The organism is Exiguobacterium acetylicum (assembly GCF_022170825.1).
Taxonomy (GTDB): Bacteria; Bacillota; Bacilli; order Exiguobacteriales; family Exiguobacteriaceae; genus Exiguobacterium_A; species Exiguobacterium_A acetylicum_B.
This window is the reverse complement of record NZ_CP081878.1, coordinates 1,585,420-1,640,861: the sequence shown is the minus strand read 5'-3', so window position 1 is coordinate 1,640,861 and position 55,442 is coordinate 1,585,420. Positions and strand designations below refer to the sequence as shown.

At 49.2% G+C, this 55,442-nt stretch carries 63 protein-coding genes and 1 riboswitch (2 of these 64 only partly in view); of the genes, 36 read left to right on the top strand and 27 right to left on the bottom strand.

Annotated elements, in window-relative coordinates:
• The 11 genes from amaP to K6T22_RS08530 all read left to right on the top strand — a co-directional run.
• Positions 1–22, top strand: partial view of an alkaline shock response membrane anchor protein AmaP gene (gene amaP / locus K6T22_RS08585; protein ID WP_023468372.1) — the end only. 521 nt of this gene lie to the left of the window's left edge; the window shows 22 of its 543 coding nt (coding positions 522–543); its start codon lies off the left edge, out of view; it ends in the stop codon at positions 20–22.
• A 15-nt stretch (positions 23–37) separates the two neighbouring features.
• Positions 38–244: a DUF2273 domain-containing protein gene (locus K6T22_RS08580; RefSeq protein ID WP_035407857.1), complete on the top strand. Its 207-nt coding sequence runs from the start codon at positions 38–40 to the stop codon at positions 242–244.
• A 43-nt stretch (positions 245–287) separates the two neighbouring features.
• Entirely contained in the window at positions 288–725 is a 438-nt protein-coding gene (locus K6T22_RS08575; protein ID WP_238236200.1) for an Asp23/Gls24 family envelope stress response protein, read from the top strand.
• A gap of 124 nt (positions 726–849) precedes the next feature.
• Complete coding sequence (locus K6T22_RS08570) at positions 850–1,608, top strand: glucose 1-dehydrogenase (protein WP_238236199.1); 759 nt, start codon at positions 850–852, stop codon at positions 1,606–1,608.
• A 115-nt stretch (positions 1,609–1,723) separates the two neighbouring features.
• On the top strand, positions 1,724–2,638 hold the full coding sequence (locus K6T22_RS17300; protein ID WP_283205675.1) for a methyl-accepting chemotaxis protein: 915 nt from the start codon (positions 1,724–1,726) through the stop codon (positions 2,636–2,638).
• 163 nt (positions 2,639–2,801) lie between these two features.
• Complete coding sequence (gene nikA / locus K6T22_RS08555; RefSeq protein ID WP_238236197.1) at positions 2,802–4,319, top strand: nickel ABC transporter substrate-binding protein; 1,518 nt, start codon at positions 2,802–2,804, stop codon at positions 4,317–4,319.
• A complete protein-coding gene (locus tag K6T22_RS08550; protein ID WP_238236195.1) occupies positions 4,319–5,254 on the top strand; it encodes an ABC transporter permease in 936 nt (311 codons plus the stop codon). The genes nikA and K6T22_RS08550 overlap by 1 nt, the downstream gene beginning before the upstream one ends.
• 194 nt (positions 5,255–5,448) lie before the next feature.
• Positions 5,449–6,078: an ABC transporter permease gene (locus K6T22_RS08545; RefSeq protein ID WP_238236194.1), complete on the top strand. Its 630-nt coding sequence runs from the start codon at positions 5,449–5,451 to the stop codon at positions 6,076–6,078.
• Positions 6,026–6,772, top strand: a complete 747-nt coding sequence (locus tag K6T22_RS08540) for an ABC transporter ATP-binding protein (RefSeq protein WP_238236192.1) — start codon at positions 6,026–6,028, stop codon at positions 6,770–6,772. The genes K6T22_RS08545 and K6T22_RS08540 overlap by 53 nt, the downstream gene beginning before the upstream one ends.
• Entirely contained in the window at positions 6,751–7,488 is a 738-nt protein-coding gene (locus K6T22_RS08535; RefSeq protein WP_238236188.1) for an ABC transporter ATP-binding protein, read from the top strand. The genes K6T22_RS08540 and K6T22_RS08535 overlap by 22 nt, the downstream gene beginning before the upstream one ends.
• Positions 7,482–8,771, top strand: a complete 1,290-nt coding sequence (locus K6T22_RS08530) for an MATE family efflux transporter (protein WP_238236187.1) — start codon at positions 7,482–7,484, stop codon at positions 8,769–8,771. The genes K6T22_RS08535 and K6T22_RS08530 overlap by 7 nt, the downstream gene beginning before the upstream one ends.
• A gap of 41 nt (positions 8,772–8,812) precedes the next feature.
• On the opposite strand, the gene K6T22_RS08525 is transcribed toward K6T22_RS08530, so the two are convergent.
• Complete coding sequence (locus K6T22_RS08525; RefSeq protein ID WP_238236186.1) at positions 8,813–9,412, bottom strand: TetR/AcrR family transcriptional regulator; 600 nt, start codon at positions 9,410–9,412, stop codon at positions 8,813–8,815.
• A 110-nt stretch (positions 9,413–9,522) separates the two neighbouring features.
• Here K6T22_RS08525 and K6T22_RS08520 point away from each other — a divergent pair, with 110 nt between their 5' ends.
• The gene (locus tag K6T22_RS08520; protein ID WP_238236183.1) at positions 9,523–10,050 is read left to right on the top strand and encodes a hypothetical protein; all 528 of its coding nucleotides are present in this window, start codon (positions 9,523–9,525) and stop codon (positions 10,048–10,050) included.
• Positions 10,051–10,066: 16 nt separating this feature from the next.
• Here the strand turns inward: K6T22_RS08520 and K6T22_RS08515 are convergent, their stop codons facing one another.
• The gene (locus K6T22_RS08515) at positions 10,067–10,450 is read right to left on the bottom strand and encodes a hypothetical protein (protein WP_238236181.1); all 384 of its coding nucleotides are present in this window, start codon (positions 10,448–10,450) and stop codon (positions 10,067–10,069) included.
• 144 nt (positions 10,451–10,594) lie between these two features.
• On the opposite strand from K6T22_RS08515, the gene K6T22_RS08510 reads away from it, so the two are divergent.
• Positions 10,595–11,002, top strand: coding sequence for a hypothetical protein (locus tag K6T22_RS08510; RefSeq protein WP_023468357.1), 408 nt, complete (start codon positions 10,595–10,597; stop codon positions 11,000–11,002).
• 26 nt (positions 11,003–11,028) lie between these two features.
• Here K6T22_RS08510 and K6T22_RS08505 read toward each other — a convergent pair whose 3' ends face one another.
• On the bottom strand, positions 11,029–11,598 hold the full coding sequence (locus tag K6T22_RS08505) for a recombinase family protein (protein WP_238236180.1): 570 nt from the start codon (positions 11,596–11,598) through the stop codon (positions 11,029–11,031).
• A gap of 200 nt (positions 11,599–11,798) precedes the next feature.
• Here K6T22_RS08505 and K6T22_RS08500 point away from each other — a divergent pair, with 200 nt between their 5' ends.
• Positions 11,799–12,272 carry a hypothetical protein gene (locus tag K6T22_RS08500; protein ID WP_238236178.1) on the top strand — a complete coding sequence of 158 codons (474 nt, stop codon included), beginning with the start codon at positions 11,799–11,801 and terminating at the stop codon, positions 12,270–12,272.
• Positions 12,262–12,984, top strand: coding sequence for a nucleotidyltransferase domain-containing protein (locus K6T22_RS08495; RefSeq protein WP_238236177.1), 723 nt, complete (start codon positions 12,262–12,264; stop codon positions 12,982–12,984). The genes K6T22_RS08500 and K6T22_RS08495 overlap by 11 nt, the downstream gene beginning before the upstream one ends.
• A gap of 75 nt (positions 12,985–13,059) precedes the next feature.
• On the opposite strand, the gene K6T22_RS08490 is transcribed toward K6T22_RS08495, so the two are convergent.
• Positions 13,060–13,845 carry a pentapeptide repeat-containing protein gene (locus tag K6T22_RS08490; protein ID WP_238236174.1) on the bottom strand — a complete coding sequence of 262 codons (786 nt, stop codon included), beginning with the start codon at positions 13,843–13,845 and terminating at the stop codon, positions 13,060–13,062.
• Between the two features lie 44 nt (positions 13,846–13,889).
• Here K6T22_RS08490 and K6T22_RS08485 point away from each other — a divergent pair, with 44 nt between their 5' ends.
• From K6T22_RS08485 to K6T22_RS08470, 4 genes are all read left to right on the top strand, one after another.
• On the top strand, positions 13,890–14,321 hold the full coding sequence (locus tag K6T22_RS08485; RefSeq protein ID WP_238236173.1) for a GNAT family N-acetyltransferase: 432 nt from the start codon (positions 13,890–13,892) through the stop codon (positions 14,319–14,321).
• Positions 14,318–14,941: a hypothetical protein gene (locus K6T22_RS08480; protein WP_238236169.1), complete on the top strand. Its 624-nt coding sequence runs from the start codon at positions 14,318–14,320 to the stop codon at positions 14,939–14,941. Before K6T22_RS08485 ends, K6T22_RS08480 begins: the two co-directional genes overlap by 4 nt.
• Positions 14,942–14,972: 31 nt before the next feature.
• The gene (locus tag K6T22_RS08475; RefSeq protein ID WP_238236168.1) at positions 14,973–15,302 is read left to right on the top strand and encodes an antibiotic biosynthesis monooxygenase; all 330 of its coding nucleotides are present in this window, start codon (positions 14,973–14,975) and stop codon (positions 15,300–15,302) included.
• Positions 15,303–15,420: 118 nt separating this feature from the next.
• The gene (locus K6T22_RS08470) at positions 15,421–15,657 is read left to right on the top strand and encodes a hypothetical protein (RefSeq protein WP_029341740.1); all 237 of its coding nucleotides are present in this window, start codon (positions 15,421–15,423) and stop codon (positions 15,655–15,657) included.
• A gap of 1 nt (position 15,658) precedes the next feature.
• On the opposite strand, the gene K6T22_RS08465 is transcribed toward K6T22_RS08470, so the two are convergent.
• Together K6T22_RS08465 and K6T22_RS08460 are read right to left on the bottom strand one after the other, a co-directional pair.
• Entirely contained in the window at positions 15,659–16,924 is a 1,266-nt protein-coding gene (locus tag K6T22_RS08465; protein ID WP_238236165.1) for a hypothetical protein, read from the bottom strand.
• Positions 16,921–18,183: a hypothetical protein gene (locus K6T22_RS08460; protein WP_238236163.1), complete on the bottom strand. Its 1,263-nt coding sequence runs from the start codon at positions 18,181–18,183 to the stop codon at positions 16,921–16,923. Before K6T22_RS08460 ends, K6T22_RS08465 begins: the two co-directional genes overlap by 4 nt.
• Before the next feature lie 154 nt (positions 18,184–18,337).
• Between K6T22_RS08460 and K6T22_RS08455 the strand changes: the two genes are divergently transcribed.
• Complete coding sequence (locus tag K6T22_RS08455) at positions 18,338–19,156, top strand: alpha/beta fold hydrolase (protein ID WP_238236159.1); 819 nt, start codon at positions 18,338–18,340, stop codon at positions 19,154–19,156.
• A gap of 71 nt (positions 19,157–19,227) precedes the next feature.
• Here the strand turns inward: K6T22_RS08455 and K6T22_RS08450 are convergent, their stop codons facing one another.
• The 9 genes from K6T22_RS08450 to K6T22_RS08410 all read right to left on the bottom strand — a co-directional run bounded on the left by K6T22_RS08450 (position 19,228) and on the right by K6T22_RS08410 (position 30,139).
• Positions 19,228–20,259: an NAD(P)/FAD-dependent oxidoreductase gene (locus K6T22_RS08450; protein ID WP_238236157.1), complete on the bottom strand. Its 1,032-nt coding sequence runs from the start codon at positions 20,257–20,259 to the stop codon at positions 19,228–19,230.
• Positions 20,260–20,314: 55 nt separating this feature from the next.
• Positions 20,315–21,037, bottom strand: coding sequence for an energy-coupling factor transporter transmembrane component T family protein (locus tag K6T22_RS08445; RefSeq protein WP_238236154.1), 723 nt, complete (start codon positions 21,035–21,037; stop codon positions 20,315–20,317).
• Positions 21,009–22,538, bottom strand: coding sequence for an ABC transporter ATP-binding protein (locus K6T22_RS08440; protein ID WP_238236151.1), 1,530 nt, complete (start codon positions 22,536–22,538; stop codon positions 21,009–21,011). The genes K6T22_RS08445 and K6T22_RS08440 overlap by 29 nt, the downstream gene beginning before the upstream one ends.
• On the bottom strand, positions 22,535–23,107 hold the full coding sequence (locus tag K6T22_RS08435) for an ECF transporter S component (RefSeq protein WP_238236150.1): 573 nt from the start codon (positions 23,105–23,107) through the stop codon (positions 22,535–22,537). Before K6T22_RS08435 ends, K6T22_RS08440 begins: the two co-directional genes overlap by 4 nt.
• 100 nt (positions 23,108–23,207) lie before the next feature.
• A riboswitch (TPP riboswitch) is annotated at positions 23,208–23,306 on the bottom strand.
• A 94-nt stretch (positions 23,307–23,400) separates the two neighbouring features.
• On the bottom strand, positions 23,401–24,078 hold the full coding sequence (locus tag K6T22_RS08430) for a 50S ribosomal protein L25/general stress protein Ctc (RefSeq protein WP_238236143.1): 678 nt from the start codon (positions 24,076–24,078) through the stop codon (positions 23,401–23,403).
• Between the two features lie 290 nt (positions 24,079–24,368).
• The gene (locus K6T22_RS08425; protein ID WP_238236141.1) at positions 24,369–25,919 is read right to left on the bottom strand and encodes a GNAT family N-acetyltransferase; all 1,551 of its coding nucleotides are present in this window, start codon (positions 25,917–25,919) and stop codon (positions 24,369–24,371) included.
• A gap of 12 nt (positions 25,920–25,931) precedes the next feature.
• Positions 25,932–26,462 carry a glycerol-3-phosphate acyltransferase gene (locus K6T22_RS08420; protein ID WP_238236137.1) on the bottom strand — a complete coding sequence of 177 codons (531 nt, stop codon included), beginning with the start codon at positions 26,460–26,462 and terminating at the stop codon, positions 25,932–25,934.
• The gene (locus tag K6T22_RS08415) at positions 26,459–29,068 is read right to left on the bottom strand and encodes a DEAD/DEAH box helicase (RefSeq protein WP_238236136.1); all 2,610 of its coding nucleotides are present in this window, start codon (positions 29,066–29,068) and stop codon (positions 26,459–26,461) included. The genes K6T22_RS08420 and K6T22_RS08415 overlap by 4 nt, the downstream gene beginning before the upstream one ends.
• 30 nt (positions 29,069–29,098) lie before the next feature.
• The gene (locus K6T22_RS08410; protein ID WP_058703402.1) at positions 29,099–30,139 is read right to left on the bottom strand and encodes a tyrosine-type recombinase/integrase; all 1,041 of its coding nucleotides are present in this window, start codon (positions 30,137–30,139) and stop codon (positions 29,099–29,101) included.
• A 430-nt stretch (positions 30,140–30,569) separates the two neighbouring features.
• Between K6T22_RS08410 and K6T22_RS08405 the strand changes: the two genes are divergently transcribed.
• The 9 genes from K6T22_RS08405 to K6T22_RS08365 all read left to right on the top strand — a co-directional run bounded on the left by K6T22_RS08405 (position 30,570) and on the right by K6T22_RS08365 (position 39,707).
• Positions 30,570–30,971 carry a CoA-binding protein gene (locus K6T22_RS08405; protein ID WP_238236129.1) on the top strand — a complete coding sequence of 134 codons (402 nt, stop codon included), beginning with the start codon at positions 30,570–30,572 and terminating at the stop codon, positions 30,969–30,971.
• A gap of 179 nt (positions 30,972–31,150) precedes the next feature.
• A complete protein-coding gene (parE, locus tag K6T22_RS08400; protein ID WP_238236128.1) occupies positions 31,151–33,121 on the top strand; it encodes a DNA topoisomerase IV subunit B in 1,971 nt (656 codons plus the stop codon).
• Positions 33,114–35,519, top strand: coding sequence for a DNA topoisomerase IV subunit A (parC, locus tag K6T22_RS08395; RefSeq protein ID WP_238236126.1), 2,406 nt, complete (start codon positions 33,114–33,116; stop codon positions 35,517–35,519). The genes parE and parC overlap by 8 nt, the downstream gene beginning before the upstream one ends.
• A 298-nt stretch (positions 35,520–35,817) precedes the next feature.
• Positions 35,818–36,288: an NUDIX domain-containing protein gene (locus K6T22_RS08390; RefSeq protein WP_235504877.1), complete on the top strand. Its 471-nt coding sequence runs from the start codon at positions 35,818–35,820 to the stop codon at positions 36,286–36,288.
• A gap of 285 nt (positions 36,289–36,573) precedes the next feature.
• Complete coding sequence (locus K6T22_RS08385; RefSeq protein WP_238236119.1) at positions 36,574–37,221, top strand: SatD family protein; 648 nt, start codon at positions 36,574–36,576, stop codon at positions 37,219–37,221.
• Entirely contained in the window at positions 37,218–38,012 is a 795-nt protein-coding gene (locus K6T22_RS08380) for a DUF3307 domain-containing protein (protein ID WP_238236118.1), read from the top strand. Before K6T22_RS08385 ends, K6T22_RS08380 begins: the two co-directional genes overlap by 4 nt.
• A gap of 28 nt (positions 38,013–38,040) precedes the next feature.
• A complete protein-coding gene (locus tag K6T22_RS08375; RefSeq protein WP_238236117.1) occupies positions 38,041–38,610 on the top strand; it encodes a histidine phosphatase family protein in 570 nt (189 codons plus the stop codon).
• Positions 38,604–39,470 carry a ComEC/Rec2 family competence protein gene (locus tag K6T22_RS08370; RefSeq protein ID WP_238236116.1) on the top strand — a complete coding sequence of 289 codons (867 nt, stop codon included), beginning with the start codon at positions 38,604–38,606 and terminating at the stop codon, positions 39,468–39,470. The genes K6T22_RS08375 and K6T22_RS08370 overlap by 7 nt, the downstream gene beginning before the upstream one ends.
• Positions 39,471–39,491: 21 nt before the next feature.
• Positions 39,492–39,707: a DUF3006 domain-containing protein gene (locus tag K6T22_RS08365; RefSeq protein WP_238236115.1), complete on the top strand. Its 216-nt coding sequence runs from the start codon at positions 39,492–39,494 to the stop codon at positions 39,705–39,707.
• A gap of 33 nt (positions 39,708–39,740) precedes the next feature.
• Here K6T22_RS08365 and K6T22_RS08360 read toward each other — a convergent pair whose 3' ends face one another.
• Complete coding sequence (locus K6T22_RS08360; RefSeq protein WP_238236113.1) at positions 39,741–39,947, bottom strand: hypothetical protein; 207 nt, start codon at positions 39,945–39,947, stop codon at positions 39,741–39,743.
• A gap of 223 nt (positions 39,948–40,170) precedes the next feature.
• On the opposite strand from K6T22_RS08360, the gene K6T22_RS08355 reads away from it, so the two are divergent.
• Genes K6T22_RS08355 through K6T22_RS08345 form a run of 3 tightly spaced genes read left to right on the top strand, consistent with a single transcriptional unit; the run spans position 40,171 to position 43,100 of the window.
• A complete protein-coding gene (locus K6T22_RS08355; RefSeq protein ID WP_238236111.1) occupies positions 40,171–41,079 on the top strand; it encodes an AAA family ATPase in 909 nt (302 codons plus the stop codon).
• Positions 41,080–41,082: 3 nt separating this feature from the next.
• A complete protein-coding gene (locus K6T22_RS08350; RefSeq protein WP_238236110.1) occupies positions 41,083–42,129 on the top strand; it encodes a DUF58 domain-containing protein in 1,047 nt (348 codons plus the stop codon).
• Positions 42,126–43,100, top strand: coding sequence for a hypothetical protein (locus K6T22_RS08345; protein WP_238236107.1), 975 nt, complete (start codon positions 42,126–42,128; stop codon positions 43,098–43,100). Before K6T22_RS08350 ends, K6T22_RS08345 begins: the two co-directional genes overlap by 4 nt.
• A gap of 14 nt (positions 43,101–43,114) precedes the next feature.
• Here the strand turns inward: K6T22_RS08345 and K6T22_RS08340 are convergent, their stop codons facing one another.
• Positions 43,115–43,465 (bottom strand): winged helix-turn-helix transcriptional regulator, encoded by a 351-nt coding sequence (locus K6T22_RS08340; protein WP_283205674.1) that lies wholly within the window; start codon positions 43,463–43,465, stop codon positions 43,115–43,117.
• Between the two features lie 113 nt (positions 43,466–43,578).
• On the opposite strand from K6T22_RS08340, the gene K6T22_RS08335 reads away from it, so the two are divergent.
• The gene (locus K6T22_RS08335; RefSeq protein ID WP_238236098.1) at positions 43,579–44,301 is read left to right on the top strand and encodes an SDR family oxidoreductase; all 723 of its coding nucleotides are present in this window, start codon (positions 43,579–43,581) and stop codon (positions 44,299–44,301) included.
• A gap of 243 nt (positions 44,302–44,544) precedes the next feature.
• Here K6T22_RS08335 and K6T22_RS08330 read toward each other — a convergent pair whose 3' ends face one another.
• Complete coding sequence (locus K6T22_RS08330) at positions 44,545–44,871, bottom strand: hypothetical protein (protein ID WP_238236097.1); 327 nt, start codon at positions 44,869–44,871, stop codon at positions 44,545–44,547.
• A gap of 160 nt (positions 44,872–45,031) precedes the next feature.
• On the bottom strand, positions 45,032–46,036 hold the full coding sequence (locus K6T22_RS08325) for a helix-turn-helix transcriptional regulator (protein ID WP_238236095.1): 1,005 nt from the start codon (positions 46,034–46,036) through the stop codon (positions 45,032–45,034).
• 113 nt (positions 46,037–46,149) lie between these two features.
• Here K6T22_RS08325 and K6T22_RS08320 point away from each other — a divergent pair, with 113 nt between their 5' ends.
• Positions 46,150–47,001 (top strand): alpha/beta fold hydrolase, encoded by an 852-nt coding sequence (locus tag K6T22_RS08320; protein WP_238236093.1) that lies wholly within the window; start codon positions 46,150–46,152, stop codon positions 46,999–47,001.
• Here the strand turns inward: K6T22_RS08320 and K6T22_RS08315 are convergent.
• Positions 46,989–47,657 (bottom strand): hypothetical protein, encoded by a 669-nt coding sequence (locus K6T22_RS08315; protein ID WP_238236091.1) that lies wholly within the window; start codon positions 47,655–47,657, stop codon positions 46,989–46,991. The two genes, K6T22_RS08320 and K6T22_RS08315, sit on opposite strands and share 13 nt — an antisense overlap.
• A 145-nt stretch (positions 47,658–47,802) precedes the next feature.
• Here K6T22_RS08315 and K6T22_RS08310 point away from each other — a divergent pair, with 145 nt between their 5' ends.
• A complete protein-coding gene (locus tag K6T22_RS08310; RefSeq protein WP_238236090.1) occupies positions 47,803–48,339 on the top strand; it encodes a flavodoxin family protein in 537 nt (178 codons plus the stop codon).
• Positions 48,340–48,417: 78 nt separating this feature from the next.
• Positions 48,418–48,735: a hypothetical protein gene (locus K6T22_RS08305; protein ID WP_238236083.1), complete on the top strand. Its 318-nt coding sequence runs from the start codon at positions 48,418–48,420 to the stop codon at positions 48,733–48,735.
• Between the two features lie 47 nt (positions 48,736–48,782).
• Here the strand turns inward: K6T22_RS08305 and K6T22_RS08300 are convergent, their stop codons facing one another.
• From K6T22_RS08300 to K6T22_RS08270, 7 genes are all read right to left on the bottom strand, one after another.
• Complete coding sequence (locus K6T22_RS08300; protein WP_238236082.1) at positions 48,783–49,079, bottom strand: putative quinol monooxygenase; 297 nt, start codon at positions 49,077–49,079, stop codon at positions 48,783–48,785.
• Positions 49,079–49,444 carry a YciI family protein gene (locus K6T22_RS08295; protein ID WP_238236075.1) on the bottom strand — a complete coding sequence of 122 codons (366 nt, stop codon included), beginning with the start codon at positions 49,442–49,444 and terminating at the stop codon, positions 49,079–49,081. The genes K6T22_RS08300 and K6T22_RS08295 overlap by 1 nt, the downstream gene beginning before the upstream one ends.
• 93 nt (positions 49,445–49,537) lie before the next feature.
• Positions 49,538–49,999, bottom strand: a complete 462-nt coding sequence (locus K6T22_RS08290; RefSeq protein WP_238236071.1) for a YflT domain-containing protein — start codon at positions 49,997–49,999, stop codon at positions 49,538–49,540.
• An 86-nt stretch (positions 50,000–50,085) separates the two neighbouring features.
• On the bottom strand, positions 50,086–51,759 hold the full coding sequence (locus K6T22_RS08285) for an FTR1 family iron permease (RefSeq protein ID WP_238240074.1): 1,674 nt from the start codon (positions 51,757–51,759) through the stop codon (positions 50,086–50,088).
• A complete protein-coding gene (efeB, locus tag K6T22_RS08280) occupies positions 51,743–52,975 on the bottom strand; it encodes an iron uptake transporter deferrochelatase/peroxidase subunit (protein ID WP_425293150.1) in 1,233 nt (410 codons plus the stop codon). Before efeB ends, K6T22_RS08285 begins: the two co-directional genes overlap by 17 nt.
• A 2-nt stretch (positions 52,976–52,977) precedes the next feature.
• Positions 52,978–53,796: an iron uptake system protein EfeO gene (efeO, locus tag K6T22_RS08275; protein ID WP_238239987.1), complete on the bottom strand. Its 819-nt coding sequence runs from the start codon at positions 53,794–53,796 to the stop codon at positions 52,978–52,980.
• A 133-nt stretch (positions 53,797–53,929) separates the two neighbouring features.
• Positions 53,930–55,442, bottom strand: partial view of a DUF2339 domain-containing protein gene (locus K6T22_RS08270; protein WP_238239985.1) — the 3' portion only. The gene runs 191 nt beyond the window's last position; 1,513 of the gene's 1,704 nt are visible here — the last part of the coding sequence; its start codon lies beyond the right edge, outside the window; its stop codon occupies positions 53,930–53,932.

Below are 55,442 nucleotides of genomic sequence, written 5' to 3'. Positions count from 1 at the left end.
AACATCGGAACGTGTCGTCTAAAGGAGGAGCGGGAACATGAAGACAAGAGAAGCACTCTATCCGTATCGGTTTCGACTGATCGGAGGACTTGCCGGTCTGATCCTCGCCATCTTATTCTTGACGATTGGCTTTGGTCCGACAATCCTCATCGTTGCTTTCGCAGCGATCGGATTTTTAATTGGAAAATGGCGCGATGGTGCGCTCGATATTGAAGGGTGGATTCAGTTCTTTCAACGGGACTGATTCATATATAACTTACTAAACATTCAAAAAGGAGAGATTTCAAATGGCAAACGAAATAAACACAACAACTGAAAACGAAGTGGTACGCGAAAATAAATTGACGTTCGAAGATCAAGTCATCAAAAAAATCGCTGGGATTGCGTCGAACGAAGTGACAGGCATCTTGTCAATGAGTGGTGGATTCATGAGTGGACTGACAGATCGTCTCCGGAGTTCTGAAGACATTACAAAAGGAATCGGTGCTGAAGTCGGGGAGCGTCAAGTTGCACTCGATTTGAAAGTCATCGTCGAATACGGCAAAAATATTCCATCGATCTTCCAAGAGACAGTCGCTAAAATCAAAAAATCAATCAGTGACATGACAGGGCTTGAAGTCGTCGAAGTGAATATGCATGTCGAGGACGTCATGACACGTGCCGAGTTCGAAGCAAAAAATAAATCGAACAGCGAACAAGAAGAAAAAAGTCGCGAATTGCAATAAGCAAGTCGAAAGATCCGACGAAACTCGTCGGGTCTTTTTTCATGGAATCGACACGACGGTTGATACATTTGATGAGAAGAAAGGGAATAGAATAGTATCACGATAGACGAAAGGATGATTCACGATGCGGCTAACAGGAAAAACGATCATCGTCACGGGTGCTGGTTCTGGAATGGGTGAAGCAATGGCAAAATTGTTTGCACAAGAAGGCGCACGAATCGTCGCAGCGGACATTCGGTTAGAAACCGTCGAACGCGTCGCTACCGAAATCAAGGAAGCAGGCGGAGAAGCGATGGCTGTTGCGAGTGACATCGCAAAGCTCGGTGCAGCAGGAGAACTCGTTAAACAGACAATCGATGCTTATGGAAAGCTAGATGTTCTCGTCAATAACGCTGGAATCATGGACGGGATGGAAGGCGTAGCAGATATCTCAGATGAACGATGGGATCACGTTCTTGCCGTCAATACGACGGGAACGATGCGTTTGATGCGTGAAGCAGTCAAGCATTTTAAAGAAGTCGGAGGAGGTACGATCCTCAATAACATTTCGATCGGTGGTCTGAACGGTGCCCGAGCAGGAGCTGCCTATACGGCATCGAAACATGCCGTCATCGGTCTGACGAAAAACACCGCCTTCTTTTATGCAGGAGATGGGATTCGGTGTAATGGGATCGCACCCGGAGCCGTTGAGACGAATATCGGGCAATCGATGACGAATCTGAATGAATTCGGAATGGGTCGCGCGATGCTCGGCATGGGACTCAACCCACGTGCCGGTCATCCGGATGAGATCGCAAAATTGGCATTGTTTCTGGTGTCCGATGAAGCGAGCTTTATTAACGGGGCGATCGTCGTCGCGGACGGTGGATGGAGTGCGTATTAAACATCATATTTTATTTACTAGATTACAGTTTAAAATGGCAGGGACTTGTCGATATAAGGGATAATATGACAATAGGGCATTATAACCTTGAGTTTGAATCCAGGGAGGAATCGGCATGTCGATGCAAGAACAGGCAGCTCACGTTACTGACACACAAGTCATTCGAGCAATCGAGCAAAATCTAGCCATCATCCGGTTTGACGATCGACGGAAAGTCGCATATGTCAATGAACTGTTTGCCCGGACGATGGGGTACGAGGTGGAAGAATTAATCGGAAAATATCATCGTGATCTCTGCTTTCCAGCGTACGTCAACAGTCCGGATTACGAGTTGTTTTGGCGCAAATTAATGCAGGGAATCACGTATCAGGACAAGATCGAACGACGAGCTGCCGATGGTCAACAGAAGTGGCTCGAAGCGACGTACATGCCGATTTATTCGGATGACGGGCGCCGGGTCGTCGGTGTGTCGAAAATTGCATCAGACATCACGATTCGCCAACAGGACGTCTTACGAATGGCGGCTGAACTCAACGAAACATCAGCGTTCTTGACGGTCAAATCGGAAAGTGGTCGTCAGGACGGTCTGAACGTCCTTGCGACCGTCCAACAAGTCGAGGCGGAATCGGTCGACAACTTATCGAGTCTTGTTGCTTTACGAAAGGATGCCAACTCAATCACCGACATCGTCAAGACGATCCGGGATATTGCCGCGCAGACGAATCTACTTGCCTTAAATGCGGCAATCGAGGCGGCACGCGCTGGTGAACACGGGCGCGGATTTGATGTCGTTGCAACCGAAGTTCGAAACCTGTCGAACAAGGTGTCTCACTCGATCGGGGAAATCAAGGACAATATCGAAGGGATCGTTGCGCGAATTGAGGACGTCTCGCACAGTATCGAGCGGATTTCAAGCAAGGTCAAGGACAGTACCGGTCAACTCGAGCATACAGTCAGTGAGTTCGATCAGTTAGCCGATTCTGCCAAACAACTGGAGCGCCAGGCGAAACAGTTCGTCGACGTTTTATAAATGAATTCATTATACCGGAACGTTCAAGCAAATGACTTGTACATTCCGGTATATTTTTTTGTATCATTTAAAAAATATAGAGAAATAGGAAAGGCACTTGTTAAATCGGAATCGTTACGATATGATGTAAAACGTAATTATTCCGAATTAAAGGTGGAGAACAATGTCTACATATAAAACAACAAGCCTCATCGGTAGTGTCTTCCTCGGTTTGGCACTTGCCGGTTGTGTTGCTTCTGATACATCACAAGAGAAAAATCATTTGACGTTCGTTTATAACTTCGCGACCCAATCACTCGACCCACATCGGGACAGTAGTTATGTTCCGCTCCGCGCGGGAGTAACAGAGACGCTCGTCCGTCTTGATGACGAACGATTGACGGTCGAACCGTGGCTCGCAAAAAAATGGTCCTATGAAGGAAAACGAACATGGCGGATCGTCTTACAAGACGACGTGACGTTCCATAACGGAAAACGACTTGATGCAGCTGCCGTCAAATCGTCTCTTGAACGCTCGATTCAGGAAAATCCGGGTGTCAAAAATGCCTTGAACATCGAGACGATCAAAACAGACGGACCGGATCTGCTTATCCAAACAAAAACGACTTATCCAGAGTTCATCTCGGAACTCGTCAATCCGAACACAGCGATCATCGATACGGAGGCAAGCGGTGTGACGAAGGAACCGATGGGAACAGGTCCATTTCAAGTCGACCGGTTCGCTCCAGGAACAAAAGTTGAATTAAAACGCTTTAAATCGTACTGGCAAGCACAAGCAAAACTCGATTCCGTCGATTTCGTCTTCAATGAAGACGCTGGCGCACGAACGAATGCCTTACGTGCCGGGCAAGCGGATATCGTCTATCGTCCGGAGATTGAGAGTGTCAAACAGTTAAAGGCTGAAGGGTTGACGGTTCAAGCGACGGATACGTTCCGCGTTCATCAGTTGACGATGAATGTCGTGAACGGACCGATGCAATCGCTTGAAGTTCGACAAGCGATCGACGCCTTGATTAACCGACAACAACTCGTCGACCATGTTCTGCAGGGGTATGCTGTTAAAGCGCGCGGTCCGTTCCTTTCGTCATTCCCGTTTGCTCCAGATTATCCGAAGCAAGAGCAGAAGACACCAGAAGAATGGTTGAAGCAAGCTGGTTACACAAAACAAGATGGATTCATGCAAAAAGACGGTCGTCCCTTAACGTTAACGTTACTAACGTATGCCGCTCGACCTGACTTACCGATGATTGCCCAAGTCATCCAAGACGAGGCGAAAAAAATCGGTGTGACGATCAAGATCAAACAAATCGATGTACCAGAAGAATACATGGCGAGCAATCGGGACTGGGACATTGCGACGTACAGTAACCTGACAGCTCCACGTGGCGATGCCGGGTATTACTTGAATGCGACCTATCATCCAAAGGGAGGACTGAACTTCAGTGGCGTTTCGGATCCTGCTTTGACAAAACAGATTGAGACGTTGAACCGGACGATTAAGATCGATGAGCGTTCACGCCTTGCTGAGCAGATCGCACGATATGTCGATCAAAATCGCTACAATAGCTTCTTGCTCCATCCTTCAACGCTTGTTGCGTATGACGGCAAACGTGTCAAAGGGTGGAAGACAGAAAAAAGTGAGTACTACATGATCACGAATACGCTTCAGGTGAACGAATAATGCAACCGATCGTCAAGCGATTGTTATCGCTCGGTTTATTTACGCTCATCATGACGTTCAGCTGTTTTAGTTTATTACGTTTGTTACCGGGAGATCCGGTTTTAACGTTATTAAATATCGATGAATTATCAGCAACACCCGAACAAATCGAGGCCGCACGCCGTGAATTAGGATACGATCAGCCGTTGCTCGTCCAGTACGTCCGGTGGCTCCAAGATATCCTCACTTTACGGTTTGGGGACTCGTTACAAACCGGACGACCGGTCATCGAGATGCTGCGCGAGAGTTATCTCGTGACGGTAGAACTGACATTAGGAGGGATTGCGATTGCATTACTGATCGCGTTACCACTTGGAATCGGGAGTGCCTTGACAACGAGCCGAAGCGTCGTGCGATTTGCAAACGCCGTCAGCGTCGCGGGTGCGGCGATACCTGGTTTTTGGATTGGTCTGCTACTCGTCGATCTGTTTGCCATCCGTCTTGGCTGGCTTCCCGTGATGGGACGAGAGGGGATGACGTCACTCGTTCTCCCGGCACTTTCGCTTGGTCTTCCCCTTGCGAGCGTCTATATTCCATTGATTCGACTGAATTTACGGCGTGAATTGGATCAACCGTATATTGAATTGGCACGGATTCGTGGTGTAGACGAGCGGACGATTCTTTGGCGTTATGCATTACGGGGGAGTATGCCACCGGTTCTGTCCGTATTCGGTCTGACGCTCGGTAGTCTTGCCGGAGGCGTTGTTGTCCTTGAAGTCCTATTCGCGTATCCGGGTGTCGGGAAGTTGATGGTCGATGCAATCTTACAACGTGATTATCCGCTGATCCAAGGATATATCTTGCTGACGACAGGCGTCATTCTCGTCTTGCATCAAGGGATCCGGTCGCTGAACCGGGCATTACGACCAGATTGGAAAAGGGGCACACACCGATGAAAAAAAGAATGTTGGTTTTTGGGGGATGTTTACTACTATTTATTTCATGTACCGTAATCAATGATCCTTTTATAACAAACGTAACGAAGAGACTTGAACCCCCTTCTATTGAACATTGGCTCGGAACAGACGGCTTAGGACGAGATTTCGCAGCTCGTCTTTTTTTAGCTGGTTTGATATCCTTAGGATTCAGCTTGACGACGGTTCTGCTCACTGCAATCATCGGTACTTTCCTGGGTTGTCTTTCAGGATTTTACGGTGGACGACTCAAACGATTGATTCATCGATTAGAAGATGGACTCGTCATTTTTCCGGATACCGTCCTTGCACTTGTCATCGCTGGATTATTCGGTGCAAGTCCACAAAGTTTAATCTTTGCCGTTTTACTGATCAAATGGATATCCTATGCGCGATTAAGTGAAACACTTGTGACCGAGACGATTCAAAAGCCATTCATTAGCATGGCACGCATTAATGGTCTAACAGGCAAGATGATCTTACGACGCCACATCCTTCCTCCCATCATCCGTCAAGTCCTCGTTTTGATGAGTTTGGATGTCGGGAAAGTCATTTTATTCTTGTCAGCGTTCTCTTATATCGGTCTTGGTGTCCAGGCACCATTTCCAGAATGGGGAGCAATGTTAAACGAAGGGCGTCCTTATTTCAGTTCGGCTCCTCGACTCATGCTCTTACCAGGTGCGTGTATCGTCCTCACCGTCGTTGCGACGATGGGGTGGACCCGGTGGATGAAGAAAAAAGGAGGACAACCAGATGATTCAGATACGGAACTTACACGTTCGGGCGAAACACGTCCTTCTGCATGATGTGAACCTATCGCTGCCGGCTCATCAATTCATTTGTCTCGTCGGAGCGAGCGGAAGTGGAAAAACACTCCTGCTTAAACGATTACTAGATCGATTGCCGGACGGGATGTCCTCTAGCGGGGAGGTCCTTTCAGATGAACCACTTCGACGAGGTCTTGATATCGGTTACATTCCTCAACAATACACGGATGCGTTTGTTCCGTTTTTAACGATGCGTCAGATGCTACGGGATACGTATCGTGCGCATGGACAAAAGATTGATCAATCTCACATCGATGACGTCTTACGAACACTCGAGTTGGACTCTGCTTGGTTGGACCGGTTTCCATCAGAATTAAGCGGTGGGCAATTGCAACGGTTCGCGATCCTGTTTGCCGTCGCCTTAAAACCGCGGTTGATTTTGGCCGATGAGTTAACGACAGCGCTTGATCCTGTGTTGACACGTCGTTTACTCGACTGGTTGACCGAATACCAACACCAGTACGGAGCAACGATTTTGTTCGTCACCCATGAATTAGGACCTGCTTTACACTATGGCGAACAGCTCGTCTTGATGCAGGAAGGGCGAATCGTCGAGACGGGAACACCAGAGATGATTGAGCAAAGTCGTCATCCGTTCACGATGACCTTGATGCAAGCGCATCATACAACAATGGAAGAAAGGAAGAGTTCATGTCATCCGTCTTATCCGTAACAGATCTTACTTATCAGATTAAGGAGCAGTCCATCCTTTCGCATATCTCGTTTCAAGTGATGGCAAAGTCGTCATTTGGCATCATTGGTGAAAGTGGGAGTGGGAAAACGACACTCGGACGAGTGATTCTTGGTCTACTCGAACCTTCTCAAGGTGCGGTTTCATTGCATGGAAAGGCATTTCCGAGTGGGGGAAAAAACAAACGACGAGCTATTCAAGCTGTCTTTCAACATCCCCTCGCATCCTTTAATCCAGAATGGACGGTTCGGGAATCGATTCTTGAACCGTTTCGTTGTCATCGTCCAATCTTGCGGCATTTTCCAGCGACATCAGAAGAGGATCTTATTTCGGCACTTGGACTTGCTGTCGGGGTAGAGGCACGACTATTCGATCGACTTCCTCACCAATTGAGTGGAGGACAAATTCAGCGTGCCGCAATCGCCCGCGCGATTTCAATCGAACCCGACGTCATCGTGATGGATGAACCGACGACAGGGCTTGATGTCGTATCCCGGGCGCATATCATCGAACTACTGGAACGCTTGCAACAAACACTCGGTGTCAGTTTTGTATTAATTTCACACGATATCGATTTCATCCGGCGTCTGTGTTCGGAAATACTCGTCTTACGCGATGGTCGTGCTGTTGATTTGATTGATCGACTGGAATCCGGTGGTTCTTATACACAACGCTTCGTTGAGGCCGGGACATGGTGAACACACAACCGACCCTCAAAACGTTTTGGTTACTTGCCTATCCGCTGATCCTCTCAAGTATTGCGACACCGTTACTTGGTGTGACGGACACGGTCGTCATCGGACAATCCGGTGATCCGCAAGCAATCGGCGGCATCGCGGTCGGTGCTGTCTTCTTTAATACGATCTACTGGTTATTCGGCTTCTTAAAAGTCAGTACGACAGGATTCAGTGCCCAAGCGAGTGGTGCAAATGACGTCCATGCTTTGCGGACTTCGCTTTACCGACCGCTGTTCTTAGCAGCCTGTATCGGGTTACTCATTCTAGTGTTCCGGCAACCGCTTGAACAGGTTGGACTCTATTTACTTGCACCACCCGCTGATTTGCTGGATACGGTCAAGACGTACATTTCGTACCGGATGATCGGCGCACCGTTCGTCTTGATGGGCTATGCGTTACTTGGCTGGTTGATTGGGACGGGGCAAGTCAAACATGCCTTGTTCGTCCAACTGTTCAGTATCGGGGTCAACGTCGTACTCGATGTCGGATTCGTCTACGGACTAAATGCAGGTGTTACTGGGATTGCCGTTGCGACCGTCATCGCGGAAATCAGTATCGTCGTCTGCAGTCTCTATCTGATTCGAAGTCAGTTGTCGATGACGCGCGACGAACTACGTGCCTTGACGGATTGGAAAGCCTACCGGCAATTCTTTCGCGTCAATCGTGATTTATTCATCCGAACGATTTTCCTGTTACTTGTTACCGGATGGTTCACACGAGCAGGGGGACAATTCGGACCGGATATCCTCGCAGCCAATGCGATTCTCCTGCAGATTCAGTATCTGATCTCTTATTGGTTCGGTGGACTTGGTCATGCATCAACAGTTCTCGTCGGTCGTGCACGAGGAGATCAAGATCAGACCGGATACCGGATGAGTGTCCGCTTGGCACGGACGTTTGGATTCTTCTCGGTCGTCTTCTGGTCGCTTGTGCTTCTATTCCTTGAGACACCACTCCTTCAGTTGTTTACTTCAGAAGAGGCGATACTTGACGCGGCACGCGACCATTACCTCTGGATCATCGTCCTACCGCTGATTGCCGGGTGGGCGATGATCTATGAAGGAATTTTTGCTGGACGTGTCGAGGCAACTCCAGTCCGGAACTCGATGATTCAAGCAGGGATCGGTTTTGCGATTGTGCTCCTGTTGACATCAAGTTTTGACAATCAAGGGGTCTGGGTAGCGTTTCTGACGTTCTTTTTGATTCGCTCCGTATCGTTGATTCTCGTAGAAGCGAAACCATGAATAAACCCGATATTCCTTCATATAAACGAAGGCATATCGGGTTATTTGTCGTCTATCGTTAAAGGACGGACGAATAAGGCATTCAAGTGATGGACAAGGACATGACGCAGACGTTCTTTCGGGAGACGTTCCGGGCGAAACAGCGCATGAAAGGCTAATCCATCAACGAGTGCTGCGAGTCGTTCGCTCTCAAGCTCGATGTCGATACCTGCTCGGAGCGTACCGTCCGGAATCCGTGTCAGTAATACGTGACACATGTGGTAAATATCGTCCGGATTCTCCGTCGCTTGCGACGCATACGCAGACAGCATGAATTGGAACCAGACCTGCATCTCCAGCTGATGCTCAGGTGCGTACGGCAAGACTTCGAGTAAGACGTCGCATAACGTCTCTTCTGGTGTTCCTCCTCTCTCGAAAATGGTTGTGATGCGTGCTTGGACCCGTTCTTGGACGAGTTGCATCGAGAAACGGAGCAATTCTTCTTGGGTCGTGAAATAATACCGTAGTGCTCCAAGCGAGAGACCGGCTTCCTTGGCAATCGTCCGGACACTGGCTTGTTCAATACCGACATGAGAAATCGTACGCCACGTTGCTTCCGCGATAAGGCGTTTTCGTTCTTCGTGGTTGACTTGTTTTGGCATACATTCAGTATATCAGCTTTTTTAGCACGAATGTATTAAAAAGACTGGTCAATTGAGACGGGTGATGTTATCTTTATGATACAGTCGTATTAAAAAAGGAGATGATCACAATGCAACTCGTCGCGTGGGCCATCGTTTGTTGTGAAATTCTGTTTTGGGTATTCATCGTTGCAGGATTAATCGTTCGTTATGGATTCAGGCGAGAAAAGCTCGGTTTTCGTCTCATGGCGATGTCGCCGGTCATTGATATCGTTTTACTGCTCTTAACAGTATTTGATTTAAGTCGCGGCAGTACCGCGACGCTTGCGCACGGTCTTGCTGCGATTTACATCGGCGTCTCACTCGCATTCGGAAAGCAGATGATTGCTTGGGCGGACGGGATGTATCGTCGGGTGATCCTCAAGGAACAAGTAGCAAAGGAACGGATGTCGCGAGCGCGACGGGAACGCAACGGATTCTATCGGCACATCCTGGCATTCTTGATTGGCGGTGCCTTGCTCGGAGCCATGATTCTCTGGCTCGGAAATACCGAACAAACGGAAAGCCTCTTGCGGACGTTACAACTGTGGGGACTCGTTCTTGTAATCGATGGCGTCATCTCGATCAGTTACACCGTTTTCCCGGCTCGTTCCAAATAAAAACGAACCTTGGCTGTCAGCGGTCGACAGTGAAGGTTCGTTCTCGAATCGTATTCGTATGTACTTGTTTCCGGGCGTCGATCGAATCTCGAATGTGGATGATGTAGCGACGTCCTTTTTTGTATCCTGTGCGCGGTGGTTTGATTCGAATTTCTTTGCCGTCCAGAACTTCAATCTCTGTTTGCATCCGCTCACCATTTGAATCCGTCACGGTGACCGTACGGTTTGAGACCTGCTCCTTACGTAGTCCTTTCGCATATTCAATATCGAAGGTATGATACGAGGAGATCGAGCGGGCGCGGGATTTAAAGTGTGGCTCGTCCGTGCGTTCTTCAAGGGAGCAATAGCACCCGGTAAACAACAGACTCGCCGAGAGGAGTATCGAAAATAGATGTTTCACGAAAACGCTCCTTTATGTATTTGGTAATTTTAGTATAAGACAATTTTTAGGGTACGACAATCCTTCTTGAGACTGAATCATCAGCTCTATTACATTTTAGGAGGTCCATGCTATAATCGACCGAGAGAAAGGAAGCGATACACCATGCCAGTACAACCAGACCAACGCGAGATCATCGTCTCGATTCGAACGAGTTATGACTTTAAAGCCGATACCGGTCGTGCGATCCGCGTCATCGAATTTCACGGACGCCGAACGACATTGTTCGATACATTCGAAGCGTCATCACCGAAACGAATGATTTTGATTGAGATGATCCGTGCCGTTCAATCGTTTAAAGAACCGTTCCATATCATCTTCAACGTTGAATGTAACTTCGGCTTCAAGTATTTGACGGACCAGCGGAAATGGGAAAACCGAGACGTCGGGAATACGTTCCTCGACTTGATCGAACAAGGCGGTCATACGTATGAATTACGCGATAGCTCATTTTATGAAGGTGGAAAAGCCCTCCAAAAATGGCTCGGTAACACATTAAAACAAAATAGCTAACAAAAAGGCTGATTCCATAGTGGAAATCAGCCTTTGTCTGTTGTATCGATCGTCTCACTCTCGAGATAACGATACAGTGTACTTTTACTAATGCCCGTCTGTTCACGTATGTCTGCGAGCGAATAGTTTTTACTTTGATACATCGCAATCGCGCGACGGACGTTCTCGTCTGCTTTCCGGGGACGCCCCGTCTGTTTCCCTTGTTCTTTCGCCTTTGTGATTCCGGCACGGGTCGACATACTGATGACGTCACTTTGTAACTGAACGAGATGCCTTGCTGTTTCAAGAAAAGACAAGGATGCCCGCTCGTTCGTCCGAATCTGTTCGCGAAGCGACCAGATCGTTGCACCACGTGCCTCCATGTGCTCGAGCATCTCGATTAAATGTCGCGTCGAGTCTGCTAAGACATAGAGATGCGTGACGATGACTTCGTCGCCCGCCTGAAGCGTCTCAAGCATCTGTTCGAGTTCCGTTCGTCGTTTGGCCGAATCATGGGTCTCGATGACACGTGTCGTCACATCGATCCGGTCCGCTTCTGCTTGTTGCATAGAACAATCTGGATCATCCGGGTAGGGTCTCATGTAGAAATATTGCATGAAGTGAGCTCCTCTCTGTCGATCAAGATCGACGTCAGTTCCTCATCAGTATACCGTATTCTTGCCTTCGTGCCGCAAAAAACCGAAAACACGTCTTTCTTCTCATGTTCGGTTCGACTAATTTGTGGTAAATTGAGTGGAAGTAAGCTGATCGGACTTATTGTTCTATCATTCATTCTTTTCTAAATGAGGTGCTCATCGTGAATAAAGAAGATCATCAACTCGCCCGTCAACTTTTAAAGACGTATTTCATCGGTACACAATTAGCAACGGTCCATGTCGCAGGATACGTCACGCTGGAGTTTATCAATCTATTCGATACGACAGCTCCTGAACTCCGACTCCGGATCGAGACGGATCGTTTGTTTTATGGGGATGTTGAGACGACGCAGGATTGGGTCGTCCGCCATGCAACGAAGGAAGAGATGTTGCACTTGATCGTCTCGCTTCACGCAGAACGGATCACAGGTGTCCGGATCGGGAAGACCGCACCGCATCTATTCTTGACGTTCAGCAACGGACAAACGCTCGTCTTGAACGGGTCGGATACATATTACGAGTCTTGGGCGATCGATATCGGTCTCGCACCACACCGAGCTGACGCAACGATCGTTGCTGTGCCAGGTGACGAACTGGCTGTCTTCTCCGGCATTGGTGAACAAATTGAAGATTGAGTGGACACACGACGAGTGGCAAGACTGGATCATGCCGCTCGTTGCGTCGCGGTATCCGGATCACTGTGCCGTCTTACTTGCCGGCAGTCATGCACGAGGGCAGGCGACCGCCCAGTCAGACGTCGATTTGATCATCTTTGAAGCAAGTCGACGACAAGCGTTTCGGGAGTCGTTCATCCATGACGGTATGCCGGTCGAAGCATTCATCCACTCCTTTGAAACGATTCAGCCGTTTTTCGAGAGTGACCGGGAACGTGGTCGCCCGTCATTGCAACGAATGATTGCGGACAGTTGGACGATCGAAGATCATCCGCACCTTGCGTTTATCCGCAAGGAAGCTGTTCAGCAATTGGCAGACGGACCAATCGCTTGGACGAATGCAGAACAAGAGCGCGCACGGTATTTTTTAAGTGATGTGCTCGACGATTTCGAGAGTGTGACGTATCGCGCGGAGGGTCTTGCGATTGCGTCGCGTTTGTATGAACAAAGCATCGAATTCGTCCTTCGCGCCAATCGTCGCTACATCGGACAAGGGAAGTGGGCGATCCGCGCACTCGCGGAGTTTGACGAAGACTATGCGCGTCGACATATAGTGGCATTCGAGTTGTATTATCAATCGGATGACCGACAAGAAGTCGTCGCGTTAGTCGATGATTATCTCGCACCATTCGGCGGGCGTTATTTTGACGGCTTTACGCTAGGTAAAAGATAACAAGCACAAGCATTTAAAAGGAGGCACGCTTTCGGTCGTCAATCGAAAACGTGCCTCTTTATCATTCGTTTCTGTTTAACGCCAATGCGACGGACGGAGTAAGCGACGCGGTAACTGTGTCGCGGCATTGCCGATTGCCGCATTGATTTGTGCCTGTGTCAAAAAGAGCGCGTCTGTCAGATCCGCGTCTTTGACGTTACAGTCTCGCAAATCAGCTCCGAGAAAGTTGACTCCGCGCAAGTTACTGCGCGACAAGTTCGTCGCAAGCAACCACTGATTCTGAACACTGGCACCTGAGAAATCACGTCCTTGTAGCTGTTTTCCGACCCAGTCACGTGGTGTCTGATCGCGTCTTCCGCTATACTGAGCTTGAACACGCGATGCAATCGATTCAAGGAGCGGTCGGACGGTTTGACGAACAGACATTAAATCAAGCCGTTCAAATTGCTCGGCTGGTAATGCCGCATACCGGGTCATTGCGGCAAGCATCTCATCGAGTTGATCATGGATGTCACGCGTGATATCGCGTTTCCCGTCGGTTATGTACCACATCATTTCAAACAAATGAACCATCTTCGGGAAGGCAGCATAGATCGCTTGGCGTCGCTTGGGTGCATAATCGCCTTGAAACGTCTGCTGTGAGAGATGTTGTCCCGCACCGAAACAATCATAGACGGTACAGCCTTTGTAGCCGCTGTCACGTAACTGATCATGGATACGACAACTGTAATCCGCATCAAGATTACGACACGGTGTCGCTTCTGGTTTATCGTGACCAAAATCACTGGATTTCGAAAAAGCGAGTGCCGTACAACATAAACCAAAACACTTCGTACAATCAATCTGGAACGTGGGTTCCATCGTATTCACCTCCATTACTACTATAACAAGAAAGGAGTTCGGCTATGCTACAATTTCAACTAAATGAAAATGAAGACGGACAGGACTGGTTGCGACAACAAGTGCGTCAATACAATGTCGAGCGTTCACCGTTTCATGCGACAAAACGTGCAGAGGGGACACAACGCATTACTTTATTTGCGAATCGTAACGATCATCGCATCGGCGGTATTTCAGGGGAAGTCTACTGGGGCTGGTTACATATCGAATGGTTCTTCGTCGTCGAGGAGGAGCGGGGAAGTGGCATCGGTACGATGTTACTCCATCGACTGGAGGCTTGGGCACGTGAAGCGGGTGTCAAGCACATCCGCGTTGAGACCTTCTCCTTTCAAGCGCTTCCATTTTATGAACGACACGGATTCGTCGAAGTCGGACGGATCGACGATTTTCCGCCGGGTGCCAGTTACCATCTGCTCGTCAAGCAGGTCGACCGATGAAACGGCGTCTTTTCCTCATCTTATTGTTCGGTCTCGTGCTCGGAACGCTGACGGGAATGCAACCACGTCAAGAGACCGCTTCCTTTACGGCGAAGCAAGTCGCCCGGTTATATACACAGATGACGAACACGCCGATTGAAGCGCGCGACGTCTACTTCGTCGAACGACTGTCTGACCATTACGCCGTTGCGTATCTTGAAGCGAAACACGACCGTTTGTTTTTGCTCCTGCAACAAACCGATGAGGCACAACGAATCGACCGAATCATTCGCTCGAAACAGTCGAGGGAGAAGGATTGGTTTGAAGGTCGCTTGTTGACGACGGACGAAGGTCGATACCTTGTCGCCTACGGCATGAATGGTTCGAAACAAATGAAATCGATCCGGTTCGAGCCGTATAAGACGACGGCTGAAGGCGAAGCGCCGCTTAGTCCGATGCAACGCTCATTGTCGGTAGCAGATCAGGAACGTTTCCATACTGTCCAACCGTTACCGGATGCCTTCCCGCATTCGCTCTATTTCGAGATGATCGCGACGAGCGTTGACGGAAAAGAGACGATCCAACGCTTAACGTTACCAAGCGATAACGCATCCGCGTTTTCTACGACCCGTGACTTCTAGTATACTGAAGACGAAAAAGGGGGAAGGTAACATGTGGATCGTCATGAACCAGTTACACGTCGTCAAAGATGCAGCAGATCAGGTTGCAGCGCGTTTTAAGACGACGAAAGGAATTGAACGGATGGAAGGGTTCCACCGGATGCAAGTCCTCGTCGATATCAGTCAGGAAGAAGAAGACATCGTCACGATCATGACGACATGGTCGAATCAAGCAGCATTCCATGCATGGCAAGAGAGTCAAGCGTACAAAGGCGTGCACCATAAGCGGGATAACGGGACATCCGAAGTCAAACCGCTCGTGACGTCGAATACCGTTACGGAATATGCGATCGTCGCTGATCACAGTGCCGTCGTGGAATAAACAACAACACCCCTTGGGAGGATGCCTCTCAAGGGGTGTTGTCTAGTACATTACAATAGATTGTTTTTCCGTAATCTGGGTATAATCTAACAAACTAGATGAAGCGAGGTGGCATCGCATGGTCTATCGTAAACCTGTTGTCTCTAGCCTGTCCGTCCTCGGTGGTATGATCCTGCTCTTTGGTTTCTTGACGAGCGGTGGCTTCATTTATCTCTACTTCTTCGTCTTACTATTCGCTTGCGTGTCCTTCTTACGTGAACCGTTGACGCGTAAAGAGTGGTTAAGAGAGGGGATTGCTTTCATCTTCTGGTGTTCCTTGATTTATTTGCTGCAACATCTCGTCTTCATGGCGTGAGTCATTTTTCGTATTGCTCGAACAAAGGAAGGAGGATGTCACGACCTGTCGCCGATAGGTGAATCGACACGTCACGCTTCGGATCTTTTAAATAAACATCGGTCTTTTTGACACGCTTATCGAGATAAACTTCGTATTGTTGTCCTTTCACTCCATCTCGGAACGTCAAGTATTTCCACTTCGCCCGTTTTCCTCGTACGTCAGCCTGTTCACTTGTCTTGATTGCTTTTTTTAATTTCCCGGATTCATCACTCGTCATCATGATCATATGGTCCCAATCGAGACCTTTCTCCGAAATACGATTTCCTTGATCATCTTCTTCAAAACGGACATGCGAGAACTGTCTTTGATGGAATAGCGTCACTTCTTGATTATCCGCAACGATGTCGTCTGCTGTCTGTTCCGGCTCTTGAAGTTCAGATGGTCGTTCCATCGTATGTCGAATCGACAGTTCATAGCGGTATTCGCGTCCGTTTTTCTCCGTTGCGATGAGCGTCCCGTAATGCTCCGGTGTGCCGTCACCTGGAACGAACCGGACCTTTCCTGGTTGTTTCATTGAATGAATCGGGCGTTCGGCATGACGTCCGCCGTATAACTCAGGCAAGCGCACCATCACGTCATACGTAGAATCAAATTGTTGATTATAGATGAGATAGAGATCGACATCACGGGTGAACGGTGTCAGAGAATTCGCATATACGAAAGACGTCGTACGTGTATCTTTTTTTGTGACATCCGTCGCCTCGATGACAAGGTAACCTGATCCTGGAAGTTCTAATGTTCGAGCAGAATGATCTGCGATCGTTTCATCAGGATTAAACCAATCGTCTTTTTTTAATACAGTAGGCTTCATATTAAAGTTCTTCCGCTGTGGAGTCAGAGCAGTCTTCTTGAAGACATCGTCTTTCTTTGGTAATGGATAGTACCCGCCTTTAAACGATGTCTGACAATATAAATACGTCTTTTTTCCAGCTTTGACGTAACGAACGGTTTGACCTTCATAATCCTCGAACGGATTCGTCATCATGACGGAATAGATATCGCCGACAGCGTAATCGGTAGGTGCATCGCTCACTTTAGACGCGCACGTTTTTTGTATGACAGTTCGTTCTTTAGCAGACAAGGTGCGAGATTCTTTTTCGTTGAATTGCCCTCCGTCATACATTTGCGATAAGTAACCCCATTTGAAATTCGGCGCATCACTTTGACAACCGCTTAATGCTAGTGTCGCTCCAAGTGTTAGTCCGATCCAGTAACGTTTGTTCATTGATTAAGCACCTCACTAAGTGCTTCACTGGTCGTACCTGACAGCTTTGCACCGTTCTTTGATCCTGGTTTAACGACATAGATTTCAAGTTTTTTGGCGCGTTTGCGTTCATATAACTCGAACGTTTGGCTTTTCCCTTCGCGCATCAACGTCAATTTTTTCTGCTTTAGTTTTGTGCCTTGTGGCTCCATCACTTCGGTTTCTTTTAATTCCTGAGCGATTTTTTTGGCTAGTTTATCCGGTATTGCCGAGACGAACTTATAATCGCTATCGATGAGCTGTTTTGGTGATTGGTGGATGAAACCGACATAGCTGGATTGCCTGATATTGATAAAAGCATATTTAAAATTTAATGGTTTTTTGTATGACTTATTAAGACGCATATAAATGGGGGTTTCCTGGACGACTTTATCTTTTTCTAGTTTTTGAACGGTTGCTAAGTGAATCGTTTGATTTGGCGAGAGGGCATCAGGTAATTTTTTACGTTCAATCTGGTAAGATTGCCCTTGCGCATACTCTTGAATTACTGAAAAGTTTCCCTCGCGTGTTCCGCTTACTGTGAGATCTATTATTGCGGACTGCATCCCGTTTTTTGGGCTGTGGCGGAAAGAGATATTCAAGTCGGATCCGGACAGCGACTCGGTCGTCTCGAAGAAGGTGCGTTCTTTTCCGTCTTCTTCTCCAAAAATAATAAATTGACCTTCCGGTGGTAAAGATAGTTGATAGGACGGGAAAAGATAACGTCCTATCTCTTTCAAATGCTTACTTTCTTCGTTTTCCTGTTTTTGTTGATCCATTACTTCTTTTGGAACGGATCCAAAGCGAACGACTGTCGATTTAGCTTTAACTGGTTGTTTTGACCAATCGACGAATGGATAATCACTGCGCTTGATCTGATGGACCGCATAATCCGCATGGCGAATCGGCTGACAGGCCAGATAGTCCTTTTTTTCGTCTGATAGGAAACGAACGTGTTGGAACTCGCGCCCTTGGACACTCGTAGGCAGGAAGTATAAGTCAAATCCTTCATGTTGCACATATCGATCAGGTAAGTGCTTCATATCAGGTTTTTGCTGGCAGGCCTTCAACAAAGCAGCGGTTTGTTTTTTCGGGAGATCCGGTATCTCTTGACCATCAAAGGTAGTCGAAATACCGCCCCAGTAATTGGCGTCATATGTAAGGTCTAAGTATTGTTCTTTACCGCATCCGGCAAGTAGTACTGCTCCTGCGAGAATACCGGTATGTATAAAGCGTCTCATGAAACCCCTCCTTTATGCTAATGACTATATTTTACCATAATTTCTAGAATAGACAGAATTTTCTATAAAGATTCAACATCAAGATGTTTGATATCTCTTGACTCGGGAATAATAGATGCATGCACGGTCAATCTATTTCTATGGGGGTTTTATGATGGGTACATTCATTCAAGCAGTTGATGGCACGAAGATTTATGTCGAGGATGTCGGGTCGGGTCAACCGGTCGTCTTTTTACACGGCTGGCCGGCCAACAACAATATGTTCGAGTATCAAAAGAATCTGCTCGTCGAAGAAGGATACCGTTACGTCGGGATTGATTATCGCGGTTATGGCAAATCAGATGCACCAGCAACGGGATACGATTATAAGACGATGGCGTCCGACATTAATGAAGTCATCGAACAGCTGAAATTAACGAACGTCACGTTGCTTGGCTTCTCGATGGGAGGAGGAATCGCCTTGTCCTATCTCTTGCAATACGGGGATTCAAAAGTCAGTAAACTTGTCCTCGCTGGAGCCGCAGCGCCTGTCTTTACACAACGCGACGGTTATCCATACGGGATGACAAAAGAAGAAGTCGATGCGTTGATTGCCGACACGAAACAAGATCGTCCGTCGATGCTCAAAGGATTCGGGGAAATCTTCTTTGCGAAGGAGCATCCAGAACCACTCCAACAATGGTTCCACGGTCTTAGCATCGCTGCTTCGTCCCACGGTACGATTCAGTCAGCAATCGCATTACGCGATGAGGACTTGCGTGGAAAACTCGAAAACATCAAAGTTGATACGTTAATCATCCACGGTAAAAAAGACCAAGTCTGTCCGTTCGAGTTCGCGGAAGAAATGCAAAAGGGAATCCCACATGCACGACTTGAAGTCTTCGAAGAGAGTGGGCACGGTATGTTGCTTGATGAACAAGATAAGTTCAACGAAACGTTGCTGTCGTACGTTAAAGGAAATCAAACCGTCTAATCCAACAAGCTGTGGACACCCGTCCATGGCTTGTTTTTATGTACAAAAAAAGCGTGCGCCGGCGCACGCTTTTAAGGGCGATACTTCCGCATGAACCGTTGATCGATCCAGCGCTTCAGGTACCAACCAAGTCGATTAGTTGAGTAAGATTTACCATACAGGGAAACCGCATGACGTGGTCCCATCGATAAAATCGTCAAATAGTTCTTTTGTGGACAATACGTTTGCAGTGCCTCTTCCTGGACGTACCGTAAGAGGTTTGCCAGTAAGACCGGTGCTTGCCGGACAGCTGTGACGCCGTTCTTTGGAATATCGGGATAAGCGACGAGGGTCGCCGCGTCACCCGCAGCAAACAGACTTGGATGATCGAGCGCTTGCAACTGCTCATTGACGAGTAGAAATCCGTCTTCCGTGAACAGCTTACTATCTGCAAACAATGCCGGAGCTTTCGCACCTGTTAAGCGGATGATCGCATCTGACTCGATTGGTGGATGATGTGAAAAGCGGAGAGGAGACGCCTCGTTCAGTGGCCGTTCTCGAATCCAATGAACATCGAGTTCTTGTAAGCGTCTCGCAATCGCTTCCGCTGCGGGGTGTCCTGAAAGTAACTCGGGATCCGTGATCAGTGTAATCGGCACATCCGCCACTTTCAAGGACGCCGCCATCTCGACGGCCGCTGCACCGCTTCCAATCAAGACTGGACGCTTTGCTTGTTGCAGACGCTTTAATGTATCCGGTAACCGGTAGTTCGGTTTGATCGATAATCGTGTCGTATCTTCCGACCAATCGAACGAGCCGATATTCGTCGAGACGACGTCATAGGCATAGTGTCTGCCGGATGCACCGAAGACGACTTTTTCGACGGGGTCGATTTTGATGACGATCTCTTCGATGAACTGTTTATCATAGGCGCGACATAAGGCAGCGACGTCGACACGGATCTCATCAATGTCGTACGTTCCGTCAGCAAGCCCGGAGTACATACCCGAGTAATACTGATGCGTCGAGGCATTTAAAACCAGCCATTCGACGTCTTCTGTTGTTCCATTGGTAATGCAATGCAGGTGAGCGTGCCCTGCACCAATCAAGAGGATTCGTTTCATGTCGTTCTCCTTCAATCTGTCTTGCTAGAGTGTACCCGGATACGGGTGGCGGTAATCATAGCCAAAAGACAAGACTGATGAACAGGAGGATGACCATGAGATAGACGATGTCCTGACGCTGAACGACCGGTACCTCGTAATACGTCCGCTCAGCTGAAAAATGACGGGCTTCCATGGCGATTGCCATCCGTTCTGCCCGCTGGATAGATCGCGAGAAGAGTGGTAAGCCGATTGATAGGAACGCATCACCAGGAAAGCGACTGTGCACGCTCCGAATCATCCGGACTTGCCGCAAGACCCGGACTTCTTCGACCAGTTGCGGCAAAAAGCGAATTCCGGCAAGGAACCCATATGCGAAGCGGGGCGATACCTTTGCCTGATGAATTAAGCTCATCACGAACCGGGTCGCATCGGTCGTCGTGACGAAAGCGAAACTTAAGCAAACGAACGTTGCCATCCGTAAGGCAAGTAACCAGCCGTGCATGACACTTTCCGACGTGACATGAAACCAACCGAACGACCAGAGCGTGTTCGTACCTTTGCCAAACGCCGCCATCATCCAGAACGTCAATAAGAATAATAGACTGTAAGGTGCGAGCCGTTTCAAGAAATCGACGGGACCCCATCCGGAGAGGAGTAGCAAGGCGATAGCAAAACTCAGGAACACCAACGTCTTGATCCAGTCATTCGTTGCAATCAAGGCAAACATGATCAAAAACAATCCGCTCCCCTTGATGACAGGATTGAGTTTAGCGAACAGTGACGCGTTCGTCTGCATGTCGCTTCACCTCCTGGAATTGGTACGTAAGTGGACGTTGTAGTTGACAGCGTTCGAGTAACGGAACGTCAGCGAACAACCCGCTCGGACGTCCGTCAAAGGCAATCCGCCCTTGCTCCATGACGAGGACACGATCCGCGTATCGAGCGACGAGTTCCATGTCGTGCGTTGCCATGACGAGCGTCGTTCCGTTTTGTTGTTCCGTCAACAACTGTTCCATGAGTCGCCGTGTCGTCAATCCATCCTGTCCGAACGTCGGTTCATCGAGCAACAACACATCCTTCGTCTGCCCGAGCATCGTCGCGACGCTGAGCCGTCGTTGTTGCCCCGTACTAAGCGCAAGCGGTGACTGCTGTTTGACAGATGCTAGTTCCAGCCGTTCGAGCAACGCTGTACGCTCATCACTCGTCGCTGCCCGGTGACTCCAGTCGATTTCCGCTTCGACCGTCAGTTTGAGAAACTGCAGATCCGGTTGTTGAAAGACATAGCCGACGTGCTCATAAAAGCGTCTCCGGGAGTAACGCTGAGCCGGACGTTCTTGGAACCGATATGTTCCTTGATGCGAGAGCAACCGACCGAGTGTTGCAAGCAACGTACTTTTCCCGGATCCGTTTGCCCCAAGCAGCATCACCCATTCTCCCGTCTTCAGGGAAAATGTCGCATCGGTCAGCGGGTAAGGGGCTTTCGTCGATAATGCAGCGACGTGTAACAAGGGAATGCCTGCTGTATCGACTGGAGGAAGCACGTGAAGTCGCGCTGCTTGTGGTCCATCTATGGGTAACGTCTCTAACGTGTACGGATACAAAGAGGGAACAGCGATCCCTTTCGATTGAAGCTCTGTATACGCCTGCGGGAACAAATCCTGCGGATGCGCCGTCGCAGTCACCGATCCATCTTCAAGTAAGATGATCTGATCGACATACGGCAAACAGACATCGAGTTGGTGTTCAATCAAGACGATCGTTAAATCATGTTCTTTCTGAATCCGAAAGATCAACGCCATCAGCTCGTGTTGCCCGATCGGGTCAATCTGAGCCGTTGGTTCATCGAGTAATAAGATCGTCGGCTCGAGCGCTAGGACCGCGGCGAGCGCCAGTCGCTGTTTCATTCCCCCAGAGAGACTAGCAATTGGTGTCGAAAAGGGGAGGGGAAGACCGACGAGTGCCAGCAACTGCTCAATTCGTTCATCCATCTCCGCACGTGGAATCGACCGATTTTCTAAACTAAAGGCAATTTCCCGTCCAATCGTTTCCGTACAAAACTGTTCTTCTGGATTTTGGAACAGCACTCCGACCGAACCGGACCGAGTGACGGTGCCGGTCTGTTCGACTTCGATTACCTCTGGCGTTAATCCAGCAAGCGCATGAAGCAATGTCGTTTTTCCGCTTCCACTGCGCCCAAGCAAAAGTGTCGTTCCTTGGTCGATCGTTAGCGTTATATGATCGAGCACAGATTTCATTTGACCGGGATAGCGGATGCTGAGGTCGTCGACGATAATCATGCGACCTCCCGTTTCACACGTCCGGCTGCAAAACCACTTAACACACCAGTCGCAACGAGACGACGGACGAGAATCCATGCGAGTAAGCCACCAAGTAACGCACCGCTGATCAATTGTAAGCCAATCGTCGCGAGTAACGTCGTCGTCGTATAATAACTGAATCCGTTTGCAATCAGACTGTAGACGATACTTCCGACGGCTGCTCCGACACCAGACAACATCAATGTCCAGGTGTCATAACGGCGATAACGCGTCATCGCGAAGACGAGTTCCGCACCAAGTCCTTGGCAGACCCCGATCAGTAGAGCCGATAAGCCAAAGTGACTACCCGTGAACAGCTCGACGGCTGCCGCGACGATTTCCGCGATGAGGGCAGCACCTGGTTTTTGAATGATTGCTGCGACGAGCGGGCTTGCGATGATCCAAATTCCGAACATCCAGTTAGCACCGACGGGACCGAAGATCGCAGACATCGGTAACCAAAGTGTCGACCAGCCGAGATAGATGACACCGCAAGCGACGGCGAGCATCATCATGACCATGATTTCTTTCATTTTCCAGTGTTGCATTAGGTACGTCCTCCTTAGAGTGGGGGAGACGCCAAAAAAGACCGCCCTCCGCAAAAAAGAGAGCGGTCCTCAGAAAAACTGCGCGTAGCAGGAGTCATTGGATGTGATCGCTCCACTTTCCTACGCTAGTATGAACTAGATCAGGTTCGAAGGGTCCGAAGTGAATCGTCTCAGCCGATGGGCTCCCCTAGTGGATATGGTAATAGTTGATACGCTGTTCACTTTAGGCAATCTGGTGTCTCTTGTCAAGACACAAAAAAACGATACGCCACGAGGGCGTACCGTTGAACAGCTTATTTGTTGTCTTCGTTGTCTTCTTTTGTTTCTTCTGAAGACTCTTCTGTTGCTTCTGCTTCGTTGTCTTCGCCTGCTTCAGCTTGTGCCTCAGCTTCTGCTTCTTCGATTTCCTCAAGCTCTTGCTCAAGTGTAGACTCGACGACTGCTGCGACTTGAATGTCACCTTCAGTGACGATACGGAAATCTTTTTGTTCTGGAAGATCGGCTACAGAGATTGAATCTCCGATTTCGAGGTTCGTGACGTCAACTTCGACGTTCTCTGGTAATTTATCTGGTGTAGCTGCAACTGTTACTTTAAAGAGTGTTTGTGATAGGAAACCGCCAACTTTAGCGCCAGCTGCTTCACCAACGAGTACAACGTCTGCTTCGACTTCTGTTTCTTCATCCATTTTGACGGCGATGAATTCGACGTGATCGACGGTTGGTGTGAAGACATCCATGTCACGACGGTTAATCAAGACGTTGATGTTTTTACCGTCGAGTTTAAGTGAAATCAAGACGTTCTCACCGTTTTCTCGGACGATTTTAAGCAATTCTTTTTCTTCAAATGCGATTGGTGTACTTTCCACTTTGTAACCATACACGACACCAAGAGCTTTTCCTTCATGACGTAATTGTTTACGGAGTGAGCGTGGACGTACCTCGCGTTTTTCGGCTGTTAATTTAACTGACATGTTCATTTCCCCCTTGAATTTGGTATAGCCCTCAAAAGGTAATGAATGTAGGAGCAGGACAAGTCCTGAACAATTTAAGTATGCTAAGACAATCGGTTTCAGACTCTCTTGAATCTGACGCTTTCGTGACTTTGCATTTCTCTCCCAGGTCATTACGCTGATATTGAGAAACATGTGTGAGTAAGTCACCGGTTTGATGCGGTGCTAGTGAGTTTATACCCCTATGTTTTAAATCCTTAAACCTCTTTTTTTATTTTTTTAAAGTCGAAAGACCTCAAAACTCCTTGAAATCAAGGGTTGAGAGGTCTTTCGTTTTTTTCGTTTTTTATGTTGATTCGTTGATTTTCACGGACTAACACACGGATGAGACGTTCCATTTGCCGTATCGTCGTCTGTCCCATCGTCGAAATTTGGAGCCACTGATTGCGAACAAGATAGTCGCTTGCGTATTGAACATGATAACCCTGAATCCGCAGAGCATCGCCTAAATCAGTTGCTGACGGATGGACGATCGTTAGAATGCCTGGTGCTTGTGCTTCTTGTTGAGCAAGCAATTGAAAGCCAGTTGCGCGGACGGCTTGCTCGAGATAGGTCATCTTGATTGCGGCTTGATCAAGATCGAGAGCATCCAGTGCTGCCTGACAAGCGAGCAACAGATTCGAGGAGCCAGAAAAAGCAATCCCATCCGCATATAGACCGAGATCCAGATAACGTGGAATAGATGGAGAAGGTAAGACGCGATCTACGTGCCCGATGAACGCAAGACCTGGTAATCCCCCAATCGCTTTTCCGGAAACGGTCGTGACGAAAGTGCAGCCAGCGTATGAAAAACGACCGGTCCCAACGGCGCTGATTGCATCCACAACGAGTGCGGTTCGTTGAGGTAGCAGCTCTTTTACCGCATCGAGGTCATAGAGGACACCCGTCGACGTCTCACAATGCGTTAACCAGACCCAGTCATACTTCGTCTCATTCAATTGATGTGCAAGTTGTTCCACGTTGATTGGATGACCAAGCGGAAGCAGGTGGATATCAAATGACTTCCCGGCACGTGCCGCGTGATCAATCAAACGTTGACCAAACTCACCGCCGTTTAGGATCAACCCATATCCGCTGAGTTGTTGCGCCACGATATCGTTCGTAAGGGTGCCGCTACCGACAGCCATTGAGACATGCGGGAGATCCAGCAACTGACGCATTCGACCGCGTAAGTCTTGATCAAGTTGTCGCATCGATGCTGTTCGATGTGGGCGTGGTGCTTGTTGCGCCGCTTGGCGAACCGTCGGCGCGACTTCGACTGGTCCCGCGAGAAAATGTAGGGGACGTAAGACGTCCGCGATGACGGATCGTTCGTATGTCGCGCGCGACAACAACATCGGTACGAACTGAGCATCTCCATTACCAAGCGTCGGTGCGATTGGTGTGAAGCCGAACCGCGCATATAGTTTCGCTTCTCGTGTTGTACCACTGATATAGACATGATCAATCGTCTCCCGTTCTAAGTAGACCATCAAAAAGCGCATCAATTGCATGAACGTACGGCTATTGCGGTATTCGGGTCGAACGCTGAGTAAGCGGATTTCCGCTGGGTCTGTCAGTGTCTCGTCTAACGTCACGCCTTTTTCTTCAAGCGAAAAAGGGCGATGCTTCCGAATAGCAATCATCGCGACGAGTCGATCGTCTTCCTTGCCGATCAGATAGGTATTTTGATCATGAAACCGGTCAATCCGTTTCCGTTCGGTGTTCGGTTGGTGTTGCGGAATCTCTTCTGTGAAGGTGAGGTAGTTCAGTTCATGGATTGCTTCCGCGTCCGAAGCGGTGGCAATGGAAAAGTCGATCATGAGACGTCCTCCTTATGTAATGACTGGCTTGTGAAGTGCATCATGAGCCCACAGGACAAGTAGACTTACGGCAACGGTACACAAGATATTGATGGGTCCCGCGTCAAAGTAGACAGGGAGTAACGGGAGCAGAACAACCGGAATCAGCCCTGCTTTGACGCTATCTTTCGTTACGAGATAAGACAGACCGAGTATGCCTAGTCCGGCAAGATATGCCCACGGCGTAATGGCAAAGACGATTCCCGAAAACACAGCGTACCCTTTGCCGCCGCTCCGCGGATGAAACAGCGGAAACAAGTGACCGATGAGCACGGCAAGAACGACGGGGTAAAACGTGTCCGTTAGATGCAAGGCAAGGACTGTCTTTGCGGCATCAAATAGGTAGACGAATAAAAAGGCCGGGATTCCACCGGCGCGATGGGCATTGCGGGCGCCGATATTTCCGGATCCGACCTGTGCCAAATCAGTGCGGCTGATGTACTTCCAGAGCGTACCACCGAGCATGCTACCGATGAGATAACCAAGCAGGAGATCAAGGGTCACCGTTGTTCCTCCTTTGTTTCTACGAGATGAACGAGTTCTTTGACGGTCAAGGCCTCACTGTCTGGAGCCGTCAGGACGGCATCGACCATCTGAGCTTTTCGATCTTGTAATTCCGTCATTTTCTCTTCGATTGTTCCGCGAGTCAGCAGTTTGATGACTGTTACGTCAGACTGTTGTCCAAGCCGGTGGGCACGGTCAGCTGCTTGTTGTTCGACAGCTGGATTCCACCAACTATCAAAGAGAATGACGGTATCAGCGGACGCGAGGTTCAGTCCCGTTCCACCTGCCTTAAGGGAAATCAAGAAGAGATCAACTTCCCCGTCATTGAACCGATCGCACAACGTTAACCGGTCTTCGAGCGGTGTCTCGCCCGTCAACAGGAAGTGGGGGAGGTGACGTTGCGCGAGATCCGAGCGGATACGCTCGAGCATTTGCGTATACTGCGAGAAAATCAAGATTCGCTTTCCTGCAGCTCGTTTTTCGGCAATTAGTGAGAGCAGACGGGTTCGTTTTGTCGCTTCCCCCGTGTACCCCTCGACAAATAATCCCGGATCGTTGCAAATTTGCCGCAACCGCGTTAAGCCAGCCAGTAACTTCAAACGATCTTCGCGTTTCGTCTCGTCTAAATGTTGCAGCGTCTCGAGTTGTAGTTTGGCGAGATACGACGCATATAACCGTTTTTGATTCGGTCCGAGCTCGACATAATGATGCTCGATCTGTTTCTTCGGTAAGTCTTGTAAGACATCTTGTTTCTCACGTCGCAATAAGAACGGTTGGATGAACTGTTGCATGTCATCAAACGACCACTTCTCAAACGTCGCTAAATCCGGGAGTAATTCCGGGAATAAGACATGAAAGATCGACCAGATATCACGCGGACGATTCTCGAGCGGCGTTCCCGTTAAGGCAAATCGACGTTTTGCTTGCAGATGTCGCAGTTGACTGACCGTTTGTGCTTGCGGATTCTTTAAGTGCTGGGCTTCGTCAAAAAAGACGACGTCATACATAGGATGGCGACGGACGTCGCTTCGAAGCGTCGTGTAGGAGACGATTGTCACCGTATCTTCAGGTAAGTGCTCCAGTTCGCGGAGTCGGCTGGCTTGAGAACCCGTCACGATATGAACCGGTCGATCGGGTAAAAAGCGCTTCAGTTCTGCCTCCCAGTTGCGGAGCAGTGACGCTGGTGCGACGACGAGTGCACGACACTCAGGGATTGTTGCTATATAACCAATCGCTTGAATCGTCTTCCCGAGCCCCATCTCATCGGCTAAAATCCCGTGACACCCTGTTGCCTCTAAATTCTTCAGAAATTGAATGCCCGTCCGTTGATACGGATAGAGTCGTGATTCTAACGAATTCGGCAAGTCGAGCCGGATTCCTTGTCCCGATTTCAATTCAAGCCATTTCTCGAGCAAATCGGCGTGCAGATGGAGGACAGAGGCACCCATCAGATGCTTCATGTTTCGGACGGCAGGTAAGACAATCCGCCCGTCACGTAAGTCTCGTTCACTCGCGTCCATCTGGGCGAGGACCCGTTGTAACTGCTGGAAGGCACGTGTCTCAAGGGAAACGAACTGTCCGGATTTCAAGCGGTGATAGCGTTTTTGTAAGACGAGCGACTTTAGGACACGTTTTAGCTCATCTTCTGGAATCCCGTCCATCGAAAAGTTGAAGACGAGCCAGTCGAATCGGTCCGTCACGTCGACTTCGATCCGCGGATGAAATGGTCCTTTCGGTAATGTCGTCCGAATCGCTTGCGTCGCGAATAACTCTAAGTGACCGAGTGCGACCCGTTCGTCTAGCAGACTCCGTAGAAAAGCATACTGCGCTGTGTCACTCATGATGATGTAGCGTGAGTCCCGAGCCGTCGCTTGAAATTCTCGTAAGAAGCGTAAGACACTCTGCTCCGTTACTTGATCCCGTCCTGCGTAGATTGTTTCGTCCAAAGGGTTGAGTTGAATACCACCGTAATCGAATGTCACGCGGACTTCGACTTCCTGAGCCGTTCGGTCAAGATGCAACTTGACGATTGGCGTTCCGGAGACGATTCGTTCCTGCAAATCAGGACTGAACGAAACATCGGCGACCCGCTGCAAATACTCCGTCTGTTCAAGCAACCGATCGAAGTAGGGCAGGGACAGTTGATGCTGTTGATTGTCCGTCAATCGTTTGAGCGTCACGACGGGGCCGGTCAGTTCGAAATGAATCGCCACCCGACGGTCAGGCGTAAGACTGCGTAAATAATGGCGCGCGCCGGCGTCATCGACTTGAATCGCCGTGAAGGGACGGATTTGCGGTGACAGCGGGGTTGGTGTCCCGTGTGCCTGTACATGATGCATCGCCAGTAAAACGGCGACGATATGTCCGCAAAATGACGTATCCATCGCAAGCGAAGGACAATTACAGCCGGCGTCGACACCATGCGCTTTGACGCGGACGGTGACCGTAAATCGTTCCTCGCCGTCGACGCTCGCTTCGATCAGTTCGTCACCCATCCGGTAATTGTGCAACGTGACCTTTCGGGCAGCGACATACTTCTTACCCCGTCGAAAAGCATAGGCATCAGACATTTGTTTGATTTTGCGTTCACTGAGCCCGTAATTCATGCTATTCCTCCCTTAGTTAACATAATATGATTATCGTTCACCATCAAATAAATCGACGGCACGTTTTTTCTCGGAATCACCGATATGGGCATAGACTTGTGTCGTTGCGACGGATTCGTGACCGAGTAGCTGCTGGATCGTCAGAACGTCGACCCCACCGGTCGCAAGTCGTGTCGCAAACGTATGCCGCAGTTTATGTGGTGTAATTTTTTTGCGTTCTAAAAAGGGCAGGACCGGTTTCAATCGTTCCGTGTGCCGCTGCAAAATATGCTGGACTGCCCGTGGACTGAGTGGTTTCCCGTGTTTTTGGAAGACAGGCACGGCGCCGCTCGTTGGCATCTGATAATGAATCGCGTATTTGCGTAAGGCGATCCGGGCTGGTTTCGCGAGCGGAATCAGTCGCTCTTTATTACCTTTCCCGATGACACGGAGTGTGTTTTCGTGGAAATCGACATCATTCCAGACGAGTTGTGTCATCTCACTCAAACGCATTCCACTATAACCGAGCAGTTGGAACAACGTCACGTCACGGACGCGATCGCGTTCATAATGTGATGCTTCCCGGGCATTCATCTCGACGTTCGAAGGTAACAACTGAATCAATTCATCCCATTCGCGTTTCGTCAGGTAAACCGGTTCCCGTTTCGCTTGTTTTGGTCGATTGACTTTTGCGACCGGATTTTCCGACAGTTGACCTGTATCGACTAAATAACGGAATAACGACTGTAATGCTGATAATTTCCGGTTGATGACGCTCGGTGCATTTTGTTTCGTTAAGGCCAGGTATTCGGCATAAGCTTCGATCCCCGCTGCATCGATCTCGACGAACGCTTCAAGCGGAATCTCGCGCGCCGTCACTTCTTCACCCGACGCCGTTGCAACGAATTGAAAGAACGCTTCGTAGTCGTAGACGTAGCGGCGCATCGTTGCTAATGAGAAATGTTTTGCTGCTAACTGATCCAAATAGGACTGAATGAAGCGTGGCATCCGCTCGTAACCGGGAATCGCTGGTGCTGTAGCCGAAACGGTCGTTTTATGTATCGTTTTTCCTAGGTTTTTAAATAAACTCATCCGACAATCACCCCTCTAGTGGTAGTATACCAAACGTTGGTACGTCAGACACTTGTTTGCGTGAAATAGTTATTTCACGCAATGTTAAATTGTCAGACAGGGAGCTCTCAGTTGCATCGACAAGGTGCCAGGCGGGTCATTGGTCAACTCGATGCACGTGAGATTTTATAGAGAATTTAAGTGTTTTTAACCTAATAAAATGCGTATAACAACAATAATAATATTATGTAAACTAATCCATCAAAAAAGAATGAATATTCAATTTCGCTCTCAGTTGCATCGAGAACTCGTTCGACGGGTCATCGGTCGACTCATTTGATTTCAAGACGATTTCTGAAAAACGTCGAAAACGTGCTCGATTTCGCATACTTCATCTTGGTTCGGGTATAGACTGTTAGGCAAGAGTTATTTTCATAAGGGGGAGTTCTAGATGATTACCGATCAACAAGCACGTCAATATTTGAAGGACGCAAAACGGATTGCCGTCGTCGGTGTCTCGAGTGATTCCGGGAAGACTGCGAACTGGATTGCGGACTACTTAGTCCAACATGGATACGAAGTCATTCCGGTCAATCCGACGTTAAACGAATGGAACGGTCAAAAAGTCTATCCAACCGTCGCGAGCATTCCAGGACACATCGACATCGTCGACGTCTTCCGTCGCTCTGAGTTTTTAGCGGATGTTGCAAAAGATGCTGTCGCTCATGGTGATGTCGGAATGATTTGGAATCAACTCGGTCTCTCGAGCGTTGAAGCAGAGAGCCTAGCACTTGGTGCTGGTATTCCATATATTGAGAATCGTTGTATCAAGATTGAGCATCAATATCTGTGAGTCATCGCACGATTTTAGGCATCTTCACCCGTCCGTGAAGGTGTCTTTTTTCATGCGCTTTATAGGTTATGCTTGTCAGGAAGCAAGAAGATGCCTACAATTAGAGACAGACTACTCGAAATAACGAACGAACGTTTGTAAAAAACGTCGTCGTAATTTTGAATTTTGAGGTGAAATGAATGGCGACAGACTTAAATAACTACAATGATGATGCCATACAGGTGCTCGAAGGACTCGAAGCAGTCCGGAAGCGCCCAGGTATGTATATCGGTTCAACCGATCACCGTGGACTTCACCATCTCGTCTACGAGATCGTTGATAACGCTATCGATGAGGCGCTTGCAGGATTCGGGGAACAAATTGATGTAACGATTCATAAAGATAATGCGATTACGGTTCGTGACCATGGACGCGGAATGCCAACAGGGATGCATGCGTCTGGTAAACCAACAGCAGAAGTCATCTTCACGGTTTTACACGCCGGTGGTAAGTTCGGTCAAGGTGGTTACAAGACGTCCGGTGGTTTACACGGCGTCGGGGCGTCGGTTGTTAACGCCTTATCAACGGATTTGAAAGTGACGATCTTCCGTAACGGGAAACAATATGAGCAAACGTTTGAAAACGGTGGGATTCCGAAGACGACGCTGGTTGAAACGGGTACGACGCGTCAAAAAGGAACGAGCGTTTACTTTAAACCAGATGGCTCAATCTTCAGTACGTTGACATACAACTACGATACGCTCGCGGAACGCTTACGCGAATCGGCCTTCTTGCTGAAAGGTCTGAAGATTACGTTGACGGACGAACGGTCCGATAAATTAGATATTTTCCAGTATGAAGACGGTGTCAGTGAGTTCGTCCAGTACTTGAATGATGATAAAGATACGCTTCATCCGACAGTCGCATTCGAAGGAACGGAAAACGAGATCGAAGTCGACATCGCCTTCCAGTTCACGGATGCTTACTCGGAAAACGTTCTTTCGTTCGTCAATAACGTCCGGACACGCGACGGTGGCACACACGAAGTTGGTGCGAAAACCGCGATGACACGTGTCATGAATGAATATGCCCGGAAGAACACGCTTTTGAAGGAAAAGGATAAAAACCTTGACGGGAACGATATCCGCGAAGGGTTGACGATGATCGTCTCAATCCGGATTCCAGAAGAATTCCTCCAGTTCGAAGGACAAACGAAGTCAAAACTCGGTTCACCGGAAGCACGGACGAGCTGTGACGCTGTTATTAGCCGTCGTCTCTCGACGTACTTGGAAGAGAACCCACAAACAGCGACACTGTTGATCAAAAAAGCGATCCGTGCCGCGCAAGCTCGTGAAGCAGCACGCAAAGCGCGCGAAGAAGCACGTAACGGGAAAAAGAAGAAACGTTCGAGCATCTTGAACGGAAAACTGACACCTGCGGCTTCAAAGAACGCGGACAAGAATGAATTGTTCCTCGTCGAGGGTGACTCTGCCGGTGGTTCCGCGAAACAAGGACGAAACCGGACATTCCAAGCGATCCTTCCACTCCGTGGTAAGGTCTTGAACACGGAAAAAGCGAAACTCGCCGATATCATGAAGAATGAAGAGATCAACACGATCATTCACGCGATTGGCGGCGGTGTCGGAGCTGATTTCGACTTGTCAGATTGTAATTTCGACAAAGTCATCATCATGACCGATGCTGATACCGATGGCGCGCACATCCAAGTCTTGTTGCTGACGTTCTTCTTCCGCTACATGCGTCCATTAATCGACGCTGGGAAGGTCTTCGTTGCCTTACCACCGCTCTATCGTGTCTCAAAAGGGAAAGGCAAATCGGAGAAGTTCGAATATGTCTGGGACGAAGAGACGCTCAAGAAAACGACGAAGAAGTTCGGTAAAGGTTATATGATCCAGCGTTACAAAGGACTCGGGGAGATGAATGCACCGCAGCTCTGGGAAACAACGATGGATCCCGAGACACGGACATTGATTCGGGTCACGATTGACGATGCTGCGGTTGCTGAAAAACGCGTATCTGTCCTAATGGGCGATAACGTCGGACACCGCCGGACGTGGATCGAAGACAATGTCGCCTTCGGTCTTGCAGAAGACCTCTCGATCATCGAGAACGAGCACGTGACGAAAGAGAGTGTGAACGAACATGTCTAATCTACAAAACATCCTGAACCTGTCGCTCGAGCAAGTCGTCGGCGACCGGTTTGGTCGTTATTCGAAATATATCATTCAAGATCGCGCTTTACCGGATGCTCGGGATGGTCTGAAACCGGTACAACGCCGTATTCTCTACGCGATGCATACGGAAGGTAATTTGTTCGACCGTGCTTACCGAAAATCAGCGAAGACGGTCGGTGTCGTCATCGGTAACTACCACCCACACGGTGACTCGTCGGTCTATGAAGCGATGGTCCGTCTGAGCCAGGAGTGGAAACTGCGTTATCCGTTGATCGATATGCAAGGAAACAACGGATCAATCGACGGTGATAGTGCGGCAGCAATGCGGTATACGGAAGCTCGTCTGTCGAAAGTCTCAAGTCTGATTCTCGACGGGATCAACAAACAGACCGTCGATTACACGCTCAACTTCGATGATACGACAGAAGAACCACTCGTCTTACCGTCACTATTGCCGAACTTGCTGATGAACGGTTCGACGGGGATTTCAGCTGGTTACGCAACCGAGATTCCACCGCACCACGCGGGAGAAGTCCTCGATGCTGCGATCGGTCGGATCTCTGGTACGGTCCAGAACGTTGATGACTTGTTGACACATATGCAAGGGCCTGATTTCCCGACCGGTGGTGTCGTCCAAGGGCTTGATGGCATCAAGAAGGCGTTCGAGACAGGACGTGGTAAGGTCATCATCCGTTCGCGCTCAACGATCGAGACACTGCGTGGCGGTCGTCAACAAATCGTCATCACCGAACTGCCGTATGAGGTCAACAAAGCGAACCTCGTCAAACGGATGGAAGAACTCCGTCTCGATAAAAAGGTCGAAGGGGTTGCAGAAGTTCGCGACGAGACCGATCGCGACGGGTTACGGGTCGTCATCGAGTTGAAGAAGGAAGCGGATGCAGAAGGTGTCTTGCACTTCTATCTCAAACAGACGGATTTACAAATCGCTTATAACTACAACATGGTCGCGATTCACGAGCGGACACCACGGCAAATGGGCGTTTTGACGCTGCTCGATGCCTATCTCGCACACGTTAAGGAAGTCGTCATCCGCCGAACAGCGTTTGATCTCGAACAAGCGAAACGTCGTCAGGAAGTCGTCTCTGCTTTGATGACAGCGATCTCTGTCCTCGATGAGACACTTGCCTTGATCCGGTCTGCTTCAAACAAAGCGGACGCAAAGGACAAGCTGATTACGCGGTTCAACTTCACGGACCGTCAAGCGGAAGCCGTCGTCATGCTCCAGCTTTACCGGTTAACGAATACCGATATCGTTGAGTTGCAGGAAGAAGCGGCAAAACTCGAGAAGGAAATTGCTCGTCTCGAGAAGATCCTCAACGATGAAAAGACCCGAAATCGTCTCATCATCAAGGAATTGACGGTCTTAAAAGAACAAGTCGCCGACAAACGTCGTTCGACGATTGAAGCGGAAGTTGAAGAACTGAAGCTGAAGACGGAAGTCATGATCGCCGTCGAGGAAACGATGGTCTTCCTATCGAAAAACGGCTATGTCAAACGTTCGTCACTCCGTTCATTCGGCGCCTCGAACGACTTGCCAGACTTGAAGGAACAAGATCGTCCGTTGCTCCAAGGACAAGCGATGACGACCGATCACTTGATCGTCTGGACCGTTCGCGGGAACTACTTGCTGATTCCAGTCCATCAATTGCCGGATACGAAATGGAAAGATGGCGGTCAACACGTCGCGAACCTCGTTCCACTCGAACCAGGCGACCGAGTTCTCTCGGCAGATCTCGTCCGTTCGTTCGACGAAGCGCAGCATTGTTTGTTCGTCACACGCCAAGGGATGGTTAAACGCTCGAAACTGAGTGACTACAATGCCCAGCGGAAGTCAAAACCGCTCCAAGGCGTCCGTCTGAAGGCAGACGACGAAGTCTTGTATGCGCAGGTCTCGACGGGTCAAACCGACCTCTTCCTCGCGACACAGAACGGCTTCGGTCTCTGGTTCACGGAAGACGACGTCCCAGTCGTTGGTGTCCGGGCAGCTGGTGTCAAAGCGATCAACCTGAAGGATCAGGATGTTGTCGCCGGTACGATTGGCTTTAAGGAAGCACCACAGATCGTTCTCTTGACGCAACGGGGTGCCTTGAAGAAGATGCGCCTCGCGGATCAGTTCCAAGTCTCAAGCCGTGCGCTCCGTGGCTTACAGTTGCTCCGTGATTTGAAATCAAAACCACACCAAGTCGCAGCACTTATTGACGTCACGCAAGCGAAAGAATTGGTTCTCAGCGGGAAAGAGCAGGAGAAAACGATCCAAATCGGCTCTTTATCGTTCCTCGACCGCCTGTCGAACGGTTCGTTCGCCTATGACGAAGATAAATTCGGTCCATTGCTCGATTGGTATACACGATAAGACGCGGCTCCTCCGGTTAACGGGGGAGCTTTTTTGCATCTAGCGGGGCAGGAGAGAGGGTTTTTGAGACGAATGCTCGGAATTTTGAGATTTATGGTGCGAAATATCGTTTACAAATTGAAACACTGACCAATAACGGCTACAATAGAAGAAATAGTCAGGTCACGATTCGTCACAATCAAGCGGCGGGTCACGCGTCTCCGCAGCTTTGCTTATAGCGTCAATCAATCAAGCAGCTACGGGACCGTCCCTTTAGCTGCTTGTTGTGCAATCTGCCGACCTTGGAGAGGTGATGAAGATGAAATTCAGACGTCGCGAAAAAGTAGCAATCTATATCACTCGGGAAAAACCTAACGGATGGGAACTTCTTGTTTTTCATCCACAATCGGCTCCTGAGAGTGATTGGCAGATCCCCGCAGGTACGATCGAAGATGCTGAAATCGCAAAAGAAGCGGCTGTTCGTGAGACGCTTGAAGAAAGTGGTCTCTCGTTAGCATCCGTCCAGTATGTCGGCGAAGAAGAGATGCGGTACCCAGAGCGCATGCGAGTCCATTACACGTATTTCTACCATGCACACATTGAATGCCAAGAGAACCGCTGGACGCATTGCGTTGCTGGTGACGGTCAGGATTGCGGTGATTTCTTTGATTTCGCGTGGTTGCCGCTTGAACGGATCACGCAACTCGAACGCCGCCATCATATTTTCTTAGATCGTTTGATTCATCGATTGGAACGGACACGTCCGTATGATTGTCGAAAACACGGTTAATCCCGTGTTTTTTTGTTTTGTCTCACTATCTTAAGTTTACCTTGGTTATGAGACAGATTCTTATAACTATTGATAATATATGTTATGTTAACTTGAATAAAAAAATGAGAGTTGAGTCTTATTGATCAATCCCCCTGTCGTTAAAAAATCGGTCCATCGTCCTGTTGGTCTTCCCCGTCATTTTTTGTTACTCTAATAACAGTAACACCGAAAATGTTACCTTTTTATCGGTAACAATTGAAATGTTGCCGATTTAGTGGCAACATTTAGACAGGAGGAATTGCTATGCAAGCTGTCGCCTTATCATTTGATGTCAAAGGCTCCCGCGATTATTCAAGTAAAGAAGTGTTATTGCAGACACTCCGAACACTGGCTGATGAGTTAAACGTGGCATTCCCAGCAAGTATCGTTCCGTTTCAAATCAAGTCTGGTGACAGTTTATTGGCTGTATTTGCGGATTATCCAGTGAGTTATCCGATCATCCTGCAACTGTTGAATCAAGACTTACCGGGCTACATCGGGATTGGTTTTGGACAATATGAGACGATCTCGACGATTCAAGCCGAAGAAGCCAATGGTAGTGCGATCATTCATGCGTTTGAAGCACAGGAGCAAGCGAAGACGCTCTCGTCACGGATTGCGTTTGCTGGACCGCCCTACTTACCGACCGCCCTGCTGAACGGTTATCTTGAGATGCTTTATCCAGCGTACTTTGGAAAAACGGATCGCCAGATTGAACTGCACCGGTTGATGGATCAATATCCGGATGATACGTATGAAGAGATTGGTCTGAAAATGGGCTTTAAGGAACAAGATGCCCGCGCGAATGTCGCGAAGCTTGTTTCCCGCTCACAGCGTAAGCAACGTAAGCGTCTCGAAACCGCCTTAACACAGGCACTAGAGCAATTCCAAGTCTGGGAGGCGATTCGGTGACCGTCTTACTCAGTCTGTTACTTGTCCATCTGCTTGCTGACTTTCCCTTGCAGACGAAACGGATGGCACTGCACAAACATCGAAATCGACGGTTTTTAGTCCAGCACCTTGCTGTCCACAGCGTTTTGATGCTGCTTGTCTTTGCGTTCTTCGTCATACGGGGGACGTTAAGCCTAGAAGACGCTGGGTTGCTTGGAGGGAGTATTCTCGTGTTTCACGCCCTACTCGATGCCTCCCCGCTCAAACGTCGCGTGAAGCAAGCCGTTGCTTATTGGATCGATCAAGCGTTACATATCGCTGCTATCATTGCCTTGACGTGGTTGTTCGTCCCGATTGATTGGTCACTGTCGTTCTCGCGACCGGAGCAAGTTCTCTGGATTCTTTGCTTCAGCTTAGTGACGACAGAACTACTTGGTCACGGAATCGCTTTGATGCTCGCGCCATTTGCTCCGCGGTTGATTGAAGCGCATTTTGAGCGGAAAGTGACACGTAAGGAGCAATTAGACGGCGTCTCGCGAACCGTCACACATGAAGTCGAAGACTCCGCCCGCAGTTATACGACGGAATTGAACGGGATTGGGCGTTATATCGGTCTCGTCGAACGGGCGATCATCACCCTGCTCGTCGTCACGAACGCAACCGGTGCCATCGGATTCATTATCGCCTTGAAGGCACTAGCCCGTTTTAAACAGTTTGAAGATCGCCGCTTTGCGGAATATTACATCATCGGGAGTTTGCTTAGTATTTTAGGGGCGATTTTATGTGGACTTGCAATCCGTGTCGCACTTTAAACGATGAATGAAAGTGAGGGAGACGGTCTTGACCGTCGCACGAAGCATGAAACAAATTGGATTAGTGAGACATCACCGGGTGACAGAAGGATACCCGACGAAAGGCTGGATCAGTGCCAGTGATATTGAAAAGTGGATTGAACGCTATGATACGTCAGACATCGATATTCAGCCTGTAGAGCTCGGTCAGATTGATTGGACGGTCTGTTATGCCAGTAGCATGCCGCGTGCCGTCCAGACGGCTCAGAGCGTCTATGACAAAGAAATCATCGTGACCGATCTCCTGCGGGAAGTGCCATTTCCGACGATTCGATCGAATCTACGCTTGCCATTCCTCGGCTGGGCAATTCTCGGTCGACTCGCTGCCCCATTCAGCAAACGGATTCAAGCAGAGATCAAAGAGGCAAATGAACGAATCGAGGTCCTGTTGAATCAATTGATGTTTGAAGACGATGAACGGGTCTTACTCGTCGGTCATGGTGGCATGATGATTTTGATGCGTGCTGCCTTGAGGCGTCGCGGTTACCGCGGACCACGGTTCGGTCATCCGCGCAACGGTATGCTTTATTTGTTTGAGAAAGAAGAACCGACATGTTGAAGTGGGGATCAACGATTTTACTAGCACTTTGCTTGATCGTCATTTTCTATACGACACGGGATGAAGAGACACCCCCTGCCCCGACAGCAGGACAGATGGAGGTCTATGGTTTTGATGTCGGTCAAGGAGATAGCACCTTCATTCGAACGAAAGAAGATGCAATTTTGATTGATGGCGGGAATAACGGAAAAGGGGAAGATGTCGTCCGCTATTTAAATGAACTCGGTGTGAAACGCTTGACGGCGATTGTTGCGACACATCCAGACGCTGATCATATCGGTGGACTTGATACGGTCCTCGATGCGTTTCCGGTTGAGAGTGTCTATGCCCCGCGCGTCACGCATACGACGGAGACGTATCGCGACTTCCTCCTTGCCGTCAAACGCGAAGGCGTAACGATCAAGTCGGTCAAAGCAGGTCTTAAGATACCGAGTGAGTCGGCACGTTTTACGTTCCTTGCTCCCTTAACGGACGGAACACAGGATCTCAACAGTTGGAGCGCCGTCCTTCGCGTCGAGAATGGACAGGACCGCTTCCTCTTCATGGGGGACGCGCCGATTCGGACCGAGCAACAATTGCTTGAGTCGGCTGAAGAGCTTCGCGCCGATGTTCTGAAACTGGGTCATCACGGAGCAGAGACATCGTCCTCCCTGCCCTTCTTACAAGCCGTCGCCCCAAAACGAGCCTTGATCTCAGCTGGCGCGGACAACGCCTACCGTCATCCGCGCCCCTCTGTCTTACAAGCATTGAAGACGGAACGGATTACGGCTGATCGAACGGATCAAAACGGAACGATTCAGTATATCTCAAGCGGTAACGGGATCAAGGAATCAAACCGGACCGATTTACGACCGGAATAATCGAATGCGGAGGTGGATCAGATGCGGCTCACCCTATCTGATTTTGAAGATGATTTAGCCATTTGTGAGACGGACGAACGCGAGACGATTACGTTACCGAAAAGTCGCTTACCGCGCCAAGCAACGATTGGTGATCGATTGGACTGGACGGGGCGATCGATTCGCATCCTGCGTGATGAGACGAATGCACGCAAAAAAGAGATCACCGCGTTGATGGATGATCTCTTTGAAGATTGAAGCGACTTCCTCAGGACACTGAGGGAGTCTTTTTTAACCGAGTAGACTGATAACGAGCCCAGCGATGATCCCTGCTGTGAATAAGGTAGCGAGCATATAGGTGAGTATCCGTAATCCGATCGGTAGTCGACGAATCGGTGGACCTCCGGCAACAGCACGTTGATACGCATCGATTGGACTGTGAGCGACATTATGATGTTCGCCTAGAGTAGTATTGGATTCCGTCGTATGTTGTTTCATCTCTCCATCCTCCCTATTCTAATAACTATATCTCTTGTATTCGCTAAGTAAATTAATTATCCTGTTTCAAATTTTTTGATATTTTACGAAACTTTTGGATGAAACTGGTAGTATAGATAAGAGACGTATTTCTAGGTTAATCGTTTTAGGAAAACTACTAGCAGTTTTTTCTGAATTTTCGTACACTTTAGAAATACGATGCATCTTAAAGGGGGAATCATCCATGTTTCAAACATTACGTACATCACTTAAACAATCTGTCCTTGGTCAGGACGACGTGATTGATCATTTATTGATGGGTTTGCTCGCTGAAGGGCATATTTTACTAGAAGACCGCCCGGGGACCGGTAAAACGACGCTAGCCAAAGCACTAGCGCAGACACTTGACGCCAAATTCTCACGTGTTCAATGTACAGCGGATACGTTACCGACTGATCTACTCGGGATGGAGCTGTTCAATCCGCTGACAGGGTCGTTCGAGCAACGCTTTGGTCCGTTGTTTGCAAATATCGTACTCGTCGATGAGATCAACCGGACGACACCACGGACTCAATCCGCACTCCTTGAAGCAATGGCAGAAGCGCAAGTGACGATTGGGGATACGTCGTATACGCTACCACAACACTTTCTTGTCATCGCAACGCAAAATCCGTTCGACGGACACGGTACGTTCCCGTTGCCTCATGCACAGCTCGACCGCTTCTTGTTCAAGTTGTCGTTTGCTCCTCTGACACGTCAGGCGGAAAAAGCATTATTACGCGGGGCACACTTAACAGCAGCCGATCTGCAAATCCCACTCGAACAGCTGAATGACTGGAAAGAAGAGGTCGTTGCTGTCTCGATTGAGGACAGCGTCGAAAACTACTTACTCGACGTCTGTGACGCTCTCCGTGCCCATCGTGACGTGGAGATTGGACCGAGTCCTCGAGCAACGCTCGCTCTCTTAAAAGCAGCAAAAGCACGTGCCTGGATGCAGGAGCGGACATACGTGACACCGGAAGACGTCAAACATTTGGCGACGCCCTTGCTTGCTCACCGACTGGTCCTGACACTCGAGGCGACACTGAAGCTGTCGAACGAACGTCTCGTCGAGCAGGTCCTTGATTCATTGACTGTCCCGACTGAGGTGTAAACGATGCAATTGATCATACCAAAAGGCTTTAACCTCATCATTCTTACGATGACAGGTGCAAGTGGGATCATCATCGGACTTTATGGTCCCGTCTGGATCGCGGCTTTGTTATTTGCCTATACATTATATGGCTGGGTGATGCCCTATTATCTCGAATATGTCGCGAAGCGGATCCGTGTCAAACTCCTTGAGACGGTTCGGGCGTTTCGGGAAGAAACAATCCAGATACCGTTCGAGCTGTCGAACACGACGAAGCTACCGCTCGGTCGGATCACGATCTCCGGATTACTCGGAGATCAGATCAAGCTTCCTGATGCGAGCAGTCAATTTTGGCGTCAACATTTGTATGTCGGTAAACAGACGACCGTTCCGTTTTCAATCGACGTCATCGCTGCCCACCGGGGAACGATCCGGATTCAATCGTTTGACGTTATGATTTCGGATCCGTTTCATCTGACGACGATCTATGTGACGCTTGATATCCATGAGCTGGGTCACGTCTTCCCCGACTTTGCACCAGCGTCCGTCGAATGGAATGAGCGGATGATTCCGGGTGAGACGATCGATCGGTCAAGTCCGTTCACCGATCGATCAAGTTTCCATTCCGTTGTACCCTACTCCGGCGATGCGAAATCGATCTATTGGTCCGCCTATGCGAAGACGAACGAATTGTACTCGTATCAATATGACCGCAAACGTAATCATGATTATGCCGTGATCGTTGATGGCTTATCCGCAGACGGGCTCGCCCTTCGCTCAGACTTCGAGAAACTCTTATCTCGCGCTGCGACGATCATTCGTGAACTCGAGAAGCAAGGCGCGTCCTACAGCCTCTGGATCTCGATGGTCAATCGGTCGGGTCAGTGGTACCATGTCCCGTCTGGTACAGGAAAACATCAATTCTTGCGAACGATGGAATGTCTTGCTCGGATTTCAGAGTACGATTTACCGCTTGAGCGCCGTTACTTCACGAAACGATTGCAGCGTAGCGTGCCGTCGACGACGGCGGAGATCCATCTCGGTCACCGGCAGAAAGGAGTGAGCGCATGATCCTCTGGTGGATGTTCCTAGCGAGTCTATTACCCGTTCCGTTTTACCTAGCGCTCGTTTTCCCGGTACTTGCCTTCGTGCCACACCGTTCGCTCCGGATTGGTCTACAGCTACTCGTAGCTGGGGGATTATTTTTCCTCTCTCCCCTAGCAAGCGTCTTAGCTTTCATCTTCGTCGCGTGGTCTGCGTTTCTCGATACAGTCGACTCCACCTGGCGTTACGCTGCAAGTGCGCTGATCATCGGTGTCGCGGTGGTTCTATTCCCAGGCATGACACCACCGATTGGTGCCTTTTTCCTCCTGCTCCTTGTCGTCGCCTATCCCTTCGTCGTCACGTACATGACAGAATGGCGACGCATCTTCCCGACGATTGCAATCGTACTGAGTGCGGGACTCATCATCGCATTCGTCTTTCGACTTACAAAAGAAGCACTCGTCGGATCGGTCACGAGTGCGATTCGTCCGCTGTTTGAAGCCTTCGGTTCACTGTTCCTTTGGACGGAACCGCTTGGTCGAGAAGCAGACACAATGACGAATCGGGCGATGGGACTAGAGAATATCAAAGGTGTTCAAGATGTAGAGCAAGCTGCCGTCCAGGCAGGAACACCGGATTGGCTATGGATCGCGACGACGCTTCTGACTGTGATCCTTGTTGCCATCACCCTCTATGTCATCCGAAAACGAAAAGTCGTAGCAATCGAAAGAGAACAAACCGTTAAGCAGTCAAAACAAGTACGGGCACATGCTCCTAAACGTCATAGTCATCATCCATTACTGAAGATCGCTTCTCAGCTCGAGCAAGCTTTCCCAAGACGGCATGAGGAGACGACGCTTGAGTGGTTAACACGAATCGAGTTCCCGGACACGGTCCAAAACGCGCGTCTGATTGACGGGATCGAGTTTAGTCCAAGTGAACCTGCCTACGATATTCAAACGTTCCGCCGGCAAGTACGTGAACAAATCGAACGCTAACGAAAAGCCCTTGCTCATGGAGCAGGGGCTTCGTCGTCGCATAACGTCCGCATCAATTGGTTCCGGGGCGTCGTCGCAAGTCCCCAGTCGCAAATCGCATCGAGTAGTGGAATCAAGGATGTACCTTTCGCGCTCAAGGCATATTCGACGCGTAGTGGTACTTCCGGATAGACGGTCCGTGTGATCAAGCCATCTTGCTCGAGTTGCTTCAATTGTTGCGTCAGCGTCTTCGGTGAGACGTCCTGGATATAACGCTCGAGCGTATTGAAACGCACCGTTCCTTCTTCATGTAGTTCATATAAGATCATCACTTTCCACTTGCCTTGTATCTGTCGCATCGTCGCGTCGAACTCATTTAAATACACAGTACACCCACTCCCTTACCAAAAGGTAACTCACTGACCAAAAAGTGCGTACTTTTCGGAACGACTTCCCTCTGTTATCTTCAATTTATCATATCAAATAAGGAGACGATATCATGAAAACAGGATTCATCGCGATCACCGGTGCCACGTCAGGAATCGGGCATGCCATTGCTCACACATTCATTCAGAAAGGGTACCGTGTCTTATTGCTTGGACGTCGAATTGACCGTCTTGCGAGTCTAGCCTCAGACGATGTCTTGATCCGCCAAGTCGCAGCAACTGACCGCGCTGCTCTCGACGCTGCGTTAGCAGAAGCGACGGAAGCGTTCGGTCCGGTCGAAGCAATCATCAACAATGCCGGTCGCATGCTTCTTGGTCAAATCGACACGCAAGACCCAGCAGAATGGGACGAGATGTTTGATGTCAATGCACTTGGTGTCTTACACGGTATGCAGGCCGTTCTTCCATCGATGGTGAAGCGCAAGACCGGTACGATCATCAATATCAGCTCAATTGCTGGTAAAAAGACGTTCGCCGACCACGCCGCATATGTCGGGACGAAATTTGCCGTTCATGCAATGAGTGAAAACGTCCGGGGAGAAGTCGCATCGCACGGCGTTCGTGTCATGACGATTGCCCCAGGTGTCGTCGAAACGGAATTACTCGGTCATACGACAAGTGACACGATCAAGGACGGTTATAACGAATGGAAACAGTCGATTGATGGTGGACTCGATCCACAAGTCGTCGCGGATACCGTCCTATTCGCTTTCGAACAGCCACAACATGTCAATATCCGTGAAATCGTCTTAGCCCCAACAAAACAACTCGATTAACGCACAAAAGACGCTAGCAGAGTAACTGAATAGAGGAAACGCAAAAAAGACTCCCGAATTGGAGTCTTTTTACTTTTCAGCATCGATTTTCGAAGCTTTTTTCGCAATGATGACAATAAAGACGATGGCACCGACAGGAATCACGAGCGGCATCCAGTCGAGGATATACTGTGCGTTCATCGTATCCCCCCTTACCTAGCAAACTATAAGCGTAGCATATGCCAATTGCTTAGGAGTTGCAAGTCACAGTCGGGGCAGAAGCGCGTTAGCAATTGAGTAATAAACCAGGACACTTGTCGAAAGAGTATACCCGATGAACAAAAGCGGTGTGAATTTAGGCTTCATGTGCCGTTCGATCAGACGTAACGAGCCGATAGTGACAACAAGAGCGATGACCGGACTGAATCCGAACACGACGATATCTAGTGATGTCACGACATCTTCAGGAAACACGAGATGAAAGACAAAAAGTGAGAATAAGTACCAAGACGTATAGGATAAACAAACGAAGAAGAGGAAAGCACCTAGTTTCTTCATCCCGTTTGATCGGCTTTTTTCCATCTGTTGCATGTCGTTCCTCCTACATAAGTATCAGATACCCTTAATAGTAACTGGAACTTTCAGCTGAAAATATTCAAATATGAATATCCGACAAAAAACGACAAATTTTTTTGTTGACAAGATTAGAAAAAAAGCAAGATCCACGGTCAAGTGAACCTTGCTTCATATTTTATAAGGCCGGCGTTTCGATTTGATACATCGTCGCAAGACCTGTCACCTTTTGTTTAAATGTCTCCCGTCGCTCGACAGGTGCGATGATTTCTGCTTGATTACCGAACTGAATCAGCCACATCATGAAACCATCTGAAAAGAGTGCATCGACTTTAACTTCAAACCAGACGTCGTCAAGGCGACGGCACCGGATGTCGGTTCCAAACCGGTCGACGACGGTCGGCATCAGACTCTCCTGGAATTTGAGCGTCAGTTGCTCATTTTCCCCTCCATACATATTGAACATGTTGCTTAAGTAATTCGGTTCGACATGAACGGGTTCTTCGACTGGTTCGAATGGCTTACAGTCGACAATCCGGTCGACCCGATACGTCCGAATCTGTTTGATCCGTTCGTCGCGTCCAATCAAATAATAGTTGCCGTTATCCATCAACAGATGTGCTGGTGAGACGAGATAGTGCTCCCCGTCTTTTCGCAATTCGAATTTCCGCGTCCGTTCATTGAATTTCCCTTGATACTGGAAACTGATGACGAAACCGTCACTGATGGCTTTTTGGATCGTATCAATCGAGCGCGATGTCATGCCTTTTGGTTTTTTGACGGTATGGAGGACCGGCTGGAGTGATTCAGCCATCTTGTCACTCGTCAGTGACTGAATCGTCTGGACGAGCGCCGTCGTCTCACTTTCTGAGATGAATTTTGCGCTCGCGATTGCATCGACAAGCAGACGGAGCTGATGATGCTCAAAGGGACGACTGACGAGATGATACGGAATGGCAAGTCCATTCTTCGTTTCTTCTGCGACGACGTCAAAACCTGATTTGGCAAGTGCCGCAATATCATCCTTCAACGATTTTCGGGATAGCTTCTCGATCAGTCCTCGTTTCGAGAGTTCCATGCTCAATTCCTCAAGCGTCAAGGTATGATCTTCATCCGACTGACGTTCGAAGATTTCTCGTACAGCAAGTAAGCGGTCACGGTTCGTTAATTTTTCGTTTGACACTACGCATCCTCATTTCCTAAGTCACAATGGTTTGGTTATACTTTACAGTATACATGAAAATAAATTTGATATTAACAATAAAATGGTAAATATTAAGAGTTAGGAGAATTTGGATGCATTATATCGCAGAATGGAACGGTCAGCGCTTTGATTATCGGGATAGTGGGAGTGGTCCCGTCATCCTGTTGATCCATGGAACGCAGTCGGATTACCGGGAAGTCTACCATGTCGAAAAGTTAATTGAGGCAGGATATCGCGTCATCGTTCCGTCACGTCCCGGGTACGGACGAACGCCGCTCCAACTAGCAGACAGTCCGGAGGCACTCGCCACATTTTATGCAGGGTGGCTTGCGTCCCGTCACATCGACCGTTACACGGTTTACGGGATCTCAGCAGGTGGACCGACGGCTATTGCACTTGCTGGTCAAGATGCAGCCGTTCAAGCACTCGTCTTAGCTTGTGCGATGACCCATCGGATCTCGCTTCCCTATCATCGCCTTCTCGTTCAACCAGTTTTACAGCGTCCTTTACAGTTCATTCAGTGGGGACTCTGGACCTATGTGAAGGATAAGATTCGCAAGTTTCCCGAAGAAGCAGCTGTCCGGATGGTAGAGATGACGAGTCTGTTACCACGCGAAACAATCCGTACTCACATCAGTGAGACGGATGCATCGTTATTGTATGAAGTGGGTCTCCAAAACGGTCCTGGACGAGGTGTCTTGTTTGATATTACGCAAGACTTAGAACGAGAACGACTCGAAGCCGTCGCTTGTCCGGTGTTGATCGTCCATTCGAAATCAGACCGTGCCGTTCCGTTCGAGCACGCGGAACATGCACGACGAGTCATCCGTCATGCGCAGTTCATTGAATCGAAGAGTCCAGGGCACCTGATCTGGATTGGTCCATCCGCGCGCCGCGATGAACGGATGATTGAGCGGTTCATCGCCTTGAATCAGATGACTTGAAGCCGGAGTCGCATCTTCAGCTTCTCGTCGTCTTCCTCGATCGCAATCAGACCGCGAGTCGTCAGTTCACCAATGGCGCGGCGCGTTCGGTCCTGGTTAAGTCGGGCGCAACGTGCGATCTCTGAGATACCCATTCGACATGACAGTTGATTCGCCTTGATTTTTGATGAAGGTTTCGCGACGGAGCGTTGCAGAAGACGCCAAAAGACGTGTCTAGCATCCTCTGATAAGGCATAGGCATTCTTTTCAATCACGGGTGGCATGTAGCGGACATCTTCTCGAATTCGGCGAATCAGATAAAGACTGAGCCAGTCTTCGAGTTCCGCTTGAATGCGGGAGAACTCGAACCACCACAGTTGCTCAAGTGCCTCTGCCTCTTTTGTCGCAAGTTGCCAGCTCGCAGGAATCTCATCAAACTCCTCATCGAGCCAGTCTTCGTAATCCAGTGCGGTCTCATACAAGACTTGTGACGGAATCTGTTCGAGTGACGTCCGATGTTTATAAATATCAAAGCTCATCCGTCGAAAATGTTCGACGGATGCAGCCACTTGGCTTAAGTGAATCAATTGTTTCGTGATCAAACGCGCCAGTCCATCCATCTCGAGGTGGATAGCGTATAAGTGTTTTTCTAGCGCAATGAGCGTACTTCTCTCCATTCGACTGTTCCTCCCCTATTCGTTTTTCGTCTTCTTGTCTTTTTCCGCAAAACCCGTATTCAAAACCAATTGTGAGCATATCGGTGTATTGACAGTGCAGTTTGGCATAGAATAAAAAGGTCGAATTCAAAAGGAGATGCACGTTATGTATACGATTTTCGGGAGTTCCCGCAAAGGAAACAGTGAATGGCTTGGAGAAGAGGCACTAAGAGGTGTCGCACACACCGCGGTCGATTTAGCGAACGTTTCGATCCAGCCGATTGAGGACCGACGTCACCATGGAGGGTTCTTGCCGATTGGAGATGACTATCGTCGAATCGTCGAAGAGATGCTTCTTCACGATGATATCCTGTTCATCACGCCGATCTACTGGTACTCGATGTCGACGAAGATGAAATTATTCATCGACCGATTCAGTGAGTCACTCCGCGACGACGAACTCGACTTCAAACGCCGGATGCAAGGGAAACGATTCCATTTGATCGCAGTCGGTGGAGACAATCCACGCGTTAAAGGACAGGCGCTCGTCACGCAGTTTGAACACATCGCGTCGTTCCTCGGCGCAACGCTTGAGACAGCGATTCTTGCTGAAGGAAATGCACCGGGCGAGGTCGAGCAAGATGAGCAAGCCATCGCAGCCATATCAGCGTTCCGTGAAAAAATGTCAGATGTGCGCGTTTAAGCATTATTCGTGAAGGGAAATATCTGAAGAGAGCGCACGACGATCTAGCGTACGACTCAATTCAGGAGGTGGTCAGCCATGTTCGCATCTAAAAAACGATCGAATCGCAAGTGGAAACAACTGACTTCACGCCAGCACATCCTTCATCTTGAACATTTGTATCAATCACGCGAAGAGACACTTACTCGTGATCGTCTCTCTTTGCAACACATCATGGAACGTGCCGTCCGGACAGGACAAACGGTCCAGGTCCGATTAAAACAACTCGATACGGTATCCGGTTCGATTCAAGCGATTTTCCACGATCGGGGAACGATTGAACTCGTCACGTCGACCGGTATGCGCCGAATGGTTCGAGCGTCGGACGTCATTGATATCGAATGGACAACGCCTTAAATGATTCAACCCCTTCTTTTTGTGAAAGAAGGGGTTTTTATTTACCGTCATAAGCCTTTTCCTCCAATGGGACGATCCTCAAGAACGCGTTCGACATGTTGGAGCAATGGTCGTGCTTGCGCAATCAATTGGCGTGTCAGGGGTAACTCTAAGGACGCAAGATGAGCACTGGCATCCGTCCAGATTTCACGAACATATAAAACATCGGGTTCATCGGAAATACTAATGATATACTGGCGACAGTCTAAATGTGTTTCTAACGAAGTTGCTGCCTCAAGGAGTAAACGGGTGACTTGATCGCGTTGCCCAGGTTGGGTCGTAAATGTCGTTAACAATCCGTACATCAGGATTCCTCCGATAACGGTCGGACTTCAGCGCGCCAACCGTACGTTTCCCCTTCAGCGACTTGAGTCGTCGGGTGAAGAGAGGCGAGTTCCATCGCCTGATCAAAATCGCGTGCTTCAAAGACGATCAAACTACCAATCTGTTCTCCCTTTGAGCGATCCGGTTCTTCTTTTGTCTGTACGACCCCATCGCGCCAATAAATCGCTCGTGTCGCTAAACCCGGGTGCCAGTCTGAAATGACGTTGACTTGTTCATTGAAGATCTCCATTAGGGAGTCACATCGAGCCATCAACGTATCGATTTCGTCTTTCGATAAGGCGTCCATCTGTTCCGCATTATAATAGCCGACATACAAGAAATGCATCGTCCTTCCTCCTCTCATCTTTCCCATTCCCTTCCAAGAAGAGGCTAAACAAAAACCTCCTGTCTCTAGACTGAGAAACAGGAGGTCTAAGTATTATTCATCTTTTAACTTCACATTTTGATCCGCGGGTAACGTCGTCGTCGTTTCCTCATCCTCAAGCTTAGGTACACCAGCTCCATAATCGGTTGCTTCATCTGTCACGTAGGATGCTGCAAACGCTGGGTTCAGTAAATCAGACTTCGATCCAACAATGACGATCCGACCGTGACGGACTTCGTCTTCTAGCCCTTCAGCAACATCCTTCGTCATACCGAGTTCAGACAACTGCGCAATCCGGTCATTCCGGTTACTCCGGACGGCTGACAAAAGTGTCTCAAAGAACGACTTTTTCGTCACACGATACGGTAATGTTTGTGTATCGTTCGCGATTCGTTCTGCGAGTTCTTCGTCTTTTGCAAAGATGTAAATCTGTTTATTCGAATAACCACTTGATTTGAGGCTCGTCACTTCTGCGTCGACAGCGGTCATGTTTCGTACGATGCGTGTTTCAAGCATAAAAATCCCTCTCCTTCATGCAGCAAGCTGCTGATAGGAAGTTATACCCGAAACATAATAGATGAAACCTGAAATTGAAAAATGGATCAAGCTGCTGTCAGGATCGATGCTGCGCGTCGCTTTTGCCACATCGTAAACAAGGCAATCAGCACGATGAGAACGACTTGTGGCAGCAGCGTCTCAAGCGTCGGATAAAAACCAAGCCAGCCAACCGTTCCAAGTCCATTAATCGGATGAATTGGCAAGACGTTCGTCAGTTGCAACGCGTGGAGACTTGTCCCAAGAATCTTAAACGCCATCAGATAAATCAACCATGACGCGACTTGGAACAGACGATGGATTGGTAAGCGAACACCGATCTGGATGACGGCATATGAGACAAGCCCGATGATGAGGATTGCGAGAGCAATCCCTGATAATAAGGCCGTCTTTGTCATCGCTGGTGCCATTCCAATATAGAACAACAACGTTTCGGCACCTTCCCGGAAGATCGTCAAGAAACTGACGAAGAAGAGCGATGTCGTCGAAAGCGTCGACAAAAAGTGTTTTCGTTTGGCGACAGCGCTTTTTGAATGCAACCAGTAGCCGACGAACAACATGACAACGACTGCGACGATACCCGTATAGCCTTCGATTTGTTCCCGCCCCGTTGCTGCGAACGAAGCCTTAAAGACCGTCTGTAAGATAAGCGCTAACAGACCGCTCGCAATCAGACCAAGACCAGCACCTGCCCAGACTTTACCTTCTTGTTTCGATTGACTTTTCCGCGCGAAGGCAACGAGTGCGCTGACAATCAGTAACGCTTCAAGACCTTCACGCAACATGACGAGCATCGCGTCGACGAACGTATAGTGGGTCTTCGTTTGTAATTGTGCAATAGCATTTTCGAATGACTCGAGTTCTTGTGCGGTCGTTTCCCGTGTCTCAGGCGTCAGGCGGGCAAGTAACAGCGGCATATCCGACTCAAGCTTGGAATAGAGCCCTTCATTGCGTGTTCGGACCTCGCCTTCTGCGCGCGGCCATGTCTTCAAGAATGCTTCAAGTGACTGTTTCGCTTTTGGTAAGTCGTTTGTCGCAAGTGCGGTTTGCGCCTCTTCAAGTGGTGTCAGCAACGACTGAAGTCCCGTTTTCTTCGCTTGGACTTGCTCCCCGTCGAGGAAAGACTGAACGGCAGCATCAAACTGATCAAGTGCCGCTGTCCATTCTTTCGTATCCGCGGGCTCGCGCGCTGCTGCAATCCGGATCGAAGCGAGCGCCATCTCTATGTTGCCATAGTGACCAACACTGTCATTTCGGACAAGACTCTCGTGCGATGCCCACGCAGTCAACAACCGTTGCTCCGCTGCTGGACGATCGCTCGCCTTGACCTGACGCATCTCTTCAGTCAGAACAAGTAGTTGTTTCACCTTTGCTTTCGCGACCGGATCCGTTTTCGGTTTTGCTGCTTCTTCCTGTTTCCGGACGGTAGCCGAGAGAGTTGTCAGCTGCTGACGGACTTCCGGGAAGGGTGCCGACCGTTTGGCGTCAACCTGTTTCACAGCCTCTGAGATTGCCGTTTGCTGTTCAGGCAAATCGGTAGCTACTTGACCCAGTTGATCGATCGCTTGATTCAGTGCCGTGCGATCTTCACTTGCGACGGCAGACAAGGCTTGCCCGATTGCGACATAGAGATCGTCTGTTGAAGCGGCATGGACAGACGACGCGTAGAGACCCGCAGTGAGAAGTACGAATAATAGGATAAGATTACGCAAACAACGCATCACCGATGTAGCCTCCTTTCGAGATCCCACCAAAGCAGGCGAAGATAGCACTCCCACGGTGTGTGATGTATTCATTCAGTCGATCCTGTGCGGCAAGCCGGCGCTGGATCTCGATGAATTGTTTCGGCGAACGTTGATACGATAAAAAGAGCAGTCCGGCATCGAGTGCCCCCGTCTTTTCATCGATTCCGTCCTGATAGGAGTAGGAGCGGCGTAAAATCGCTGTCTTCCCGTCACCGTGTGCGACAGCGGTATGCGAATTTGCCGGTAAGGCGGCTTCTCCACGGGCTTGTCGTTTTGAAGGTGTAACGGAAGCGAACTCATCTTTTGAACCAAGTGGTGCCCCGGAAGCGCGTTCGCGTCCGAAGGTCCGTTCTTGTTCCTTCAGAATCGTCCGGTCCCAGACTTCAAGATGCATCTGAATGCGACGGACGACGAGGAATGATCCGTTCGTCAGCCATGGCGTCCCATCCTGCCACTGACAAAAGAGCGCGTCTTTTCGGACCTGTTTCTTCGAGACATCGGGATTCCCGGTCCCGTCCTTAAAGCCGAATAGATTGCGTGGTGTGCCGCCAGACGCATCTGCTGCTTTACTACGCTGGAAACCAGCTTGTGACCAACGCATCGCGACGGTTCCGCGCCCGACACGGACAAGATTGCGAATCGCATGGAAGACGACTTGCGCATCGTCCCCGCACACTTGGACGACAAGATCGCCGCCGCTCCATTTTTCATCTAAACGGTCGAGATCGAACGTCGGTAACGGTTTGAGGGCATCCGGTCTTTTATGACTGATCCCAAACCGACCATCGAACAGACTCGGACCGCAACCGAACGTAAACGTCAAGTGACCGGCAGATAGTCCATCTGCCTCCCCTGTGTCTTCCGGTGGAACGTAACGGGAGTCAGAGTCGCCGTACGGTAATCCGGCTGCAAGTCGGGCACATAACCGCGTCCAGCGTTTTAGTAAATCAACGAGCTCATCACGTCGCTCCGTCTTGATATCAAACGCTACGACTTGAACATGATTTTGTGGTGGCGTCAGAATTCCCGCTTGATACGTCCCGTAGAACGGCTCTTGATCACTCGCTTCTACGGTTAATGTCCGCGGAAGAAACTTCTCAAGACCACTGGCATAAAGGGCTGCTCCGAGACTCGTCAATCCGGCAACTTTTAGGACGTCACGTCGCGTGACGCCTTCTTGTATTGGTTTCATGCTTATCCCTCCAGTACGATGCCCATCTTCGAGAGCGGTTCAGCGAGTTCATTGATCGCGACACTCATTTGCTTGACGTCTTGTTTCGAGAGACTCGTATAGAGGACATAACCGTCACCCTTTTTCTTGGCGTCGAGTAAGGCGTGGACATCTTTGAAGCGCGCCGCGATCTCTTTTGATAATGCCGCGTCTTGTTTCTGAAGTGCTGGGTTCAACAGTTCATAGATTTTTTCAGCACCTTCGACGTTTGCAGCAAAGTCATATAAGTCCGTATGCGAATAACGATCTTCTTCCCCCGTCACTTTTGACGTCGAGACTTCGTTTAGTAAATCTGTCGCTCCCGTGACGAGTAACTCCGGCGTCACCTCGACCGTCTCGACCTTCGCCCGTAGTAAATGAACGTCTTTCATCAATTGTTTCGCGTATGCTTCATAACCTTCCGTCGTTCCCTTTTCGAACAATCCTTGTTCGATTCGGTGATAGCCGCCCCATTCGGATGCTTTGACGTCTCCTGCTCGGGCATCGATTTTTGGATCGAGGTCTCCAAATACTTCAGCAATTGGTTCCGCACGTTCGTAATGCATCCGTGTTGGTGCGTACAATGCTTTTGCTTCTTCAAGCTTTCCAGCTTGGACGGCATCTGTGAATTTTTCCGTCTCACGGACGAATGTATCGATTTCGTTAATCGCATACGTCCGGTAGTCGGTGACGATCTGATCAAAATTCGCCTTTTTCGGTGCTGGTGTCTCTGCTTGTTTCGCTTCGCTACAACCCGCTAAGACGACCGCGAGCGCCCCTGTCATCAATAATGCTTGTTTCATGTATAGTTCCCCCTGTTACTAATTAAGTCAGTTCCTTAATTAGTATAGACGACAATGATAATCGTTATCAATAAAAACTTTTGTACGTAAAAGAAGCTTGAACTGGTCATTTTTGACCAATCCAAGCTCTTTGTTAAGCTTGTTCTTTTCGTTTTTTGAAATACGTCCGTGAAATGATGAACGTGACGATCCCGAAACCGATGAAGACGAATGCTTTTTGGAACAAACTCAGGAACGACAAGTCGAACAGCAAGAGTTTGACGGCACTGACCGTCAGTAACAATAATCCGGATAACCGCCACGTCGACGATGTCCGCATGCGTCCGATGGCGACGAGCACAAGTGCCAGGACGATATAGGCAGCGGATAATGTCGTACTGCGTGCCGTTTCCTCAAGTCCACGATAAAACGGTAGTTCCATGATGATCAACGTATAGGTCGTAAAGACGCCGATCGCAGCAAGGACGAGTACGAGTTGCCACGATCCCTTCCAGACGGGATCATGATGCGTTCGTACGAGGAGTAAAACGAATGCGGTTGACGCAAGAACCATCGCAAGCACCGTCAAGGCATACGAAAGACCGATCCGTTGGTACGTTTCATAGTCGACGACAGCGGAGAAGATGAAGATGACATACAACCCGACGTTAAACAATCGTTGATGCGGCATCCGCGCTCGCGGAACGAACCAAAATGCAGCAATCAAACCGGCGATCAGGAGGAAACGCAACTGGTATGTCCAGCTGAGGGCGTCGGCTGGAATTAATAAGACGGCAACCAGTAAAGCAACGTGACCGACTCCGTTTTGAGCGGGATCCTTGAGTCGTTTAGCAAGGAAGTAGGCAACACCCGCAAATAGAATCGCCGCAAGTGCTCCGAACGACCAGTCGAGAATCAATAACGTCAGTATGACGACACCTCCAGCTAGCCAGCTCGGAACGTTTGGCTGAAACTGGATCCGTCGTCCGATGAACGAAGTCGCGCCGTAACCAAAGAGTGTCGCAAGCAATAGAGACCATTCATCGAGTCGTGGTACTTGTTCATCCAGCCAGTAGAGCTCTAACGAGAGTAGACCAAATGCGAGTGCAATCGTAAAGATCACCCAAGCAAAGACGAATGCCTTCTTTGCTTTCAGTCGATCAACGGCGAAGAAGATCGCTGCGAACAGGACGACTTCGTATAATAAGAAAAGCGGTAAATTCGGATCGTCCGATAGTTGTAAATACGGTAACAAGAAACCAGTGATGGACACAAGGACTAACAAGGCTTGTGATCGCATCCAGAGCATTAAACCGTACGCAATGAAGACGACGACGAGCTCAAGTAAGAACGCTAAAGATGGTGGATAAAATTGATATAAGGCCATTCCAGCAAACAATGCCGCTAAGGCGACGATCGTTCCGGTCGCGACGAGTCCGACGCCAAGCTCGCGTCGTTTTTTCTCATACTGATATTCGCCAAGAGCGATGACGAGTAGACCGATCAAGACCCCGCTCCCGATTCGGACCGGTGGACTGATCAAACCGGCAACGGATGCATAGGAAAAGAGGAACAAGGCACCGAGTGCCGCGAAGATCGCGCCGATACGTGGTAACCAGACGGTCGCAATGACTTGTTCCCATTCTTCGCGAGATCGTTTTTCTTTT

Excerpts from the sequence above, each read along its gene's own strand:
- K6T22_RS08580 (WP_035407857.1), top strand. The coding sequence starts at position 38 with ATGAAGACAAGAGAAGCACTCTATCCGTATCGGTTTCGACTGATCGGA.
- K6T22_RS08575 (WP_238236200.1), top strand. The coding sequence starts at position 288 with ATGGCAAACGAAATAAACACAACAACTGAAAACGAAGTGGTACGCGAA.
- K6T22_RS08570 (WP_238236199.1), top strand. The coding sequence starts at position 850 with ATGCGGCTAACAGGAAAAACGATCATCGTCACGGGTGCTGGTTCTGGA.
- K6T22_RS17300 (WP_283205675.1), top strand. The coding sequence starts at position 1,724 with ATGTCGATGCAAGAACAGGCAGCTCACGTTACTGACACACAAGTCATT.
- nikA (WP_238236197.1), top strand. The coding sequence starts at position 2,802 with ATGTCTACATATAAAACAACAAGCCTCATCGGTAGTGTCTTCCTCGGT.
- K6T22_RS08550 (WP_238236195.1), top strand. The coding sequence starts at position 4,319 with ATGCAACCGATCGTCAAGCGATTGTTATCGCTCGGTTTATTTACGCTC.
- K6T22_RS08540 (WP_238236192.1), top strand. The coding sequence starts at position 6,026 with ATGATTCAGATACGGAACTTACACGTTCGGGCGAAACACGTCCTTCTG.
- K6T22_RS08535 (WP_238236188.1), top strand. The coding sequence starts at position 6,751 with ATGTCATCCGTCTTATCCGTAACAGATCTTACTTATCAGATTAAGGAG.
- K6T22_RS08530 (WP_238236187.1), top strand. The coding sequence starts at position 7,482 with ATGGTGAACACACAACCGACCCTCAAAACGTTTTGGTTACTTGCCTAT.
- K6T22_RS08525 (WP_238236186.1), bottom strand. The coding sequence starts at position 9,412 with ATGCCAAAACAAGTCAACCACGAAGAACGAAAACGCCTTATCGCGGAA.
- K6T22_RS08520 (WP_238236183.1), top strand. The coding sequence starts at position 9,523 with ATGCAACTCGTCGCGTGGGCCATCGTTTGTTGTGAAATTCTGTTTTGG.
- K6T22_RS08510 (WP_023468357.1), top strand. The coding sequence starts at position 10,595 with ATGCCAGTACAACCAGACCAACGCGAGATCATCGTCTCGATTCGAACG.
- K6T22_RS08505 (WP_238236180.1), bottom strand. The coding sequence starts at position 11,598 with ATGCAATATTTCTACATGAGACCCTACCCGGATGATCCAGATTGTTCT.
- K6T22_RS08490 (WP_238236174.1), bottom strand. The coding sequence starts at position 13,845 with ATGGAACCCACGTTCCAGATTGATTGTACGAAGTGTTTTGGTTTATGT.
- K6T22_RS08485 (WP_238236173.1), top strand. The coding sequence starts at position 13,890 with ATGCTACAATTTCAACTAAATGAAAATGAAGACGGACAGGACTGGTTG.
- K6T22_RS08480 (WP_238236169.1), top strand. The coding sequence starts at position 14,318 with ATGAAACGGCGTCTTTTCCTCATCTTATTGTTCGGTCTCGTGCTCGGA.
- K6T22_RS08475 (WP_238236168.1), top strand. The coding sequence starts at position 14,973 with ATGTGGATCGTCATGAACCAGTTACACGTCGTCAAAGATGCAGCAGAT.
- K6T22_RS08470 (WP_029341740.1), top strand. The coding sequence starts at position 15,421 with ATGGTCTATCGTAAACCTGTTGTCTCTAGCCTGTCCGTCCTCGGTGGT.
- K6T22_RS08465 (WP_238236165.1), bottom strand. The coding sequence starts at position 16,924 with ATGAACAAACGTTACTGGATCGGACTAACACTTGGAGCGACACTAGCA.
- K6T22_RS08460 (WP_238236163.1), bottom strand. The coding sequence starts at position 18,183 with ATGAGACGCTTTATACATACCGGTATTCTCGCAGGAGCAGTACTACTT.
- K6T22_RS08455 (WP_238236159.1), top strand. The coding sequence starts at position 18,338 with ATGGGTACATTCATTCAAGCAGTTGATGGCACGAAGATTTATGTCGAG.
- K6T22_RS08450 (WP_238236157.1), bottom strand. The coding sequence starts at position 20,259 with ATGAAACGAATCCTCTTGATTGGTGCAGGGCACGCTCACCTGCATTGC.
- K6T22_RS08445 (WP_238236154.1), bottom strand. The coding sequence starts at position 21,037 with ATGCAGACGAACGCGTCACTGTTCGCTAAACTCAATCCTGTCATCAAG.
- K6T22_RS08440 (WP_238236151.1), bottom strand. The coding sequence starts at position 22,538 with ATGATTATCGTCGACGACCTCAGCATCCGCTATCCCGGTCAAATGAAA.
- K6T22_RS08435 (WP_238236150.1), bottom strand. The coding sequence starts at position 23,107 with ATGCAACACTGGAAAATGAAAGAAATCATGGTCATGATGATGCTCGCC.
- K6T22_RS08430 (WP_238236143.1), bottom strand. The coding sequence starts at position 24,078 with ATGTCAGTTAAATTAACAGCCGAAAAACGCGAGGTACGTCCACGCTCA.
- K6T22_RS08425 (WP_238236141.1), bottom strand. The coding sequence starts at position 25,919 with ATGATCGACTTTTCCATTGCCACCGCTTCGGACGCGGAAGCAATCCAT.
- K6T22_RS08415 (WP_238236136.1), bottom strand. The coding sequence starts at position 29,068 with ATGAATTACGGGCTCAGTGAACGCAAAATCAAACAAATGTCTGATGCC.
- K6T22_RS08410 (WP_058703402.1), bottom strand. The coding sequence starts at position 30,139 with ATGAGTTTATTTAAAAACCTAGGAAAAACGATACATAAAACGACCGTT.
- K6T22_RS08405 (WP_238236129.1), top strand. The coding sequence starts at position 30,570 with ATGATTACCGATCAACAAGCACGTCAATATTTGAAGGACGCAAAACGG.
- parE (WP_238236128.1), top strand. The coding sequence starts at position 31,151 with ATGGCGACAGACTTAAATAACTACAATGATGATGCCATACAGGTGCTC.
- parC (WP_238236126.1), top strand. The coding sequence starts at position 33,114 with ATGTCTAATCTACAAAACATCCTGAACCTGTCGCTCGAGCAAGTCGTC.
- K6T22_RS08390 (WP_235504877.1), top strand. The coding sequence starts at position 35,818 with ATGAAATTCAGACGTCGCGAAAAAGTAGCAATCTATATCACTCGGGAA.
- K6T22_RS08385 (WP_238236119.1), top strand. The coding sequence starts at position 36,574 with ATGCAAGCTGTCGCCTTATCATTTGATGTCAAAGGCTCCCGCGATTAT.
- K6T22_RS08370 (WP_238236116.1), top strand. The coding sequence starts at position 38,604 with ATGTTGAAGTGGGGATCAACGATTTTACTAGCACTTTGCTTGATCGTC.
- K6T22_RS08365 (WP_238236115.1), top strand. The coding sequence starts at position 39,492 with ATGCGGCTCACCCTATCTGATTTTGAAGATGATTTAGCCATTTGTGAG.
- K6T22_RS08360 (WP_238236113.1), bottom strand. The coding sequence starts at position 39,947 with ATGAAACAACATACGACGGAATCCAATACTACTCTAGGCGAACATCAT.
- K6T22_RS08355 (WP_238236111.1), top strand. The coding sequence starts at position 40,171 with ATGTTTCAAACATTACGTACATCACTTAAACAATCTGTCCTTGGTCAG.
- K6T22_RS08350 (WP_238236110.1), top strand. The coding sequence starts at position 41,083 with ATGCAATTGATCATACCAAAAGGCTTTAACCTCATCATTCTTACGATG.
- K6T22_RS08345 (WP_238236107.1), top strand. The coding sequence starts at position 42,126 with ATGATCCTCTGGTGGATGTTCCTAGCGAGTCTATTACCCGTTCCGTTT.
- K6T22_RS08335 (WP_238236098.1), top strand. The coding sequence starts at position 43,579 with ATGAAAACAGGATTCATCGCGATCACCGGTGCCACGTCAGGAATCGGG.
- K6T22_RS08330 (WP_238236097.1), bottom strand. The coding sequence starts at position 44,871 with ATGCAACAGATGGAAAAAAGCCGATCAAACGGGATGAAGAAACTAGGT.
- K6T22_RS08320 (WP_238236093.1), top strand. The coding sequence starts at position 46,150 with ATGCATTATATCGCAGAATGGAACGGTCAGCGCTTTGATTATCGGGAT.
- K6T22_RS08315 (WP_238236091.1), bottom strand. The coding sequence starts at position 47,657 with ATGGAGAGAAGTACGCTCATTGCGCTAGAAAAACACTTATACGCTATC.
- K6T22_RS08310 (WP_238236090.1), top strand. The coding sequence starts at position 47,803 with ATGTATACGATTTTCGGGAGTTCCCGCAAAGGAAACAGTGAATGGCTT.
- K6T22_RS08305 (WP_238236083.1), top strand. The coding sequence starts at position 48,418 with ATGTTCGCATCTAAAAAACGATCGAATCGCAAGTGGAAACAACTGACT.
- K6T22_RS08300 (WP_238236082.1), bottom strand. The coding sequence starts at position 49,079 with ATGTACGGATTGTTAACGACATTTACGACCCAACCTGGGCAACGCGAT.
- K6T22_RS08295 (WP_238236075.1), bottom strand. The coding sequence starts at position 49,444 with ATGCATTTCTTGTATGTCGGCTATTATAATGCGGAACAGATGGACGCC.
- K6T22_RS08290 (WP_238236071.1), bottom strand. The coding sequence starts at position 49,999 with ATGCTTGAAACACGCATCGTACGAAACATGACCGCTGTCGACGCAGAA.
- K6T22_RS08285 (WP_238240074.1), bottom strand. The coding sequence starts at position 51,759 with ATGCGTTGTTTGCGTAATCTTATCCTATTATTCGTACTTCTCACTGCG.
- efeB (WP_425293150.1), bottom strand. The coding sequence starts at position 52,975 with ATGAAACCAATACAAGAAGGCGTCACGCGACGTGACGTCCTAAAAGTT.
- efeO (WP_238239987.1), bottom strand. The coding sequence starts at position 53,796 with ATGAAACAAGCATTATTGATGACAGGGGCGCTCGCGGTCGTCTTAGCG.